A 57,671-nucleotide genomic window follows, 5' to 3' on the forward strand; every position below is an offset into this window, starting at 1 on the left:
TAATGCCACTCGCTCTTAAGCGAGTGGCATTACTCTAATGAGCGGTTTTTTTGTGTTTTAATAAACGCGGTTTGTTGAGCGTTTTATGCAAGAGTCTACTCTAGGCGTCTTGTTTCTTTGAAAGGCTGAGCAAGAAAAGCGCACCAGCAACGACGACCACAGATGGTCCTGCTGGCGTGTCCTCGAACCAAGACATTCCAATACCACCGAACACTGCAAGCACACCAATCGCACTCGCTATAAAGGCCATTTGCTCGGGATTCTTAGCAAAGCGTCGCGCTGTGGCTGCAGGAATAATCATCAATGAGGTGATGATCAGGGCGCCGACAAATTTCATCGCAATTGCGATGACCAAGCCGATCAACAACATCAATATTAGTTTTAGCCTGTCAACGTTGTAGCCATCTACACGCGCCATGTCTTCACTGACTGTAATCGCGAGCAAGGGTGTCCATAGTTTGTATAGCGCGACAAGAACAGCGGCACAGCCTGATGCGATCAATGCTAAATCGGCGGTGTTAACGGATAGCAAATCACCGAACAGATAAGACATCAGATCTACGCGTAAATCGTCAACAAAACTGATTGCAACTAAGCCAAGCGACAACGAAGTATGGGCAATGATGCCAAGCAGGGTGTCAGTCGAGACTTTACTGTTTCTTTGGAGTGCAACCAACAAGGTTGCTATCACCAAACAACTCGCGATAAGTGCCAATGTAAGGTTTACCTGCAGCATAAAGCCAAGTGCGAGGCCAAACAAAGACGCGTGAGCCAAGGTATCGCCAAAATACGCCATGCGGCGCCAAACAACAAAAGAACCTAATGGGCCGACGGATGCAGCAATAAGAACACCTGCGATGAGTGGAATAGCGAGAAACTCAAACATTTTGATGATCCCCATGTTTGCATGGGCCTATCGCACTACCAGATAGGTCATGATCGTGATTATGGTGATGCTGGTACAACGCAAGTTGCTCACTTTCTTTTCGTCCAAACATTGCAATGTATTTCGGGTGCGTCGATATTGCGGCAGGTTCTCCGGAACAGCAGACATGATGATGCAGACAAATCACTTCATCGGTTTTTGCCATTACGAGGTGAAGATCGTGCGAAACCATCAGTATTCCGCATTTTAATACGTCCTTGAGCTTGGCAATCAGGCTGTAGAGTGCCAACTGACCAGAGACGTCTACACCTTGAACCGGCTCATCTAAGACCAACAGATCTGGTGATTTGAGCACGGCATTCGCGATCAGCACGCGCTGCGTTTCGCCGCCAGACAAGGTGTGCATGTTTGCATGCAGCAGTTGGGACGCGTTAACCAACGCTAAGGCCTCTTGAATGGACTTATCATTTGATTTCGGAGTGAGTTTTAAAAAACGATCCACAGTAAGTGGAAGACTGTCGTTTAGGCTAAGTTTTTGGGGAACATAGCCAATTTTTAATCCCTTAAGGCGTTCTATTTGTCCTTCCGTTGGCTTGTTTAAGCCAATCACTGTCTTGACCAACGTTGACTTACCAGCACCATTGGGGCCAATCAAGGTTGTAATTTTGTCTCGTGACAGCGTCATGGACACGCGATCCAATACGTTTCGGCCATCAAAAACGACGGAAACATTGTTCATTGTGACAAGGGGCTGAGACATAAACTGCGCATAATGTTTAAAAATGAAATGTTATAATATAACATTTCCTCAAGTATTAGAATGCCAACCGTTGGATTTGGGAACGAATATGAACTTAGGATTTCGAGCTTTTTGTGCAACTTTACTGCTTTCTATGCCATTGATGGCAAGTGCAGCAACGCCCAATATTGTGGCAACAATTAAACCTATCGCTTTGATTGCAAAAGATATCGCGGGTGATAAAGGGAATGTTGAAGTGCTTTTGCCTGCATCTGCCTCTCCCCATGATTACGCACTAAAACCCTCTGATGTAAAAAAGATTTCAAATGCAGACCTTGTTGTTTGGGTGGGCCCGGAAATGGAAATTTTCCTGAAAAAACTGCTCAACGACAAAGCGAATGCCTTGGCTCTAACAGCAGTGAACGGCATGCCATTAAGACACTATAGCGAAGAAGGCGCGCACTCTGATCATGAAGGGCACAACCATAGTCACGACGGTATTGATGCTCACATTTGGTTAGGACCAGAGCAAAGTAAAGTGATCGCTAAGGCGATCTCAGATGCGCTCAGCAAGGCATCGCCGGAAAATGCAGCAACATATGAAAAGAACTACGCGCAATTTGTTCGCCAAATTACGGCGGTTGAGGCGCAGTTGAACACAGCTTTGGATGCGAAAAATGCACCGGGCTATTTTCTGTTTCATGATGCATATGGGTACTTCGAAAATACCTTTGGTCTAACGCCGACAGGCCATTTCACTGTCAACCCAGACCGAAAACCAGGGGCGCGCACCTTGATTAAGATTCGTTCAGCCCTAGAGGAAAACAAAGCAAATTGCGTTTTCACTGAGCCTCAATTTAACCCTGCGATTGTAGAAAGCGTAGTGAAGTATACGAACACAAAAACCGTAGAGTTGGACCCAATGGCACAGGATATTGATTTAGCGACGCAAGGTTATAAAGACTTCCTATTGCAACTTGGTAGCCGCTACGAAGAGTGTTTTAAATAGCTTCAACGCTAATTAAGAAATCACTTCCACTATGCTTTGCTATTCACTTCAACGGCCTCTGACTCAAGAGGTCGTTCAGTCCTTCGCTGTAGTTATTGATATTGCCGTGAATTGGTTCACATTGCTGAAAAGCAAACACGTTTAACGTAATGAAAATTGAGAAAATTACCTTAAACCTCCAACGAAGTCTTTTCATGCGCTTATCTTTTCGAATGCCTGCACTTCAACGTTGCTTAATCGCACTGATTGTCGGCCTTTCATCGCTCTCGAGTGCGGTTTTAAATGCATCCCCATTCTTCCTTCAATTTCCTTTTGAGTACTCTTTGACAAGCAAGGTAATCAAAACAATGGAGTATATCGAAGAGAAGGGGGTCTGGCTGCTGGACTCATCGGGTGCTGTTAGTTACTACGATGGGACAAAAATACGTTCGCTTTCCTTGTTTGTTCCCAGCCTCCCTGAGGTCAGTGATATCGCTGTACTCAATGGCAAACTTTATCTATTGATTGATAACAAGTTGCACCATTATGACTTGATAACAGGGAAAGTAACGCCGTCTCACTATGCGTCTGGGTTGAATATCAATGATATAGAATCTGGGGGCGATACACTTTTTGTCGCGGCAACGTCGGGGGGATACCGCCTTGATATTGAGCAGCAACGTGTGGAAAAGTTGAGTTCAGATAACCTGATACAGATTTACAGCTCATCTCAAGGCGTGTTGGGCAACAATGGTAATCAGATTATCGATATAACACACCAGCGTGTTCTTTATGAGTTCTCTTCAAATACACAGATATTTGATGCAAAACGATGGGGGGATTCACTCTTTGTTGCGGGAACGCAAGGCCTTAGTGTGATTCGTCAGGGCCATGTTATTCAACGCTATTTAGTGAATAACATTGGCTATGCCATTGAAAAAACGGTTGAAGGTATTTGGCTCGGCACTAACAAAGGTCTGTTCCTTGCAGAAAGTAGTGCGGAAAATTTGGTATTTGTACCAATGAGCACATCGCAACCGGATGCCTTTAGTTTTCTTGGACAACAAGTTACCGCGATAGAGCGTGGGGACAAAGACGATCTTTGGATTGCATCAGACAGTGGTTTGAATTTTCGGTCATCAATTCTAGCGGGTTTGTATCGGCTACCTTCAGGGCATCTCAATGGGGACTTAGCGGAAGCGGGTATATCTTCATTTGTTGACTGGCAAGGCCAGTATTTTCTTGGCTCTCGTAACAAGCTGGTTAAGCTGAACCGCACTTTGCATCCAGTGTTATCAAAAACGTTTAACTTCTCCATTCAAAGCATGGAAGTGCTCGAAAATACACTTTGGGTTGCGACGGCGTCGGGGCTTCATGCGTATCACGCCGAATCGCTCAGACCAGTAGACGAAGAATTGCCACAATTACTGCGTGAAATTCCAATAGATAGGCTCTTGGCTGATGAACATTCTGTATGGATAGCGTCGGAAAATCGCATTCTTCGTTATTGGCCAGAAAGTCAAACCTTGGTCGATTTTGATTCATCTTGGAGCCAATCTGGAGAGGCCCGTTTACTGTCTCTCTTGGATATGGAAAGCGTAGGTGTATGGTTAGGGACGTCTCACGGACTCGTTCACTATTTTGATGGAAGCTTCCGTGATGTTCTCAGTAAAGACGACGTTGGTGCGGTGAAGTACCTTAGTGAGAGTGACAAGGAAAATTTGTGGTTGGTTGCCAGCAATGGTGTATATGGGTATTCAATGACAGAGGGTGGGGCTGCCAACCCGATATTAAACCACACTGAAAATGGTAAGGTGCTGTGTGCATATGTGCATGACAACGAGATGACCTACATCACCACGAAAGGCGTGTTCCGAAACATCAAGGGGCACACCCAAAAACAAAGTGTGTTGACCACCCAACTGACATCTCAATCAGTCAGATACTTTTGTGAGATGACAAAGCAGGCAACCTATTTTGCGGGAGACTTAGGTGTATTCTCCTTGTCGACGGAAACACTCGATCAACTTTTCAACTTGCCATTGCGGCCCTCTTTCGTCAGTACGGTATACATTGATGACGCCCCTTATCGCATGGGGCCACTAAGTGATTTTGTTCAGCTTTCAGTGCCAGCTAAGTCAACCGCAAAAATCGACATAAGCCAGATGCCATTTAACCTTCGTGAAGGCGTAAGCTATCAACTCTTAGGAAGTGGCTCTGATATTTGGCATAAAACGAGGGACAACCAATTAGTGTTTTCAGCGTTAGGCTCAGGGGACTACACGCTCATTGTCAAAGAGTCTTTAACCAGCGGGCAGGAATCGAAGAGGCAGTTGTTTTCATTCTCGGTTGATAGAGTTTGGTATGAACAGCTCGGCGTCATCATTATAGGGATGCTTGTAATTGCTTTGTTGGGGTTTGTTTACTTTCACCAGTCAAATTTCCGTGCAAGGAAACGTGTTTCAATAGATGAAAAGATCTCTGATGGTGAGATTCTTGCCGCTCGGGAAGTGGATCCCCCCCTATTTGTTGACACGGTGGTATTCACATCGGCCGAGCTTGCTTCTGAGGTGGAGACCGACCCATATCAACCTGCGTATGCACCTATTGAAGCGGACGAATCATCAACTGCCAGTGATGAGGCTTGGAAATCTAATGCTCAAGCGGAAATAGATACCCATTTTGGCGATCCTGACTATACAACGTCGTCGTTAGCGACTGCCTTGTATATTTCAGAGAGAAGCTTACAGCGTCGATTCAAGGCGTTATTTGGTTATACGTTCAAAGAAGCACTGATTTCTACTCGCTTGGAAAATGCAACGCGCATGCTCGCGAATGGAAGCAAGGTTTCGGATGTGTCTGTCGCTTGTGGATTTAATGAGCCGTCTTATTTCTCGAAGTCTTTCAAAGCAAGGTATGGCTGTACGCCAACGCAGTTTAGAGAGAAATTTGAGGAAAAGAGTGAGTGAAAAAAAAGAGCGTGGTATAGCCGACTGACTATACCACGGGCGTCAAAGACACCTTCGCTTGCTGCCGGAGGTGTGTGGGAGACCACACACCATCTGGAATTCTGTTCCGATTAACTTGGATTCATTTAATCGTTTTATCCTGTCTGTTCGATAGTAATTTCCCGCCATTATTTCATTTCCATGAAAAAACCGACTAAATTTTGTTGCGTGTCGAAAAAAATACCCCATCGTCAATGCTTTGACAGTGTTATTTAACGAATTTGACGATTTTCCAGCGGTACTGAAACTTCGCAATTTGTTTATGGATAATCCCATCAAGATAAGACAGAAAGGCCGTTTTTTACGTATTTAACGAAAAAATTAACGATTTTAACGGGGCTGACGTTGATGTGTTTTCAGGCTGCTCTCTTCAAAAAGCGGCTTCATTGATCAAAAACAACTTTCTTTAAGACACATTTTGCAATACTTTACTCGCAAATGTGTCTGATTCTCATTTAAGTTGTGACCTATGAAGCTATCTGAATTAAAGCCCGGTGCTAAAGGAAAAATCGTCTCTATGGCGAGCGTTCCTGCCATCCCTCGTAAAAAGCTAATGGCAATGGGCGTGTTGCCAGACACAGACGTTACTGTGATTCGAATCGCGCCAATGGGTGACCCTATTCAGGTTAGAGTTCGTGGTTGTGATATTGCGCTTCGAATGAGCCTTGCGACCAATATTGAGGTGGCTTGAAATGACGAATAAAGAGCTACTGACAGTTGGTAACCCAAATTCGGGTAAAACCACCTTATTTAACCGTCTTACTGGCGGGCGTCAGGAAATCGGGAACTGGGCGGGTGTCACTGTTGATAAGAAAACGGGGCGCGCGGTTCTTGATGATCGCACGTTTTCTCTCACCGACTTGCCAGGCATCTATACGTTTGATCACGCAGATGGTGACAACAGTTTAGATGAGTCCATTGCGGTAAAAGCACTCTTTACGATGCCAAGTGACCTTGTTGTGAATGTCATTGATGCCAGTGCGATGGAACGAAGCTTGTATTTGACGCTTCAACTGCGTGAGTTGGGACGACCGATGGTTGTCGTTCTTAACAAGATGGACATCATGGAGCAGCAAGGCTTCCACATTGATACTGAAGCCCTGGCAAACGAGCTTGGCTGCGAAGTCCTAACGGTAACGGCAACGTCTCCACTTTCTGTTGATACGTTTAAAACCGATCTGGCGAACATCGCTAGTCGAGGTAACCCTGTTTTACCGACATCATTGGATTACGGTAAAGAGGTTGAGTTAGCGATCACTGACATTTCGACCTACCTTGAAATGCACGGCGTTGAGTTCCAGCGTGCTAATGCCATTCGCTTACTGGCAGGTGATCAACTTTTGTTGAATCAACTAAATGTTGAGACGCAACACTATATAGAAAATGTCATTCGCGAGTTGAGCTCTGTGGTGGATCTGGATCTGACCATTGCGGATGTAAGATATAGTCGTGTCGCCGATATTTGCCATGTAGTGAAAAAACAAATCGTGCCGTTTCAAACACGCGTTACAGACACTATCGATAATATCGTTTTAAACCGCTATCTAGGCCTCCCCATTTTCTTCGGTGTGATGTACTTGATGTTTATGTTTTCGATAAACATCGGCAGTGCATTCATTGATTTCTTTGATATTAGCGTTGGTGCTGTGTTGGTCGATGGTGGCCACCATCTTTTAGATAACCATCTTCCGGTCTGGCTGGTTACGATTCTTGCAGACGGCGTTGGTGGCGGTATTCAAACGGTTGCTACCTTCATTCCAGTTATTGCATGCCTTTATCTGTTTATGTCTTTGTTGGAAAGCTCTGGCTACATGGCAAGAGCGGCATTTGTACTCGACAAAGCGATGCAGAAAATTGGTCTGCCGGGTAAAGCATTTGTTCCTCTTGTACTCGGTTTTGGTTGTAACGTACCCGCTATCATGGCGACGCGAACACTGGATCAGGAAAGAGAGCGTCGTTTAGCGGCGGCAATGGCTCCCTTCATGTCTTGTGGCGCGCGGTTACCCGTCTATGCCTTATTTGCCGCAGCATTTTTCCCTGAAAATGGTCAGAACATCGTTTTCTTGTTGTATCTAATGGGTATTGCCGTCGCGATTTTTACGGGTGTCGTTCTGCGTAAAACTCTGTTCCCAGGTGACAGCGATGCCATGCTGATGGAGATACCGCGTTACGAGTGGCCACGTTTAAAAGACGTAACTTTGAAAACGTGGCATAAACTAAAACGCTTTGTATTGGGTGCAGGCAAAACCATTGTTGTTGTAGTGACGATATTGAGCTTCCTAAACTCAATGGGCACTGACGGTTCATTTGGTCATCAGGACTCTGACCAATCAGTGTTGTCAAAAGCCGCGCAATTTGTAACGCCTGTTTTCGCACCTATTGGTATTGAAGAAGATAACTGGCCAGCAACAGTAGGCATTATCACGGGGATTTTTGCGAAAGAGGCAGTGGTTGGTACGTTAAACAGCCTTTACTCATCACCACAAAGTGAAGGTGCGTCTGAGTTTGATTTGGTGGCAAGTCTGAAGGAAGCACTACAGACAATTCCCGACAATTTGTTAGGCCTAAACTACGCAGACCCATTGGGTATTGATGTGGGTGATTTGCCGAACAAAGAAGCTGTGGCGGAAGAGCAAGGCGTTGATATGAGTATCTTCGCGAATCTAAACAATCACTTTACGGTAGCCGGTGCGTTTGCTTATTTGGTGTTTGTATTATTGTATACACCGTGTGTAGCGGCAATGGGTGCATACGTCCGTGAGTTTGGGCGTCCATTTGCAGGCTTCATTGCCGGATGGACCATGCTGCTTGCTGTGGTAGTTACGATAATTTGTTACCAAGCCATGATGCTACTGACGAGTCCGCTACCAAGTACGTTATGGATAGTGGGAAGTATCGCCGTCATGGTATTCACTATTGGTGGGCTGAAACGCTACGCGATGAGTGGCAATAACAAACTTAGTCCGGTTGCAATATGATCCTTACTGAGCTCAAGCAGTACATCATCGAACACCCAAATTGTTCTCGCAAAGAATTGGCGAACGCATTTTCTCTTTCGGAAGACGGTATAGAGGCAATGCTCGCTGTTTGGACGAAGAAAGGTGAGCTGAAAATCACCCGCAGCAAGAAAGCGGGGATGGATGCAGTGCATTACCATTGGGTTCAGAAAAATGAACTGGGGTTGGTTGTGTTTCAATAACACTTACTGCCAGAACAAAAAAGCGCGGAGAGTCCGCGCTTTTTTTGTTTCTGAATACTCAAGCATGCTGAATCTTGAGTATTCGAGTATTCGAGTATTCGAGTATTCGAGTATTTTAGTCGAAGGCGATTATGCCGAAACAAACCCTTCAATGGTTGCAAGGTGTTGTTGCCAGTTGGCCGCTGTTTCTTCTTGTAAAGATACCTCTCGGATCACGCCTTTGGTATTTCCCCAAATAGGGCCAGGCCAAGCAACATCAGTCTGAAAGCGTGCGATATGGTGAATGTGAAGTTGCGACACCATGTTACCTAATGCGCCAATATTAATTTTGTCAGGGTGACTAAAATGCTCGAGTTTTGATGCGAGTGCAGACGATTCTTTAATGAACTGAATTTGGTCTTCTTCTGATAAATGATGGATCTCAGTGATCCCTTCAACTTTAGGCACCAGAATCAGCCAAGGGCCGATATCTTCTTTGCTCAGCAAAACGCGGCACAGCGGTAAATCGCCAAGCCAGGTAGTATCTGCTTCAAGTCGCGGATGAAGTGAAAATGCCATGTATGGTCTCGATCTTGGTTATTTTTAAACAAAAATAACGACTAATCCCACCAATGTAAACCAAATCACTTAGCTAAAACAGATCGGTCGATTCGTTGCGTAATGTTGCGCAATATTCATGGAAAAGTCACAAAAAGGCACAAATAGGGGACTTTTGCGATCAACTCATCAAAAAGCAGATTAGTCTAAAAGTGTATACCCAATGAAAGCAAAGGAGTTTGCTCACTACGTCTTGGATGACGTCGCCGTACCTTTGGGAGAGGCGAATGATAAACACAGTGAGGAGCAACAATGGACTATATCGAAGTGCTTGATTTTTGGTTTGGTGACGCAGAAATGCCAAGTCCGAACGAAGAGGTTAAAGCATTGTGGTTTGAGGGTGCCAGCAGCGCAGATAACACGATACGGGAAAAGTTCTTACCTCATGTGAGTATGGCGGGAGAGGGTAAACTTTCTCAGTGGCTATCGTCGCCGGAAGGGGCTCTGGCCCACATTATTCTGCTGGATCAGTTCAGCCGAAATATCTATCGCGGTTTAAGTGCCGCTTTCCGTTATGATGATTTTGCGTTGGCCCTTTGTAAGCGGGGCATGGCGAGCGCGCAGGATATGGCGTTAGTTCCCGTTCAGCGTGCCTTCTTTTATATGCCACTGCAACATTCGGAATATTTGGAAGATCAGGAAGAGTCGCTTTTTCGCTTTAGTCAGCTTTGCGATGAGGTGTCGGAAAAAGACGAGGCGGGTTTACTAGAAAACTTCTATCGCCACGCGCGTTCTCATTATGATGTTGTTAAACGTTTTGGACGGTTTCCCCATCGAAATGCGGCACTCGGACGTTTGTCCACGGAAGACGAATTACAGTGGTTGGCAGACGGAGGCGCGAGGTTCAATCAATAAGGTAGGGACGCGCTTAAATACCTAAAGCGCGTGACCATCGCGATGCCTGCTATCTTGCTTTCGGCATGACACAGTTTCTTCCTCTACCTTTTGCGTCATACAAGGCTTCATCAGCGCGAGATAGCAATTCCTCCATATCTTCGCCAGCATGGCGACTTGCTACGCCAAAAGATGCAGTGATGGAGTTTATTTTTTTGCCGGACTTTTTGTCAGTGACTGACAGCCTTTCTAATGTTGCTCTGGCTTTTTCAGCAATACTCCAAGCGTTGGTAAAAGAGACGCTTGGAACCAAAGCTGCAAATTCTTCACCCCCAAATCGATATACTAATCCATAGTCTTTCATTGAGTATTCGAGCTTGCTTGCCACGAGTTTTAATACGCTATCACCCATTTGATGTCCGTATTCATCGTTAAAGACTTTGAAATGATCGATGTCTGCGATGATGACACTAACTTCGACATTTTGCGTGTTGTAGTCAGCCATTTGTTGATCGAAGGCGCGGCGGTTGAGGCAACCAGTTAGTGCGTCGTTCGTCGCTTGATTTTTATATTCTTCAAGCTTTTTCTTGAGGGTGTCTATTTCAGCTTTTTGGGTGGTCACTTGCAGTCGGTATTGAGACGTAGCACTCAGAAGGTGCTGTGACCCTTGGAGTAGCTCGTGTATGACTTGCTGATTATCAGCACCTGAAGATGCTTTGTGTTGGACATTTTCTAGCTTTGTAACCGATGACGACAAAATGTCTTGGAACTCTTCGGTATCGGAGACGGTGGCGTCCATGGAGTTACCAAGGTCCGCGACGAGGGTCTCGACTTTTTGTCGGAAATTGTCGAGTTCCTTTTTGCTATCACCAATCAAAAAGGACTCTATAAGGGAGTCACATTTCTCTCTTGAGCAAATGCCAAATTTGGCAACGGTTGCATCAACGGCTTGGTTAAGCTCTGGATGGGTTCCTGCGCAATAGGTATACCAGAGAGAAAAGTAGTGCGGGGTTGTGGGCACCTTGTACTTTACCATCAGAGGCACTGCGCGCTTGAAAATGCGTGTAGCTTCGAAGAATGCGTATTCGCTCATCCCTTAAATTCCAAATCTTCCTTGTATCAATAATGATACTAGATTGTGTATGAAAATTTAATGTCACATAAAAAAGCCCCACGATAAAGAGGTGGGGCTTAGATGTTTTGTGAGAGCGATTACGCTTTGGGAATTACATACGCTCTAGCGTTTTAATACCCAGAAGATCAAGACCTTGCTTAATCGTTTTTGCGGTAAGCGCAGCCAGTTTCAGACGGCTTTGCTTTGTCTCACCTTCCGCATTTAGAACAGGACACGCTTCGTAGAAGCTTGAGAAAGATCCTGCCAGTTCAAACAAGTAAGCACACATGATATGAGGCTGACCCTCACGCGCAACAGATTGAACAGCTTCTTCGAATTGCAGCAGTTTAGACACCAGTGCTTTTTCTTTCTCATCAGCAATGATGATAGTGCCTTCAATAGCATTTGCATCGATACCCGCTTTGTTGAAGATTGATGCCACACGGGTGTACGCATACTGCATGTACGGTGCCGTGTTGCCTTCAAATGCGAGCATGTTGTCCCAATCGAAGATGTAGTCAGTGGTGCGGTGCTTAGACAGATCAGAGTATTTAACCGCAGCCATTGCAACCGTTTCAGCGATGTTCGCTTTTTCTTCTGCTGACAGGTCTGGGTTTTTCTCTTCGATCAGTTTTGCTGCACGTACTTCAGCTTCATCCAGTAGATCTGCCAGACGAACAGTACCGCCTGCACGGGTCTTGAACGGGCGACCATCTTTACCCAGCATCATGCCGAAAGCATGGTGTTCTAGGCTCATTGACTCAGGCACATAGCCTGCTTTACGAACGATGGTCCATGCTTGCATCAGGTGTTGATGCTGGCGCGAATCAATAAAGTAAAGCACGCGATCCGCATTGAAGGTTTCGTAGCGGTATTTCGCACATGCGATGTCAGTGGTGGTGTACAGGAAGCCGCCGTCACGCTTCTGGATGATGACACCCATAGGCTCGCCGTCTTTGTTTTTGTACTCATCCAAGAACACAACCATTGCGCCGTCATCTTCTACAGCAAGGCCTTTTTCTTTTAGGTCTGCCACGATGCCAGCAAGCATGTCGTTGTACATGCTTTCACCCATCACGTTTTCGTTAGTCAAAGACACGTTCAGGCGGTCGTAGTTACGTTGGTTTTGTTCCAGAGTGATTTTGACCAGTTGCTGCCATTTTTCTTTGCAGTACTCGTCACCACTTTGCAGGCGTACAACGTAGTTACGAGCAGTTTTTGCAAACTCTTCGTCTTCGTCGTATAGCTTTTTAGATTCGCGGTAGAAGCCTTCAATGTCACTCAGATCCATTGAAATGTCGCCACCTTGCGCTTCATGACGCTCAAGGTTCGCGATCAGCATACCGAACTGTGTACCCCAATCACCCAGGTGGTTTGCACGAATTACATCGTGACCCAAGAACTCAAGTGTACGAACAACCGCATCACCAATGATGGTTGAACGCAGGTGACCTACGTGCATTTCTTTCGCTACGTTTGGCGCAGAGTAGTCGACAACAATGTTTTGTTTGTCAGCCAGCGTCACACCAAGACGGCTATCAGACAGTGCTGCGTCTGCTTGTGCTCCCAGCCATTCAGGGCTTAGGAAAATGTTAATGAAGCCTGGACCTGCGATTTCAGTTTTTGACGCGATGCCTTCCAGATCCAGAACATCCAGCACTTTCTGAGCGAAATCGCGAGGATTGCATCCCAGCTGCTTAGCAACACCCATGATGCCGTTAGCCTGATAATCACCGAATTGTGCTTTTGCAGATTGACGAACTGCTGCTGGGCTACCTTCCGGTGCGCCTGCAGCAACCATCGCCGCAGCGACTTTGTCGTTAAGAAGGGCTTGAATATTCACTTGTTTACCTTAATTTTGTTTCCCGACAAGAATGCGTTGTCGGCTCAACTGAACTGGCTTGACACTAAAGTAAAAAATCCGTCAACAATACCCACTGTATACGAGTACAAACAGGGCATGGTTGACGGCTTTAGTTGTAAGACTTCAGCACTCAGAGACATCCGCAATAATACCCACAAACGGCCGTGGTTTAAAAGCTGAATCCAACGAAATCATATTATTTAAGTATCACGAAGGCAGTCGTAGCAAGGATATGCTATTTCTCAATCTGTTTGCGCCTTTATCAGAGGGGTGGCTGTGATACATTACGCCTCTAAAAATATCGCCAAGAGAAAGTAAATGTCTGTGTTAACCATTGCCGCCCTAAAGTCTTCGTTGCCTCAGTTTTCTGTTCGCATGCAGAACTTGATCGACACCCTTGGTTTGGATTTGTCGGGTTATCAAGCGGACCATATTGCGCTACGTGTCAATGAGCTTGCATTGGCGAAGTCATTGCATCAAGCGTGGCTTAACGAGTCAGAAGAACTATCAGTCAATACGATCAATGGCAGGCCGATTGTGGTCGTGAAAACTGAAAAACCGCTGGTGTTTGGTAGTTGGCAAACGCACTGTGTTGAATTGCCGTATCCCGGCGATAAAGTGTATGCGGAAGAGGGTTGGGAACACGCAGAATGGGTAATCCCGTCATCCGCCACCACGCCAGAAACGTTTCTGGAAGATGTGTTGATGACTTTCCCGGACTTGAAAGCGCGATGGGCTGAGCTTGAGTCTTTGGGCGTAAAGGTAAAACTGAGTTCTCCGTCAGGAGAAGGTGAGCGTTTGTCTAACCCGACGGTGGCATTTAAGTTTAAAGGTGTGTGCGTGAAGCTACATCCTGTTTCACTTGAGCAAGTTATTGAAAGTGAAAAATAAACGTAAGTTAACAGTAAAAAAGGGGCGTAAGCCCCTTTTTAGATCATGATGTTCTGATTGCTCGGATAGCAGTTCCAAGTATCCGTTAGAGAATGACGGTCTTGTTACCATATACGAAGACTTTGTCTTCGACGACTTGGCTAAGTGCGTTACTCAGTACGGTTTTTTCTACATCACGGCCCGCTTTCACCATGTCTTCTGCACTAAAGGTGTGATCAACATGTTTAACGTTCTGGTCGATGATTGGGCCCTCATCAAGATCGTTGGTCACGAAGTGCGCCGTTGCGCCGATGATTTTCACGCCACGATGGTAGGCTTGGTGATAAGGACGCGCACCAATGAATGCGGGTAAAAAACTGTGGTGAATATTGATGATTTTGTGCGGGTAACGAGCCACAAAGTTCGGTGTCAGCACGCGCATAAACTTCGCCAGAACAATGTAGTCGGGTGCATATGAGTCGATAATGTCGACGACCTTATCTTCGTGTTGCTCTCTTTCGAGCCCTTCGTGATTTACGAAGTGGAACGGAATATCAAACTTCTCGGTCAACGCTGCAAGTGTATTGTGGTTGCCAATAACCGCGGAAATTTCCACGTCTAGCGACCCGTCATACGCTTTCATAAGAATGTCACCCAGACAGTGTGACTCTTTGGTAACCATAATGACAATGCGCTTGCGTCGGTTGGTATTGACCAAGTTACGGCGACTGCCCGCAGGCAACGCTTGGTCAATGTCCATCAAAAAGGTGTCATCATTGAAGATACCATCCAATTCCGTACGCATAAAAAACTGACCTGTAGAGTGGTCTACGTACTCATTGTTATGAATGATATTGAGCTGGTGTTTGTAACAAATATTGGTGATTTTGGCGATGAGGCCTTGGGCGTCGGGACAATCCGTCAGCAGAATTTTTCTTTCCATAGAAACGTGAATCTCACATAAAAACATCGTCATGCATTTTGTCACGTTTTACTCTGAATTTGCGTCAAGGTCAAAATCTCGCGCAATTTGCGCGGAGCAAATGTACAAATTCAGGTCAAAATGCATCCAAGCGATCTGAATTCGAGCATCTTTAATGTGTTTGGGGATAAATACAACAATCAGTGTGATCAATGGCAGTGACGCTTGTTTATTGGCATAATGCAGGGCTGTCCAATACTGTATAAATGAACAATGATTTCGAAGGTTTTTTCCACAGACGGTGCGTTGGCAAAAGCCATTAAAGGGTTTCAGCCTCGCCAGCCACAAACTGACATGGCGTTGTCAGTCGAACGAGCGATAGAAAATAGCTCTCAACTGGTGGTTGAGGCGGGCACGGGCACGGGTAAAACCTATGCCTATTTGGCTCCCGCATTGTTAAGTGGCAAAAAAACCATTATCAGTACGGGGTCCAAAAACCTTCAAGAACAGCTTTATCATCGTGATTTACCGTTAATGGTGAATACGTTGGGTTTCACAGGCCGTGTCGCACTGCTAAAAGGACGTTCGAACTACTTATGTCCTGAACGTTTGTCTCGGCAGATCATCGAAAGTCACGATGGTCAGGCGGACCCAACGTTACTCTCTCAGCTTGTTAAAGTGCGTGGCTGGTCGTCTGAAACAAAAACCGGGGATCTCGGTGAATGTGCAGATTTGGCCGAAGACAGCCCCATCATTCCTACTATTACCTCAACCAACGATAATTGCTTAGGGAAAGAATGCCCAAGCTATGAAGATTGCTTTGTCGTGAAAGCGCGTAAACGTGCGATGGATGCGGACTTGGTGGTTGTAAACCACCATCTATTCTTGGCCGATCTCGCGATCAAAGAAACAGGCTTTGGTGAGCTGATCCCAGAAGCCGAAGTTTTTATCTTCGATGAGGCGCATCAAATTCCTGATATTGCCAGTCAGTATTTTGGTCAAAGCTTGTCTAGCCGTCAGCTTCAAGAGTTGGCGAAAGACATCCATATCGCTTATCGCACTGAGCTTCGTGATACGAAGCAATTGGAAAAAGTCGCAGAACGCCTTTCTCAGGCAGCATCTGATATGCGTATTATTCTGGGAGAGCCGGGGTTTCGTGGTAACTGGCGAGAGATTTCAAACTCTCCCTCGGTTTCGCGTGAGATGCTACGCCTGAAAGATGCGTTAGATTTAGCGCATGATGTCATTAAGCTCTCGCTGGGGCGATGCCAATTACTGGATGCGGCATTTGATCGCGCTACTGTGTTCAAAGCACGCTTGGAGCGATTAAGCGATACCACGATTCCGGGCTACTCCTATTGGTATGAATGCAGCCGTATGCACTTTAGCCTGAATATCACGCCACTTTCTGTCGCAGAGAAATTCAGAGAGCAGATTCAACAACAGCAAGGTGCGTGGATATTTACTTCTGCGACGTTGGCCGTAAATGAAGACTTCAGTCACTTCAGTCACCGTTTAGGTTTAGAGCCTGCGGAGCAGTTTACCTTGCCCAGTCCATTTGACTATGAGTCGCAAGCGATCCTTTGTGTGCCTCGGTTCTTACCCGAGCCAAACAGCTATGGTTTAGCCGACAAGCTCGTGGATATGCTTCAGCCTGTTATCGAACAAAACAATGGGCGTTGTTTCTTCCTCTGCACCTCCCACCAAATGGTACGTGATTTATCGGAGCGTTTTCGAGAACGCATGGAACTTCCTGTTCTTGTACAAGGCGAAACGTCCAAGCAACAGTTGCTAGCGGAATTTCTAGAGCTGGGGAATGCGTTGCTGGTTGCAACCGGCGCATTCTGGGAAGGGATTGATGTTAGAGGCCAGACACTCAGCTGTGTTATTATTGACAAATTGCCCTTTACTGCGCCGGATGATCCGTTGCTCAAAGCACGAATTGAAGATTGCCGAATGCAGGGGGGCGCCCCTTTTTCTCAAGTGCAGATCCCAGATGCGGTTATCACGTTGAAACAAGGCGTCGGCCGTTTAATCCGAGATAAAAAAGATCATGGAGCGTTGATCATCTGTGATAACCGATTGGTGAGTCGACAGTATGGCCAAACGTTTCTGCGCAGTTTACCGCCCATTCCGCGAACGCGGGATCTGGGAAAAGTCAGCGAATTTCTCGCTGCATTAGAAATAAACGATAACGATGTGGCAGACACGCTTGCCGCACCCGAGGTGTAAATGACATCTAAGATCCTTGCCGTTGATACGGCTACCGAAAACTGTTCCGTTGCCCTGAAAGTGGGTAATGACATTATTGCTCGCTGCGAAATTGCACCACGTGAACATACCACCAAAATTTTGCCAATGGTGGACAGCGTATTGTCAGAAGCTGGATTGACGCTAAGTCAATTGGATGCACTGGCATTTGGTCGAGGTCCAGGCAGTTTTACGGGTGTTCGCATTGGCATAGGTATTGCCCAAGGTCTTGCTTTTGGGGCTGATTTGCCTATGGTCGGTGTATCAACGTTGGCTGCTATGGCGCAACAAGCTTACCGCCGTAAGGGGGCTCAACATGTGCTTTCAACTATTGATGCGCGCATGAATGAGATCTATGTAGGTGGTTATCAACGCCTCGACAATGGTGATTGGACAAACGTTGTAGAAGAAGCTGTATTACCGCCAGAGATGTTTAAACCTGATTGCGGTGAAGGTGAGTGGTATGTAGCAGGAACGGGCTGGCAAGCTTACCCTGAATTGACAAGCCAGCTACAATTATCAGTAACGGAAAGTGGCGTTCTTTACCCAGAGTCAGAAGATATGCTTATCTTGGCGCATCATGCGTTTGAGCGTGGTGAAGCGGTAGACGCAGAGAACGCTAGCCCCGTTTACCTTCGTGACACGGTGGCTTGGAAAAAGCTCCCAGGTCGCGAATAAGCGTCCCAGCCATTTGGTAAAGTGTGGCGAACTACTGAAAAAGGTCAGCGATGGTATCAATCCAAGGATTACCGCAACACGTTCAGCGTACTAACAACGCAAAACGTAAAAAACCGGAACAAACCCAGAATAATCCGGAGAGCGTTAAGCCTTCGCTGGTGGCAAAAGCGGTTTCTCGTGGTATCCGAAATCCTGAACTGGCCCAAGAAGCGCATCAGCAAATACATTATGATTTGCCAAATGGCCGCAGTAGGAGTGCACTAGAGGCTTATATGGATGTGAAAAACCAAGCGCGGCGGGACGAATTGATCGCCATGTTTGGTGTCGACGTTTTCGTTTAGGTAAGTTTAAACAACGTCGGTCCCGTATCGTTGTGTTAGCTTGAGTTAACTCCTCGTACCACTTTACCATCCCTTACTGTGATAGGCTTCGCGCGCTTAAATTAAGTGCGCGATCTGCAAGGTACTCGACAACGCACTATGGCACTACAAGAAACAAAATATGCGGTGAGATTTGGGAATCTTGCAGCACAAGTCCACCTGACGGATAAACGCAAACCACTGTTGTTAATGCTTCATGGTTGGCAGGACAACAGTGGTAGTTTTGAGCCGCTCTCGCCATCGCTCCAAGACCAATTCGATCTTGTATTGCCTGACTGGCCTGGACATGGTCTTTCCGACCACAAAGGGGCAGACAGCTTCTATCCTTTTTTTGACTATGTAGATGATCTTCACCAGTTGATTTTGCAGCTTGGTGAGCGTGATATTTATTTAGTTGGGCATTCTTTGGGTGCGTTGGTCGCGTCATGTTGGTGCGCGGCGTTTCCGGAGCGTGCGAAAGGCCTGATTATGATCGAAGCACTTGGCCCAATGTCAGAGCGCGAAGATAAAGTTATTGAACGCTTGAGGCGAGGAATCGATAGCAGGGCACAGATGAAGGGGCTTCGCTCTCTCCCTTCTTTTGAAGCGGCACTAAAGCTTCGACGTGGTATTAATAAAGTCGCGTTTGATGCACTGACCCCGCTGGTCTCTCGTGGCATTCAGCAGGTCGGTACCGAATGGCAATGGCGACACGATGCCAAGCTCAAAACGGAATCGGTGTATCGCATGTCTACTGAGCATGCAGAGCACTTGATACGCGGTATTCGCTGCCCTGCGATGGCAATTATTGGGGACGACGGTTATCCCGAATTACGTGGCCCTCTTGCGAAAGAGCGAGCGGCGTGGTTTGAAGACCTGACAGTTGAAATCGTGGCAGGTACACACCATTGCCATCTTCAAAGTCAGGACGAAACGATCACACTAATAAAAGATTTTGTGACCAAGCTACACCTCACACAGTGAGGTGATGTTAATTAAATGTTAGTCATGGTCTAATTGCAGCGTTAAAACGCTTGTTTAAATTTTTGCGTCTGGCGCGGGCGTATTCGTCCGCGAAATACAATAGGAGTATTCACGTGGATAAGGTTTGGTTAAACCGCTACCCATCAGATGTACCGGCAGAGATCTCTACAGAACAATACTCGTCGCTGGTGGATATGTTTGAAAAATCGGTACAAAAGTATGCCGATCAAACTGCTTTCATTAACATGGGTCAGGTCATGACTTTCCGTAAGTTGGAAGAGCGCAGCCGTGCTTTTGCTGCTTACCTGCAAAATGACTTGGGTTTGAAAAAAGGCGATCGCGTCGCGGTCATGATGCCCAATTTGCTCCAATACCCTATCGCTCTCTTCGGTATTCTTCGTGCAGGATGTGTTGTTGTTAACGTCAACCCTTTGTACACGCCTCGCGAATTAGAACATCAGCTTAATGACTCTGGTGCTGCTGCGATCGTTATCGTTTCTAACTTTGCGCATACGCTGGACAAGGTGGTTGAAAACACCGGTGTTCGTCACGTTATTCTGACGAGCCTAGGTGACCAACTACCACGTGCAAAAGGCACCATCGTTAACTTTGTCGTTAAGTACATTAAGAAGATGGTACCTAAGTACTCACTACCGCATGCGACCTCAATGCGTAAAGCGTTGCAAAAAGGTCGTCGCATGCAATACGTCAAGCCGTTTATCAAAGGCGATGACGTTGCATTCCTGCAGTACACTGGCGGCACAACGGGCGTTGCAAAAGGTGCAGTTCTTACCCACAACAATATGTTGGCAAACGTATTCCAAGCAAAAGGCACCTATGCGCCTGTGCTGAACGAAGGACGTGAACTGGTTGTTACTGCGCTTCCTCTGTATCACGTGTTTGCGTTGACGGTGAACTGTTTGCTGTTCATTGAATTGGGTGGTCAAAACTTGCTGATCACCAACCCGCGCGATATTCCGGGTTTCGTCAAAGAACTTAAGCAGCATCCATTTACCGCACTGACGGGTGTGAATACGCTATTCAATGCGTTGCTGAATAACGAAGACTTCCATGAATTGGATTTCTCGAATCTCAGCCTAACCGTAGGCGGTGGTATGGCGGTTCAGCGTGCTGTTGCTGAACAATGGAAGAAAGTCACAGGCAAACACTTACTGGAAGGCTATGGCCTAACAGAGTGTTCACCGTTGGTTGCTGCATACCCGTATGATTTGGTTGAGTACAATGGCTCAATCGGTTTGCCGGTACCTTCTACTGATGTTCGCATTGTGGATGACGAAGGTAATGTGGTCGGTAACGATCAGATTGGTGAGCTGCAAGTGAAAGGCCCGCAAGTGATGCAGGGCTACTGGGAGCGTCCAGAAGCGACCAAAGAAGTGCTGACTGATGATGGTTGGTTGTCTACAGGTGACATCGTTAAATTCGACGACGAAGGCTTCTTGCACATCGTAGACCGTAAGAAAGACATGATTTTGGTGTCTGGTTTCAACGTTTATCCGAACGAGATTGAAGACGTTGTCGCACTGCATGGCAAAGTATTGGAAGTTGCTGCGATTGGTCAACCCCATGAAACATCGGGTGAAATCGTGAAGATCTGCGTTGTTAAACGTGATCCGAGCTTGACCAAAGAAGAGCTTTTAGCGCATTGTCGTGAACACCTAACGGGTTATAAAGTCCCCAAGGTGATTGAGTTCCGCGAAGAGTTGCCAAAAACGAATGTCGGCAAAATTCTTCGTCGTGCGTTACGTGAAGAGCAAGACGCGAAAACCGAACAGGCATAAACAACATCGCGCTCGTGCTATCAGATGCAGGAGCGCGTACAATATGTCTATGCCTTTGATAAACATGCTGGCACTTGCCAGCATGTTTTGTTTTTACCCCACTTTGCATAAAACGTGGTTTGTCGCAGCGACCCTATACTGGAAGACAGCGTGAATTTTGAAATCGTAACTGAATTATCCCAACTCGAGCAGGTTTGTGAGCAGGCGAGAAAAGTGCCAGCAGTCATGCTGGACACAGAGTTTGTACGTACCCGCACGCTTTACCCTCAACTCGGTTTAATACAGCTCTATGATGGAGAAACCCTTTCTCTTATCGACCCGATTGAGCTGGAAGACATGTCGCCATTCTGGGCATTGTTGACCGATGAGTCGGTAGTGAAAGTGCTGCATGCTTGTAGTGAAGATTTAGAGGTTTTCCATCACTACTCAGGTGTGATGCCAACACCGATGATTGATACGCAAATCATGGCGGCGTTTTTGGGGCATGGATTATCAACCGGGTTTGCGGCATTGGTTGAAGAATACCAATCAGTCACCTTGGATAAAGGTGAAGCTCGAACGGATTGGTGCGCACGTCCACTGTCTGCAAAGCAATTAGAATACGCAGCGGCAGATGTCTATTACCTATTGCCAGTGTATAACCTGTTGGCGGAGAAAATCCGCGCGGCGGGCTGGGAAGAGGCGGTGCAGCAAGAATGTAATTTGCTGCTGAGTAAGCGCGGTAAAAAACCAGATCCGGAAAAGGCTTACTTAGATATTAAAAACGCGTGGCAACTCAGACCTAAGCAATTGGCGGTGTTGAAAACACTCGCGAGTTGGCGACTGCGTGAAGCACAACGTCGAGATTTGGCATTAAACTTTGTCGTGAAAGAACTAAATCTCTGGAAAATGGCCCGTTTTGATATCCGTTCGTTGAGCAAAATGGCGGATGAAGGGTTTGACCGTTTTGAGATTGAGCGGCACGGTAATCGTCTGATTCGTATGGCGATGGAAGCGGAAAAAACACCTGAAGCACTTTACCCTGAAACCATCGTACGTTTGGTTGATATGCCAGGGTACAAACAGATAGTAAAAGACATTAAAACGCAGACTAACGCCGTCGCTGAAAAGCTGGGCTTTGTTCCTGAGTTTATCGGTTCGAAAAAGCAAATTCATCAAGTACTGAAGTGGGCATGGATTAACGATCGTAATCCAGAAAAGATGCCTGATCTTTTGACGGGCTGGCGTAAAGCGTACTTGGAAGAAAAGCTGTTGCCGCTCATCGATAAGAAGTAAATACAGATAAAAAGAAACCGGCCAATTGGCCGGTTTTTTTATTTATCTTCGTCAGGCAGTGTGACGTTCAGCTCAAGGACAGAAAGATCGTCATCACGCTGTTCCAAAGCCACGGTTACTTGCTCTGGTGATATATCCACGTACTTTCGGATAACGTCTAAAATATCCTTTTTCAGCTGGGGTAGGTACGTAGGTTCAGGACTCCCTGCACGTCGACGTTCTGCAACGATAATTTGCAAACGTTCTTTTGCCAACGACGCAGACGATTTCTTGTTCGGACGAAAAAACTCCAGCAATGCCATGTGTTACCCTCCAAACAAACGCTTTAAGAAACCTTTCTTTTCCTCTTCAAGGAAGCGGAACGGACATTCATTGCCCAACAAACGGTTGATAGCATCACCGTAAGCTTGGCCTGCATCTGATTCAGCGTCCAGGATAACAGGTTCGCCCTTGTTAGACGCATGCAAGACAGATTCACTTTCTGGGATGACGCTTAGCAGCGGTATACGCAGAATTTCTTCTACATCCGCCACACTCAGCATTTCGCCACGGGTTACGCGTGCAGGGTTATAGCGTGTCAGTAGTAGGTGGGTTTTTACGGGTTCTTCGCTGTTTTCTGCACGGCGGGATTTTGAATCCAAAATGCCCAAAATGCGGTCTGAATCGCGCACTGAAGAGACTTCTGGGTTAGTAGTAACGATTGCTTCATCTGCAAAGTACAGTGCCATCAAGGCACCAGCTTCAATACCTGCTGGTGAGTCGCAGATAATGAATTCAAAGCCCATGGTTTTTAGCTCTTCCAATACTCGGCCCACGCCGTCTTTGGTTAGCGCGTCTTTATCACGTGTCTGTGAAGCAGGAAGAACAAAGAGGTTCTCGACACGTTTGTCTTTAATGAGAGCTTGGTTAAGGTTGGCTTCGCCATTGATCACATTGACAAAGTCATAAACCACGCGGCGCTCACAACCCATGATAAGGTCAAGGTTACGGAGACCGATATCAAAATCGATAACCGCCGTTTTTTTCCCTGATTGCGCAAGGCCAGTAGCAATGGCGGCACTTGAAGTGGTTTTACCCACGCCGCCTTTACCTGAAGTAATTACAATAATTCGGGTCATTCCTCAGTCCTTTGTAAGATTAGAGTGTGAGGGGTTCTATATTGATTGAGTCGTTTGTTAGCGAAACTTTCACAGCACGAGCAGCAAACTCTTCTGGAATAGCCTCACTAAGCCAATAGGTACCAGCAATAGATAACAATTCTGATTGCAAGTTATGGCAGAAAATGTGTGCGTCTTTTTGTCCACTCGCTCCCGCGATAGCGCGACCACGCAATACCCCATATATGTGGATGCTGCCGTCAGCAATGATTTCTGCGCCTGCACTAACGTGATTTAGAATCACCAAGTCAGCATTTTTGGCGTAGATTTGCTGCCCGGAACGAACCGGAGAGGTAATCACTTTCGTGGGGGTCTGAATTGGATCATTCACACGGGTTTGTTTTGCTGGGTTCATAACCGCCAACCCCGCCTGATTCGCTGCTTCACGCGCTAGATTTTGTTTACACCCTGTAACGCCTACGACCAACATACCTGTTTTTTCTATGGTAGATTTTAACGAAGTAAAGTCTGGCTGCGTGTGAAGCTGAGAGATATCTACAACAACCGGAGCCCCTTTAAAAAAAGCGGGGGCTTGATTCACTTTTTCGGACAAAACTTGGAACGCACTGGCCAAGTCATCGTCCAATAAGTGCAAGACGGAAAGGGTGAACGAACTGCCTTTGAGTTCAGCATTTTTTGTCATTATGTTATATCCAGCTAGCGCAAAGCGAATAGACGAGGCGATCAGAGTGTTTGTGTTCTTTCGACGGGGTGATTTGGAAAGCTTTTAGTTTAGAGCCGCCATTTCACAACGAAGGAGGATGTATACACGGTAGAACAACAACGTCAAAAACTGTGTGCGTTTTGCACGTAGCCCAATAATTAAGCGGCCCACATGCATTATCAGACAGTGTATTGCATGGTATATTCCTGATAAGTTTGCGGCAAGTGCCAAGGCCGTCAGTGATGAAAATGTGGCCGAATTAGTGACAAATTTATAAGCTATTTCTCTAAATTGGGAGTAGCGACAAAGAATATGACGGAGAGGTACAACGTGTACTGTGCGATTTATAAGAGCAGCAAAAAAGATTCCACCTATCTTTACATTAATCGCAAAGATGATTTTAAGGATGTTCCCGAACAATTATTGAAAACGTTTGGGAACCCTCAGTTCGTCATGATGGTCAACTTAGAAAAGCGAGATAAGCTGGCAATCGCTAACATTGAAAGTGTACGCGAAAAGCTAAAGCAAGATGGGTTTTATCTACAACTCCCACCTTCGCCGGATGCTGCTTTGCAACACATTCGAGATAAAAATACCAAATTATAAAAGGATCGTTATGCGCAAAGGATTAATTGGCATTCTGATTGGCGCAGCGTGCGTGATAACAGCACCCGCGATGGCAGAAAAGCCGAGTTTTGAAAGCTATGTTGCAGGGCTAAAAGAAGAAGGTGCTGCAAAAGGAATTGATTCTGTATTGTTGGAACAGGCCTTTGACGGTATTCGTTATCGTGAAAGAGCTGTTAAAGCAGACAGAAATCAACCTGAAAAACGTTTAACGCTTGATGAATATATTCCTCGTGCAGTTCCTGATTGGAAAGTCGCGAAGGCGAGAAAACTCTATGACCAACATTACAACGATTTAAAACGCATTGGTGAAGAGTTCGGTGTTCAGCCAAGATTTTTGGTGGCACTGTGGGGAGTTGAAAGTAATTTCGGTGCGTTTACTGGAAATTATAATGTCGTCGAAGCCTTAACAACATTGGCGTATGACGGCCGACGTGAAGCCTTTTTTAGAAAGGAAGTTTTTGCAGCATTATCGATATTGGATGAAGGGCATATTAGCGTTGATTCCATGAAAGGTTCATGGGCCGGTGCCATGGGGCAATGTCAGTTTATGCCAAGCTCTTTTATATCTTACGCTGCCGACGGAAATAGTGATGGAAAAAAAGACATATGGAACTCTAAGCCTGATGTATTTGCGTCTTCTGCCAACTATTTAAAGAATGCAGGCTGGAACGATGAATTTACATGGGGTAGGCAAGTTATATTGCCAGAAAACCTCGACAACAGTTTGATTGGATTGGATAAAGATAAAGCGAAAACATTAGCGGAGTGGCAGGATTTAGGTGTTCGTCGCTTGAATAAAAGCGCACTCCCTGATGTAGATATTCAAGCCTGGCTTATTCAACCTGATGATGAAAAGGGACGTAGTTACCTTGTATATGGGAACTACCAAAGTTTGATGAAATGGAATAGATCGCATTACTTTGCATTGGCTGTGAGCCATTTGGCCGACCGAATTAAGTTCGGTTAAACCACGACAAACGGTGCTGGCTTCATTTGGGGGCAGCACCCCTGTTTGATTCGTTGTATCCATGCAGAATACGGTAAAGGGTATTTTACGTTTCATATGCAAATAAAAAAGGAGCCGTCGGCTCCTTTTTCTTCTCATATGTGACACAGTTGAAATCTGTATGGGGCTTCAATTGGTCAAATATTGATGTGATTTAGATTAGAAAATCTTCAATCTTTGCACCGCCATCCAGTGCATCTTTAATTGCTTTTGGTGTGCGACCTTGGCCAGTCCACGTTTTTTCACTGCCGTCTACGTCAGTGTATTTGTATTTCGCTGGGCGCGCTGCACGCTTAGATTTAGGTTTTGCACCACCCAGAGATGCCAACAATTCTTCAGGGTCAATACCATCTTTAACTAGCATTTCACGGTATTTTTCCAGTTTTTCTAGACGCTCTTTTTCTACTGCTTGAGCTTCTTCTTCAGCTTCTTCGCGCTCACTAACAACTGCTTGTAGTTTTTCCAGAGCTTCTTGTAGTTGCTCAAGAGTTAGCTCACGTGCAACCGCACGTAGGCTGCGAAGATTCAACAGAACTTTCAGTGCATCAGACATAATGTTGTTCCTATTCTCTCGTTTCTAATAATTTGTTGCTTAGGTAAGAGTAGCAAGAATATTTATTTCTTTGCAATATTCACTTAATTAAATTCTATATTATTTGAAATTAAAATTAAAGTAAGTGCAAAGTTAAATATAAATTAGTCCAAAAATAATGCCTGATTAGTCATTTTAACGTATGGCTGTACAATAAATTTGTCACTATTGTTTGTGTTTGCATGCGTTTCACATGCGATCTGGTGCTTCCCAAAGCGTAATGTTTAATACTTGTAATTAATATGGTTTTTAAGTGTAAAACTTTGCAGTTTTGTATTGCATATGGGCAAATGTCACATAAAATGATTCAGCTTTATGCACGTAGAGGTGCATTGTTTATCAGTATCTCGTCTTAGGGTGATGCCAAAGAGGACGAGGGAAAGGAAACAGTGCCGAAGCAGAAACCAGATTATCAGTCTATTCTGCTGGGGTTGTAACCGAAGAGGTACAACACTGCCATAGTATTGGGATTTAACTATGGAGCGCTACTGTAGGGTTTTATTTTGTGTGTAACCATTGTTTTCACAATGTCTGGTTTTCCACGTCTGCAGTAGATCTCCAACCTAAAAGGTTGATATAGAGATCATGAACTTAGTCGATTTTTCCGCGTCTTCTCTTTCGATATTCCCCGCGATTCTCGCGTTGGGATTAGCCATTGTTACGCGTCGCGTATTGTTGTCGTTAGGCTTGGGTATTCTTTCGGGTGCTTTTTTGCTGAATGACTTTTCCGTTGCGAACACGTTTTCTTATATTTCGTCACTCGTTATGAGCATGTTCATTTCGGATGGTGCGATTAACTTTGGCAAAATGAGCATCGTTGTCTTTCTTATTTTCGTAGGAATGGTCACTGCACTAATGACACTATCTGGCGGTACCGCTGCATTTGCAGAGTGGGCGCAGACACGTGTTAAAAGCAAGCGTGGCGCAAAACTGCTCGCGTCTTTTTTAGGCGTATTCATTTTTATTGATGACTATTTTAATAGTCTGGCAGTTGGCGCAATTAGCCGTCCTGTTACAGACCGCTTCCATGTATCACGCGCAAAATTGGCTTACATTCTAGATTCAACTGCTGCGCCAATGTGTGTGATCATGCCTGCGTCAAGCTGGGGTGCCTATATCATCACAGTGATTGGCGGGATTTTGGTTAGCCACGGTGTGACCGAATATACGCCGCTGAGCGCATTTGCTCATATGATCCCGATGAACTTCTACGCCATTTTTGCCTTGCTTATGGTATTCGCCGTTGCTTGGTTCCAAATGGATGTGGGTCCAATGCGTCGTTTTGAGTATCAGGCGTCAACCGGCAGCCGTTTAGGTGACGATGAGAATTCATCTGCGTCGATTGAAGATGAACTTGGTATCGAAGAGAGCAGCAATGGTCATGTGTCTGACCTGATCGTGCCAATCATGGTGCTGATCATCGCGACGATTTCTTGGATGATTTTCTCGGGTGCAAAAACGCTAGATGCAAACGGCGTTGCTTTCTCTGTACTGGGAGCGTTTGAAAACACAAATGTGGGAGAGTCGCTGCTGTATGGTAGTGGCATGGGCCTGCTGTCTGCATTGTTCACTGTGTTTAAGCAAGGTCTGCCAAAAGCGGATATTGCAAACACGATGTGGATTGGCGCGAAATCGATGTTTGGCGCGATCCTGATCCTGTTCTTTGCATGGACCATTGGTAGTGTTATCGGCGACATGGAAACGGGTAAGTTCCTGTCTAGCCTTATTGAAGACAACCTGTCACCTCAGCTTCTTCCTGTTCTGCTGTTCTTGTTATCAGCGGCAATGGCATTCTCGACCGGTACGTCTTGGGGTACCTTCGGTATCATGCTGCCAATCGCAGGTGACTTGGCAGGTGCAACCGATATTGCACTGATGCTGCCAATGCTTTCTGCAGTGCTGGCTGGTGCAGTATTTGGTGACCACTGTTCTCCAATTTCAGATACCACCATATTGTCTGCAACGGGCGCACGCTGTGGCCACATTGACCACGTATCGACGCAGTTACCGTATGCACTGGCAGGGGCATTTGTTGCTGCGATTTCATTCCTAGTACTGGGCTTTACGGATTCGCTGGCTATCTCACTGTTTAGTGGATTCTGTGTGTTCGTACTGGTATGTCTGCTCTTTGGTTGGCTGTCTCGCCGACCAGGTAAGTTGGCATAAGTGCTAAGGGCCTCCTACTCGGAGGCCTTTTTGTTTTATATCCAATCAATCTGAATTCAAGCCTCTTCAGGTTGATTGGATATATCTCACTAAAATCCCTTTAATCATCAAGCAGTTTGGCTATGGAATTCACTTTCCTGCACTTTGCTGCTTTTACGAATCCTTCTTTTTTTGTAGCATGCCACCGTATTTTATTCGGGAGACTCTCATGGCCCAGCTTTATTTTTATTACTCTGCGATGAACGCAGGTAAGTCGACGACCCTGTTGCAGTCGTCTTTCAACTATCAAGAGCGTGGGATGAATCCGCTCATTTTTACTGCTGCCATTGATGACAGATATGGCGCAGGCAAAGTGAGTTCCCGAATTGGGCTACAAGCTGAAGCGCAACTTTATGGCAATAAAGACAATATTTTCGCGTCAGTCAGCGATATCAATGCCAATCAAAAAGTGGATTGTGTGTTGATCGATGAATGCCAATTTTTAACCAAAGAACAAGTGCATCAAATTACCGAAGTTGTCGATAAGTTGCGTATTCCAGTGCTTTGCTACGGCTTACGCACAGATTTTCGCGGTGAACTGTTTGAAGGTGCGCAATATTTGTTGGCATGGGCTGACAAGCTGGTTGAATTGAAAACCATTTGTCATTGCGGACGCAAAGCGAACATGGTGATCCGTACCGATGCAGAAGGAAATGCGATTGCTGATGGTGATCAAGTGGTGATCGGCGGGAATGACCGATATGTGTCTGTATGCAGAATGCATTACAAAGAGGCGTTAGGTCAATAACGCGGAAAAGTGAGAGTAAAAACGGTCGACGACATGTCGGCCGTTTTTTTATACGCGAGACGCCAAAGGAATGATGGTGACTCTGTCACCTATCTCAGCACATTCCACCTCAGGTGAAACTTCAATGAGGCAATTCGCTTCATGCATGGACCGTAAAATCCCCGAACCTTGAGACCCAGTAGACCTTACTTCTAGTTGCCCATTTGCATTTATATTGTAGCTACCGCGCGTATATTCGGTCCGTCCCATACGAGATCGGATCTTTTCTTGCGTGATTGCGACAATACGTTGCGGCTGCCAATTTTCTTCACCTTGCAGTTTTCGGATTGCGGGCTCTACAAACTGTAAATAGGTGACCATGACGGCAACAGGATTTCCTGGTAACCCAAAAAAGGGCGTATCCCCAAGCTTTCCAAACGCGAGGGGGCGACCCGGCCGCATATTCACACGCCAGAAATTAATATCACCAAGCTCCGTTAACACCGATTTTATATAGTCAGCGTCGCCGACAGAGACGCCACCTGAGGATATGATGACATCCGCACTTGCCATGGCCTGTTTCAGTGCGTCAGCCAGTGCCGTTTTACTGTCTTCGATGATGCCTAAGTCTATAATCTCGCAACCCAGCTTTTGCAACAGCCCCTTAAGCGAAAAACGGTTCGTATCATAAATACAATTTTGCTTAGGTGGCGTGCCCGGTGCTTGAACTTCATCACCCGTTGAAAACAAAGCAACGGTGACATTCGGATAAACCTCTGCCTTATTTAGCCCGAGAGAGGCAATCATGCCGAGCACAGGTGCACTAACACGCGTACCTGCTGGGAAAACCTGGCTACCTTTTCGAAGATCTTCTCCCGCCTGACGAACATTCTGACCCGCCCGTATTTTGCCTTTGCTGGTATCGAATGTCACAAGACCTTCAACGTCGCAGGCTTGCTCGCGCATAATGACTGTATCCGCGTTTTCTGGCACGGGGGCACCTGTCATGATGCGAACGCATTGGCCTTTTTGCAGTGGGTACTTATAGCCCTGTCCTGCGAAAACCTCGGCGATTTTGGTATAGGTCCCAGCGTCTAAATCATCACTGCGGATGGCGTATCCATCCATCGCGGAATTGGTTGATGACGGGACATTAACAGGCGCAATGACTGGCGACGCTAATACATGATTTGTTAGCGCATCGAGATCCACAACGTGTGTTTGTGTGGGAAATTCAAGCGATGCCAATATTTTCTCGCGACCACGGTCGACAGAAAGCATGGTGGGGGAGAGAGAGTCACACGTGGCGGTCTGTGCTTGATGACTTTCTATTTGCTTGAGTACAAATGCCAGTACGTTATCGATATTGTTGATATCGAGTATGGGTAGCGAGGTTTCTGGGAGTGAATCGCAGGCAACCGCGACAATGTTGTCGTCCGCAGGGAAGCGGAAGGGTTTGTTTGTCTCGGTGCGGTTTAGCTCAATTTTGGGAAAGCTTTCGTTCTTAAAGCCTTCCACCAAAATAAGATCGACTTGGTCTTGGTCTATTTTTTGAATGAGTTGCTTGAGGGTAGCTTCATCATCAGGCGTTTCTGTCATCAAGGCATTGCGGTAGCGAGAACTGATTAACATCTGAGATGCACCAGCTTTCCGAAGCCGATAACTGTCTTTGCCGGGTTTATCGACATCGAAATCGTGGTGCGCGTGTTTGATCACTGCAACTCGCACGCCTGTGTCCACCAAGCGAGGCAATAACGCCTCGATCAATGTCGTTTTGCCCGTACCGCTGTAGGCGGAAAATCCAATAATCGGTAACGAGCAATTTGATAAATTCATGAGAGGGTGCCGTACTTCTCCAATTCATCGGGGGTATTTAAGTTAATAAACGCATCGTGTTCCGCGCTGAAGTCAACGAATGCAGTGTTGCATAGGTCATAGAGCATCACGATTTTCCGGTCCCCATTGGCAAGGAAGTTGTCTAAACGCTCGAAGATTTTCTTATTCATCAGGGTGACAACGGGCTGAACAGATTCGCCGTCGTGTGCGACAACAATTTCTGTGTCATCTTCAATGGCCGCGTACATCTTCTCCAAAAGGTTGTGTGGAAGGTTAGGACAATCACAAGGTACGAAGCCAATCCACGCGGAATCTAGATGGGACATGGCCGCATGCATTCCTCCCAATGGGCCGGGGAAACCTTCGAAAACGTCACTGAACACGTCGCCATAGTGTGCGTAAACGTCTTGATTTCGATTGGCATTGACGGCAATGGTCGCACGCTGCGATGACAAACGCTCGAAGACATAGTCAATCAGCGGTTTGTTGTTCAATGTAACAAGGCCTTTGTCTTGGCCGCCCATGCGGCGAGCTTGTCCGCCAGCAAGAATGACCCACGTGGTTTCAGGATGCGAAGGCATGGTTGTCCTTTTCGATAATATTGAGTTTTGGTTTTTGAAGCAGGCGTTGATTTTCGATGATCCACTGCTGGTTGCAACACGCCGTTAATTGATTGGAATGGTGACTAGTGATCACAAGACTGGATCCGCGCTCTAACAGGTCGTCTACCATGATTTTTTGTGCATCGATGGCGTCGGGATCAAGGTTGGCACTCGATTCATCCATCAACAAAATAGACGGGTTTAAAATCCAAGCGCGTGCCATGGCAACTTTTTGTTTCTCACCACCTGAAAGCAATGAAATATGCTCTCGACTTAACGATTCCAATCCGATCAAGCGTAGAGCTTTCATTGTAAGCTGTCGCTTGGTTCTTTGACAGAAATGCTTTCCCTTCAGTCCATACGCCACATTTTCAGCGACTGAACCATCAAACAGATAGGGCGTTTGGTGCATGTAAATAACGCCGCTTTGGCCCGTAAAACCGGCCAACCGTTGAAGCCAAGACGGGCGTTTTAGGTTCAATTGTCCACTGGTGGGCCTTTGAATGCCTGCGAGTACTTTAAGCAGTGTTGTTTTTCCGATCCCGTTTTGTCCGGTGAGATAGATGGAGTCACTGGGACACACTTTGAGTGAAGGAATATGAAACAACAAACGATGCTTAAACTTCACGGAGAGATCATCAGCTTCCAATGTAATTTGACTCATAATGTCCCCCAATCAGGTCCGTAAATAGCCATTGCCACGTCCAAAACTAATAAAGAAATTGAGCGTGAGTGCGAGTACCAAAAGAACGATTCCCAAAGCGACGCCTTGTGCAAACGCACCCTTTGAGGTTTCTAGCGCAATGGCGGTAGGAATATTTCTGGTGTAATTCAAAATGTTTCCGCCAACCATCATGGAGCAACCCACTTCGGTGATGATGCGGCTAAAGGCCGTGATAACGGCAGCAAGCAATGGAAAACGGATTTCCCACATCAATGTCACCATGGCTCTTGGCACCGACGCACCCAATGTATATGCCGTTTCCCACGCGCGGCGGTCACTGCTTTGAAATGCGGCGTGCATCATCGAGACAAGAATGGGCAGGCTGATCAGCATTTGCCCGAGAATCATGGCTTTTTGGGTAAACAGCATCTTCCAATCACCCATTGGGCCCGCCCGGGAAAGCAGCATGTAAAGCAAAAGCCCAATGACCACGGTGGGAACAGATTGAAGCGTATTGACCAAAGACAGCCATACCCATTTCCCTGGAATGCGCCAATACGCTAAAGCAAAGCTGATAAAAAGGGCTGGTATGATAACCAATCCAATAGCGATACCTGACACGGAGAATGACACGCCAACAATGCCCCATAAGGTGGTGTCACCACTGAAAAGTAGTGCAATGGCTTGTTGTGTCGTGTCCCACATGTTCATTAGCCCGCGTCCGCCACAAAGAGTTGCTGGCCGTTTACTTTGTAGCTGTCTATGAGTGATTGGGCGCGTTTGTCCACCAACCAGTCACTCAATGCTTTCGCTCCCTTACTGTTTAGGTCAGGGTAACGATCTGGGTTAATCAGGATAACCTGATATGGGTTAAACAGACGGTTATCGCCTTCGACGAGCACATCCAGATCCAGCTTACTTTGATAGGCCAGCCAAGTGCCTCTGTCTGTTAAGGTGTAACCAAGAAGCTCATTTGCCATTGTCAGTGTTGGCCCCATTCCTTGGCCTATCGCTTTGTACTGACTAAATGACGGCTCTGCGCCCGATGCCTTCCAAAGCAATAGCTCTTTTTTATGGGTACCCGAATCGTCCCCGCGGGAGACAAATTCTGCGTTAGCCTTAGCGACGTTTTTTAAAGCTTCTGTAATGTCTCTACTGCCGCGTACTGACGCAGGATCGTCTTTAGGGCCGACCAATACGAAGTCGTTGTACATAAGTGCACGCGGTTGTACGCCAAACCCTTTTTGGACAAACGCGGCTTCTGCGTTTGGTGCGTGTGTCATCACGACATCAACATCGCCATTTTCTCCCATTTTTAGAGCTTTACCTGTTCCTGCTGCCATGACTTGAACGTCATAGCCGGTGTCCTTTTTAAATTCAGGCAGTAGGAAACCTAACAGCCCAGAATGGTAAGTGCTGGTGGTTGTCGCAAGCCGAACAATTTCAGCGGCATTGCTGGTGACGGAAAAAGTGAGCGCGAAAGCCAAAAGTAAAAATGTCTTTGTTTTATTTTTAAATCTCATCGTGTCTTCCTGACGTGGGTGACAATTCTAAATTTTCTAATGGTTGTGCCCGAGATGGTCGGGCATGGGCGTGAAATACAAATACAAAGATCACAAATTACCTATAGCAACAAAAATGCCACATTTTAAAAAAGAAAGGACGTTAGTCTAACATGTTGTTTATTAGGGGATATATTGGTTTGTGTTCCGCTGCTGAGGTCGGTGGAATTAAGAGATGTGTTGTATAAAAATTGGACTGAGACAAAATGTCTCATGTAGTATAAATGTTAAATACAGCAAGGATTTGTCATGCAATGAAGGATGCACTGCAACAGTTTGGGTTCTCAGCTCTTGTCGTCGATGATGAGCCGGGCATGCGGACGATTTTAAACAAAGCCTTGTCGAAAAAGCTAACGCAGGTTGAAACGGCTTCCTCACTTGAAGAGGCGGAAGCACTGAGAAAACGTAACCACTTTGACCTTCTTATTGTCGACATAAATCTTCCTGGACGTTCAGGTATTGATTGGCATGAGGCATTTAACGACGAATCCCGTCGCAGCGATATTATTTTCATGACGGGTTTTGCGGAGTTAGAAACTGCTATCAAAGCACTGCGAGCAGGTGCGTCAGACTTTATTCTCAAGCCGTTTAATTTGGAGCAGATGCTGCAATCTGTTCAACGCTGTCTCGACAAGCGGATGATGGAACGTCGAAACGTGGCACTTCAGCGTGATGTAGCGCGGTCATTCCCTGTCGATATCATTGGTACGGCACCCAAAACTGAAGCAATGCGAGAAATGATTGCCCGTCTTGCCCCTTCTCCAGCGGCCGTGCTCATTGAAGGGGAGTCAGGGACGGGTAAAGAGCTGGTGGCGCGTGCGTTGCATGCACTCAGCGCGCGAAGTGGTCCATTCGTCCCGCTTAACTGTGGTGCTATTGCCCCTGAGCTGCTCGAGAGTGAGCTATTTGGTCATGTTTCGGGTGCCTTTACGGGGGCAAGGAAAAGCAAAGATGGCCTATTTCGGGTCGCAGATAAAGGCACCTTGTTTCTTGATGAAATTGGCGAAATGCCGCTTTCCATGCAAGCCTCTTTACTTCGAACGTTGGAGCAGCAAACCATACGTCCCGTGGGCGCAGAACGAGAAGTCAATGTCGATGTTCGCATCTTAGCAGCGACGAACAGAAGCCTGTTGGAAGAGGTGGAAGCTGGTCGATTTCGGAAAGATTTGTTTTATCGCCTAAATGTGTTGGCGGTCGAGCTTCCCCCGCTTAGAGAGCGGATAGAAGATATCGCGCTACTTCTAAATCACTTTTCAGAAATGTTGGCCAGAGACATGGGGTTGAAGCCTGTGGTGTGGTCAGACACCGAGCTACTTGCCATGCAGTACTATGAGTGGCCGGGTAATATCCGAGAGCTAAAGAATACCGTTGAGCGCGCAATCCTATTAGGCAAGCCTGATGTAGGGCAGTGGTTGAGTGACTCTGCCCGACAGGCACTTGAACCAACAAATACCCATGATGTTGTTGTCCCGCAGGGAGAGGGTTATCCCCTTGTTTGGCCATTGAAAGACGTAGAGCGCGCGCACATTGAAAAAGTCGTCGCGGCTAACGAAGGCAACAAATCAGCGGCAGCAAGGCAATTGGGTGTTGCGCGCAAAACACTCGAACGTAAATTCAAAGACTGGTTTTACGAATAGGCGATCAACAGAGGCGAAAAGGAATGAAGCTAGTTAACAAATGGCGTCAACGACTTCGAACCATGGTGCGCTATCGCCTACTCGCATTGACGTCAGTTCCAATCATTTTGACCCTGCTAGTGCTAATGGCATTGACTGTGTATTGGACACTTGCCTACACCTGGCAAAGTGCGCTGGCTGGCGTGCGTGCTGATCTCGCCGTGGCCAGTAACAGCATGGAAGTGTTGCAGCGTGAGCAGCGCAGCCAGCTGCATGCGATTGCGGATTCATTCGACTTCCAGAACCAACTCCGAGAGCCAACCCCTGACATTCTTTCTTGGGCGCAGTCCCGTGCTGATAAATACGGTGTCGATTTCCTTGCTGTTTATGCGGCGAACGACATTGAGCGCTTGCCATTGGCACTGCGCCAACCGTTACTCGAGGGGCGTGAAAGAACCTTCTTCCAAGTAATGTCTGCCGTGGAAATGGATGCGTTAGCTTCCCATTTGTCTGATCAGGCAGAAATTCCGTTACGCAACGAAAACCGGCCCGAGACTCGAGGGCTGATAAGTCGAAGTCTTCTCCCTTTATTTGATGAAAATGGCAATCTGGAATGGATTGTCGACGGTGGGATCTTGTTAAACAACAGTACGGATCTCGTCGACGAAATCAGGGATCTTGTTTTCCCCGTTGGCACCTTACCAGAGTCGAGTGTTGGCACGGTTACTCTGTTTATGGATGATATCCGCGTCAGTACCAATGTGCCGTTGGACAGCAGCAATAAACAAGGTCGCGCCATTGGAACTCGTGTGTCTGATGAAGTGAGAGAAACAGTATTACTTAAAGGGGATGACTGGGTAAATCGCGCATATGTTTACAATGCTTGGTATATCTCGGCCTACAAACCCATTCGTGACTTCAATAACAATGTGATTGGGATGCTGTATACCGGCTACCTAGAATGGCCGCTCATTAGCCAGTATTTAACCAATATCGTTGAGTTGGGAATAGGGGTATTGCTGACATTGCTGGTCTCCGGCTTTCTCGTTCATCGTGGCGCAAAAGACTTGTTTCGGCCGATCGAAAAAATTCACCGTGTGGTTCGTTTGGTGAGGTTTGATCAAGATGCTCGGATCGGAAAGCTCGGGTTGGATCCAGAACACGAACTGGCGATCCTCGCGCGTCAGTTCGACACCATGTTGGATCAGCTCAAGCAGCAGAACGAAGCCATTAGGCAAAATGCGCTGGAATTGGAAGACAAAGTGAAGCAGCGCACCGCGAGTTTGCATGAAAAAACAGCGTTGCTAGAGCAAAACATCAAGCTGTTGGAGCAAACGCGGAATAAATTGCTGCTCAATGAAAAGCTTGCCGCGTTAGGGGAGTTAACGGCTGGTATCGCACATGAAATTAACAACCCAACGGCTGTGATCCTTGGAAATATCGAGTTGATGGAATATGAGCTGGGTAGAAACGCTGACCTTGTTTCGGAAGAAATGGAGGCGGTATTAGAGCAAATCGACCGGATCAGAAACATCACCCGAAGCTTGTTGCAATACAGTCGGCAAGGCGGGGTACAAGATCAGATCACTTGGCAGCATGTAAATCCAGTGATAGAAGAAAGTGTCACTCTAGTGCGCTCAGGGATGAAAAAGCACGATGTTGAAGTGATCACAGAGCTTGAGGCGAAATGCAGTGTTGAGATAAATCGCCATCAGTTGCTTCAGGTGTTGGTCAATTTACAAATGAATGGCATTCATGCCATGAACGATGAAGGCAAACTGATTGTTCGCTCTGAAGATTGGCTGGATGAGTCGGGAAATCCGTTGGGCGCAAAAATCTCTGTTCAGGACTTTGGCTGCGGCATTGCAAATGAAAATCTCACCAAAATTTTTGACCCCTTCTTCACGACTCGCCGCTCTGGTACTGGGCTGGGATTATCGGTCACGCAAGGCATCGTTAGCGGGCTTGGCGGGGAAATAAAAGTAGACTCTGAACTGGGCGAAGGGAGCATATTTACGCTTTATCTCAGGGATAAAATCCAGAGTGACAATATTGCCTCGTTAAAAGTGGTTGAGTAGCGTCTTCTCTATTGATTTCCTGACCAAACCTGTTTGCCTGCATGCTGAAAATTGTAGCCGCCAAATTGTTCGCTTTTTTTCAGTGTGTCAGGCTCATCCAAATGATGGATAACTTGCTGAACCAGTGCGCGGAAGAAAATGTTTTTCGGAATAACTAGCTCAAAAGCCTCGTCAGCAACGGCATGAAAGGCAAGGCCAAATTCACCAGCAGCACTCTTACTGCCAAAACCGATATCTGCTACGCCCCGCGCAATGGCTGAGCCCAATTCTCGTTCACTTAGACAGGTATCGACCACATTGAGCATGTCGTAGGTTTTCCCGTTTCGGAATAGCCACTCTTCAAGGGCACGCGCGCTACCAGCACCTTCTTGCCTTCCTACCCAGCGCCAATCACTGTTGATGAAATGGTGTGGGTCGTTAAGGTGCTCGACCCATTCAGGACGGACGATGAGACCTTGCTGACGTTCAAATGCATGCAATAACACCCAGTTCTTGTGCCCCGTGTATTGCTGCAGCAACGCGGGGTGACGCAACTTGGCTTCTTCTGCCGTTCCCCAATGCATCGCACACATGTCGACATGGCCTTTCTCTAACATGGAAAGCCCTTGTTTCGTGCCCGTAGCCGTGTAACCGACTAAGGCTGTGCTGCCTAAGGTCGCGGCCATTTTGCCTACGATATGCTGAAGCAAGGGATCATCGGAACCGGCTATCAATAGCCTGTCGTTAAAAACGCCATTATGGCTGGACTCAAGCAACCATCTGTCGAGCAAGCTTTTAGGAAAAAGCCACTTTCCGGTGACTTTTGTGGCGGGCAATATGCCATCGTTCGCCAAGCTGTAGACCTTTTTCTCATTAAGATCGAGGTACTCAGCAACCTGTCTGGCGTTCATGAACTCGGGGAAATCACTCATGCTTTCCGCCTTTTACATCGAACACAATGTTCTCTGCACCGTTAAAAACCTGAAAACGATGACCTTTAGCGCGGGCAATCATGGTGATCCCCAGCTGATTCGCGAGGTCATAGCCCATTTGCGTGACACCCGATCGAGACAGCAAAACAGGGATCCCCATTTGCGCGACTTTGATGACCATCTCCGAGGTGAGCCTACCTGTGGTGTAGAAAACCTTGTCGTTACCAGTTTCACCCTCCAGCCACATTTCGCCCGTTAACGTATCGACGGCATTGTGCCTGCCGATGTCTTCAACGAATGAGAGAATTTCCGTCCCTTTGCATACGGCGCAACCATGAACAGCCCCTGCAGCTTTATAGGTGTCGTTGTGGTGAGTCAGAGCTTCTAAAAGGCCATAGAGGGTAGATTGTTTGATGGTTGGGGTTTGAAGTTTAAGCGTTTCAAGGCGTTTCATGACATTGCCAAACATGGTGCCTTGACCACACCCAGAGGTTACCGTTTTTTGCGAGAGTGTTTCCTCAATGCTTGCATTTTCTTCTCGCGTCACCACTGCTGCGGATTGTGTTTCCCAATCGATAATCACTGAGTCGAGGGCATCTGCATCATTAATCAGTCCCTGATTTTTCAAATAGCCAAGCACCAACATATCGGGCCGCGCGCCTAACGTCATCAGCGTGACTATCTCTCTCCAGTTTAAATAAACGGTCAGTGCTCGCTCACATGCGATCTGCTTTGTTAGCGGCTCCCCGTATTCATCGTAAACGGTGACATCCGTGGTTTGCGGGACGTCATTTTGCGTTTTTATTACTTTGGGGTGGGTCATATCTCCGGCTTCCTTTGCATCGGGAGTCTTGTCTAGGGTGAAGGAACAGAAGTAGCAATTCCTGTTCCAGCCTGATCGATTTTCGCGTCGCTGGTATGCGTTTTGCTTTTTGGTCTTTATCTGACACTGCATCAGATGGCATTTGACGGCCGAAAAAGTGCAAGGAGCGATACGTGACAGAAGTGATAAAAAGCCCCAACCAATGGCTGATCCAATACGAATTGGTTAATGAAGACGTCGAGGTTGGACGGTGGATGACAACCCGCCGAACCCTAGGCCGCTTAAACCTCCCCACTCAAGAAAGCGAAGTAGAGGAAGGACTACCTTCCTTGCTATTAACGCTCTATCGCGATGAGCGGACGGACTACCGCTTCAACCTCAGTTCCAGTGATCCTCACCTGTTTTTTATCTTTGAAGTGAAGGAAGACGAATCGGTTGTGCCTCTCAGAGTATCGGCGTCACAAACAATCGCGGCGACGCATTTGGATGGCGATTACCTCGTGTTGTCTGTGACTATTCCTCTTGCGGTTCAAGCGTGGATGGAAGCCTTTATTGGGCGGCATGGAGAGCTGATTGAAGAGCCTAAGAAGAAGCGCAAAAAAGGCGCGGGGAGGGCGAGTGGAAGATAAGCCATTTCTAAGTCGTTGGTCGAAACGCAAGCTTGAGCCTGAACCTGACGAGGAAGACTCATTGATCGCAGAGGTGTCCGAAGACGCCCTTGATGCAGAAGGTGAGTTGAACGCGTCAGAGGAAGATGTTGAAACAACCGAAGATGTACCTGAACTGACGATGAAAGATGTCGGCAAACTGAAAGACGGTGATTCAGCAGCCGCATTTCTTGCCAAGGGAATTTCTGCCGAAGTGAAGAAGGCGGCATTGAGAAAGCTGTTTCAGGGAGAGGCCTACCATGTGCTCGATGGGATGAATGATTACGATCTCGACTACTCAAAAGCAAAAAATTTGACGGCGGAAGCCGCTCAAGCGTTACGGCATTGGACCAAAGATAAACTGGAGAGTGTCAAAGAGGAAGCGCTTGAAAAGCTGCAGCAAGAACAAGAAACATCACCCAATGCTGAGCAGCCTGCCGACCCAATGATGCAGGAAGAGAATGAGCGTATTGAGGATGGGACAAAAAGTACCCATGAGGAAAAAGGGGACATTTTGTCTGATGAGGTGGGACAAATTGTCTCACCTGTACAAGAGGAAAAGAATTCGGACGGATCTTAACTCCGTTTAGGTCATTTTTTTCTTTTCAATGCTGGTTCGTTACTTGCTCTTACTACTCTGCGTTATTTGAAAGTCTTTTCTCCCGCAGTGTTTGAAGAGCGTCTTGGTTGATTAACGAGCGGAAAAGTTCGCTAACGCCAAAGATAAAGCCAGCGCAACTTACCCCGAGCGCAAGGGTGGAGAAATATGGACGTGAACAATAAGGCAGACATAGCTTTTGAAGGTAAAGCTCCACAATCAACAACGAAAGAAACCCTAACTCCAAAAAACATAACAAAAGAGACAATGTCGACAGCACAACAATCAATCTCAAAGGTTGTAGAGGAACAAACCAACATAGATAACGCTGCGCGCTTGGAAGCGATGCGGCGTTCGGTGCGTATCGGAAATCTAATCCCTCCCACCGTGAGTTTTGAGTCACGCGGTGTCACCTTGGTAGTGGGTGAAGGTGATGCGGTGTCGCGCTTTGCTGCTTCTATTTCTTCAGAGTTATGCGACCACTGTACATTTCTCTATTTGGACGATTCGTTATCCCTCCTGCCCCATAATATCCAGCCCTACCATGCATCGTCTGTTCGGATCTCCGGTTTCTTGGGGGCATTTGATGTCTTGGTAACGCATAACATGATGGAGCAGAATCTGGCGCAAATCGCACTGGGATCTTCGCATTTTGATTTGGTCGTTGATTTGACGAAAAGCGGGTTACATGGCGCGGAACGTCCACCTTTGGGTTATCACGCAGTTGGGCGTGGTTTGATGGATGAAGCCGAGGCCATTGCGGCGATCTCAGACACTGTCGGTACGTTTGATAAACCCAAGTACTTTCGGCTTGATACCGACAAGTGCGCACATTTTTCTCGCGGAATAGAAGGGTGTACGCGTTGCATTGATGCCTGCTCTGCTGACGCACTCGAGTCGGTAAAAAACAAAATAACGATTAACCCCTATTTATGTCAGGGACTCGGTTCGTGTTCAACGGCCTGTCCGACAGAAGCAATTAGCTATGCGTTGCCCGAAGCGGAACATACGCAGCAATTCGTTCACCAACTTTTAGGTCACTACTCGGAGGCGGGAGGCGCATTCCCAAGCATTCTTTTTTATGCAGAAGCGGACGAAGCCTTCGTCGATCAGCACTTAGCCAATTTGCCCTCTAATTTGTTGCCCGTGAGATTGGAGGAGTTGGCGTCAGTCGGCATAGATACGTGGTTTAGCGCAATTGCGTCTGGGGCCTCTCAGGTACTCCTGCTGGAAACCGATACGCTTCATCCGAAAACCCGAAATGTGTTGGAGGGCGAATTGGCCATTGCCTCGAGCTTTCTCTCTGAGCTTGCGATGCCAGCCCTGAGTATTTCCCTATTTAACCCGATGCATCTCTCTTCTTTTTCTTTTATCTCTCGGCCTGCGACTCAGCACCTTGTACCCGTTTCTGGGAACAAACGTGACAGATTAACCGCGGCATTAGATGCCTTGTCAGTGGATCTTGAACGACCTATTCGCAGCGACGTACCGCAGGGGGCACCATTTGGGCGCATTGAAATCAATACACAAGATTGCACGCTTTGCATGGGATGTGTGGCGGTGTGTCCGACGGACGCACTCAATGCCCTCGGTGATACACCGGGCATCGCGTTTAGAGAGCAGGACTGTGTTCAGTGTGGGCTTTGTGAAAAAAGCTGCCCTGAATCTGTCATTGCCCTATCACCGGGATTCAATTGGGATACGGAATCTCGCCAAACGCGCACCGTTATTCATCAAGAAGCCGCTGCGGAATGCATCAGCTGCGGTAAACCTTACGCGCCAGCTTCCATGGTCAACATGTTGATCGAAAAGCTGCGTAGTCACAGCCATTTCCAGGACGACGCCATTAAACGGTTATCAATGTGTGAGGACTGCCGAGTTCGCGACATTGTTTCCGATTTGGCGGAGCACCCTGAAAAGCAACTCAAGCTATAGGAGGCGGAAATGGCGATGCAAGAGACGATTCAAATCGACGATATCAGCAACGAAGAGAACCAAATCCGCCAAAGCATTTATAGCTTACTGGCTCACTTGTTCAGACAGCCTCCTGACGCTCAAACGTTGGAGTGGCTATCCACCGTCGAAGTTGATGGAGATGAGCATGCATTGGGCATGGCTGCTGCTTGGTCAGTGCTCAAGCTTTCTGCGCTAAAGACCAGTGATGTGCAGAGTGCGGATGAATACCAACTTGTATTCATTGGTGTAGGGCGAGGTGAGATTGTCCCGTTTGGGTCTTGGTATCTCACTGGCTCGTTGATGGAACTGCCGCTAGCTGTCCTGCGGCAGGATTTACGTCGATTGGGCTTTGAACGTCAGGAAGAGACGAAAGAGCCAGAAGACCATATTGCAGCGTTGCTGGAGGTGATGGCAATGCTACTGGAAGACACCGAATCTAGTGAGCAGGCGGCGTTTTTTAATCGCCACCTCGCGCCTTGGTTTGAAACGTTTTGTGATGATGTCAAACATGCCCCGTCTTCGGTGTTTTACACCGCAGTGGCTGAGTTGGCGAAGCAATTTCTCATTATAGAAAAGACACGTTTTACGCAGCGCCCTTGGTAAACCTCGCGGTAAGCCAACAATCATGGTGCTGGGAAGCATAAGGAGCAAGTTATGTCGGATAGCAAGAAAGAAACAGGAAAGCAGAGTGAATCTCGGCGTCAGTTTCTCAAGGGACTGGGTGTTGCGGCAGCGGCAAGTGCGGTTTCTACGGTAGCGAGCACATCGGCACAGGCTGATGTGGTGGAGGTGAAGCCGGAAGATAAAACGGCATCAGGCTACCGCGAAACGCAACACATTCGCGACTATTACGACTCTCTGTAACCCACTGTGATTGATGGAGTTTGAAAATGAAACTAACTAAACGTTCAGATTCAGTCAGTAAGGACGAAAAGCAGCTGGGTGTATCCCGTCGTGCCTTTATGCGCAATTCCACCCTCGCGGCAGCGGGTGGGGTGGCCGCAGCAGGCATGTTTGCTCCCGGCATGATGAAAAAAGCCAGCGCTAAAGATGTTGACCCTAGCAAACCCAAAGAAATGAAGCGCACCATCTGTACCCACTGCTCCGTGGGCTGTGGTGTGTATGCCGGGGTGCAAGATGGTGTGTGGACAGATCAAGAACCTGCGTTTGACCACCCATTTAATGCAGGTGGTCACTGTGCAAAAGGGGCGGCGTTGCGTGAGCACGGTCATGGTGCTCGTCGTCTGAAATATCCGATGAAACTGGTTGATGGGAAATGGCAAAAAATCAGTTGGGATCAGGCGATTACCGAGGTCGGTGATAAGGTTCTGGAAATTCGCGAGAAGCTTGGGCCAGACTCGATTTACTTTTTGGGTTCGGCCAAATTCAATAATGAACAGGCCTATCTATTCAGGAAAATGGCGTCCCTATGGGGAACCAACAACGTCGATCACCAAGCGCGTATTTGTCATTCCACCACGGTTGCAGGGGTAGCAAACACTTGGGGCTATGGTGCAATGACAAACTCGTTCAATGACATGCACAACTGTAAATCGGTGCTGTTTATTGGCTCGAACCCAGCAGAAGCACACCCCGTTGCCATGCAGCATATTCTTATAGCTAAAGAAAAGAATGACTGCAAAATCGTGGTAGCCGATCCACGTCGTTCTCGCACGGCGGCAAAAGCCGATCATCACTTCTACCTTCGTCCAGGTACTGATATCGCGGTTGTTTGGGGCTTGCTCTGGCACATTTTCAAAAACAACTGGGAAGACAAAGAGTTCATTCATCAGCGTGTGTTTGGTATGGATGAAATTCGCGAAGAAGTCGCGAAGTGGCCACCGGAAGTGGTGGAGCGTGTTTCTGGCGCAACGCCAGAGCAAATGGAAACAGCCGCGAAAATGCTGGCGCAGAACCGTCCGGGTTGTGTTGTCTGGTGTATGGGCGGTACCCAGCACACCACGGGGAATAACAACACCCGTGCGTACTGCATACTCGAACTTGCGCTGGGAAATCTCGGCAGAGCGGGTGGTGGTGCCAATATTTTCCGTGGACACGATAATGTTCAAGGTGCGACGGACTTGGGCTTGCTGTCTCACACGCTTCCCGGTTATTACGGCCTGTCTGAAGGTGCTTGGAAGCACTGGTCGAAAGTGTGGGAAGTGGACTTTGAATGGATCAAAGGACGCTATGATCCCAATGAATATGAAGGGACCTATCCGATGCACAGCAACGGGATCCCGGTATCGCGTTGGATAGACGGTGTATTGGAAGACAAAGATAAGATCGCTCAGAAGAACAACATCCGCGCCATGTTCTACTGGGGTCACGCGGTGAACTCGCAAACCCGTGGTCAGGATATGCGTAAGGCAATGAACGAGTTGGAAATGATGGTCATTGTGGACCCTTATCCGACGGTTGCGGCGGTCATGAACCAACGCAAAAACGGTGTATATCTTCTGCCTGCAACCACCCAGTTTGAAACGTTTGGTTCGGTCACTGCCTCTAACCGTTCAATTCAGTGGCGTGACAAAGTCATCGAGCCATTGTTCGATTCAAAACCTGATCATGAAATCATGTATCTGCTTTCTAAGAAGCTTGGCTTCTCCGATCAGCTATTCAAAAACATCCAAGTTAATGGAACGGAACCTGTCATCGAAGACATTACCCGCGAGTTTAACCGTGGTATGTGGACGATAGGCATGACGGGGCAAAGCCCTGAGCGTCTCAAGCTTCATCAACAAAATTGGCATACCTTTAACTTCACCTCGTTGGAAGCGGAAGGTGGTCCATTGAACGGTGAAACCTACGGCTTGCCTTGGCCTTGTTGGGGGACACCAGAACTGGGGCACCCTGGCTCTCATATTCTTTATGACACGTCGAAAGAAGTCGCACGTGGCGGCGGTAACTTCCGTGCGCGTTTCGGTGTGGAGTATGAAGGTAAAAATCTGTTGGCCGTGGACAGTTACTCAAAAGGCTGTGAGCTGGAAGATGGCTACCCAGAATTCACCGACAAGATGCTCAAGCAACTTGGCTGGTGGGATGATTTGACCGCAGAAGAAAAAGCTGCAGCAGAAGGTAAAAACTGGAAAACAGACTTGTCAGGCGGTATTCAGCGCGTCGCCATCAAACACGGTTGTATGCCTTACGGTAATGCGAAAGCGCGTGCGATTGTCTGGACTTTCCCTGATCGCGTGCCACTTCATAGAGAGCCGCTGTTTACGCCACGTCGCGACCTTATCGCTGAATACCCGACTTGGGATGACAAAGCGGATATCTACCGTTTACCTACGCTCTACAAATCGATTCAGGACATTGATGTTGCCTCTGAGTACCCAATCATTCTTACCTCAGGGCGCATTGTTGAGTATGAAGGTGGTGGTGAAGAAACCCGCTCTAACCCTTGGCTTGCGACGTTACAACGCGAGATGTTTGTTGAAATCAACATTGTGGATGCAAACAACATCGGCATTAAAGACGGGCAGGATGTCTGGGTTGAAGGTGCGGAAAAAGGCCGTGTGAAAGTGAAAGCGATGATCACTCCTCGCGTAAAAGAAGGGCTGGCATTTATGCCGTTCCACTTTGGTGGCGTGTTCGAAGGCGAGAGTTTGCTGTCGAAATACCCGGAAGGTTCTCAGCCTTATGTGGTGGGTGAAGCGGCGAATACGGCAACGACCTATGGTTATGACCCTGTGACAGTGATGCAGGAAACCAAGGTTACTCTTTGCAAAATCTCAGCAGCGTAACGGAGGGAACACATTATGGCTGATATGAAATTTCTCTGCGATACCAAACGCTGCATTGAGTGCAACGGGTGTGTGACCGCATGTTCGAACGCAAACTCAGAAGTGGTGACGTGGGGTATTCAACGTCGTCGTGTTGTGACGCTGAATGATGGTGAGCCGGGTGAAAACTCGATTTCCGTTGCCTGTATGCATTGTGCGGATGCGCCTTGCATGGCGGTTTGCCCAGCGGACTGTTTTTATCGCACTGATGAAGGCATCGTGCTGCACAACAAGGAAACGTGTATCGGGTGTGGTTATTGTTTGTTTGCCTGCCCGTTTGGTGCCCCGCAATTCCCAAGTACAGCAGCGTTTGGTGAGCGTGGGAAAATGGACAAATGCACCTTCTGTGCAGGTGGACCAGCCCCCGACGGTTCTGCCGAAGAGAAAGAGCTCTACGGCGCGAATCGTATTGCAGAAGGTAAGTTGCCACTGTGCGCAGAGTTTTGCTCAACCAAGGCACTTCTAGCGGGTGATGCATCAAAAATCTCGGACATTTTCCGTCAACGCGTGGTCGAGCGTGGCGCGAAAGGTGCGGGTTGGACGGATGGTGATGACCTTGCGTACGATGCATCTGGCAACTCATAAGCATGGAAAATGGCGAACACGTCCGTGTTCGCCATTTTGAGGAGGAGATATGTTACGAACATTGATCGCCATGCTTTTGGTGATAACGACCTTTGGTGCATATGCGGACCTTGAAAAGCAGGACAAATTTAACGCTGACGGCGAAATGATCCAGCTAACAGGGGCAGAGTTCTGGCACAAACTTAGAGAAGGTGAAGACGGCAAAAGTACCTCCGTGACATTGGAGCATACTCAGCTTATCAATGTGGTGGGACAGCGTTGGCGCGAAGTGAGAAACGAGTGGGTAACGCCGCTTGGGCTGCTTTTCCTAGGTGGTTCCGCGGGAGCCTTGCTGCTGTTTTATCTTTGGGCGGGTCGTATTCAATTGGCTAATGAGCGAACGGGGAAAAAGGTGTTGCGTTGGACACCGTTTGAAAGAGCCATGCACTGGTTCACCGCGATTAACTTCCTCATTCTTGGCTTTTCCGGCGTAGTGTTGCTCTATGGCAAGCACTTCATCTTACCCATCGTTCCGTTAGATGTGTGGGGAGCCATAATCAACGGGTCTAAAGTGGCTCACAATTACCTTGGTCCCCTGTTTGTGCTTGGCCTACTTTGCATGCTGGTAAAGTGGATGAAGAACAACTTCTTAAACAAAACAGACATAGAGTGGTTCAAACAAGGTGGTGGGCTACTTCCTAATGGGAAGCACCCTGATGCTGGATTTTGTAATGGTGGCGAGAAAATTTGGTTCTGGCTGTTGGCAACGGTTGGCGTTGTGGTGTGTATCAGCGGTTTGTTTCTCGACTTTCCGATATTCGGTCAAACCCGTCAGGAGATGCAGATTGCGAATGTTATTCATGCTGTCGCCTCGTTAGGTTTGTTTGCCGCCGCCTTGGGGCACATCTATATCGGTACTGCAGGTACTGAAGGTGCACTGGAAGGCATGGCGACGGGCTATGTCGACGAAACTTGGGCGAAGCAACACCATAAATTGTGGTTCGATGAAGTGGAAAACGCGCCAGAATCGACAGAGCAAAAATCACAAGCATCAGGCGATGAACAGCGAAGTACCTGATGCAAAAAGTAAAGTGTCTCAAGAGCTCGCACATTGCGAGCTCTTTTTCATTCAGCTAATTGTTCTCTCTATCCATCGCATTGGTTATCGTTTGCGCAAACGTTTGCATTCGTCTTTTCTTTTATAGATTTGAGGGTATGATGCGCATCTCTCAACCTTTTTAGCGCGGCAGTTATGCGTAAACTACTTTTAGCTTTTTCCTTCGTACTATCGACGTTTTCTTTCACTCTACAAGCTGCAGAACAACCCATTGCCTTGCTAGGCGCGATGGATGCGGAAATTGAAAAACTGTTACCTGAAATCGACAACAAGCAAGTCCATACCATCTCTTTAAACACTTATTACACCGGCACCATTGATGGTCAGCCCGTAGTTGTTGCGCGCTCAGGCGTGGGTAAGGTCAATGCCGCGATTACCACCTATGTGTTGGTTAACCATTTCAAGGTGGAAAGCATCATCTTTACGGGTATTGCCGGTGCGGCATCTCCAAAGCTCAACGTTGCCGACGTTGTTATTTCGACAGCACTGGTTCAGCATGATGTAGATCTAACGACATTCGGTGCGCCGAAAGGTCAACTTAGTGGCTACGATGACAGATACTTCTACGCAGATAAGAAGCTTCAGGCGTTAGCGTTGGAAGCTGCGAATGATGAGATCGGTAAATCGCGTGTGCATGCCGGTATCATTGCAACGGGCGACCAGTTCATCGCTGACAAAACCGTGGTAAAAATGCTGCAAGAAGAATTCGATGCGCTGGCGGTAGAAATGGAAGGCGCAGCGGTTGCTCAAGTGACGGGCATGCTGAATATCCCGCTGGTGGTGATTCGCACGATTTCTGATAAAGCAGACGGTTCTGCTCACATGGTGTATTCAGAAGCGAAGCAAGTGACGGCAGACAATTCAGTAGCTATCACGCTGAATATGTTGAGCCGCATGAAGTCGTAACCGTTGATTAGCCTTGTGTGCTAGTCGGCGGCTTGCAACGAAACAGGGAAGGCAATGGCCTTCCCTGTTAGGTTATTGGGCTTCCCCGAAATGCTTACGGGTGAATCACTTGCTCGGGTTTGCTCGTTGGCAGCCAAAATGAAATCACTGTAGTGATAGCAAGGAAGGCAAACGACACCCACAAACACGCGGCAAAGCCCCACATTTGAAATACCCAACCAGACAAAATAGTGCCGATCAATCGACCCATCGCATTGGCCATGTAGTAGAAGCCAACATCCAATGAAACGCCATCTCCCTTTGCGTAGCTGACAATCAGATACGAATGCAGGGAAGAATTCACAGCAAACACCGCGCCGAATAGCATGAGGCCGACAATAATGACCACTTCTGGGTGCCATTGTTGTTGAACGCTAAACGCAATCAGACCTGTCACGATGGATAAAGTGAACGCCCAATAAATGGCGGCTTTACCCTCAGGTGCCCGCCCCGATGCCTTGCCTGTGATTTTCGGCGCAATGCCTTGAATAATCCCGTATCCGATCACCCATGTCGCCAAGAAGGCACCAACGGCACTATGGTCCCAACCAAAGGTAGAACCGAGGTAAATCGGAAGAGCAATGACAAACCATACATCACGCGCGCCGAACAGGAACATACGCGCAGCAGACAAAATATTCACGCTGCGAGACTTAGAGAAGATTTCGGAAAACTTAGGCTTGGTTTTCGCTTTACCCATGTCTGATTTCAAGAAAAGCAAACTGCCGATAAACACCAACAGCAACACGCCAGCCATGGCAGCGACTGCGTATTGGAAGCCAATCGACGACAGAAGGGCACCGCCGAGGAAAAAGCCTGCGCCTTTGAGCGCATTCTTTGAACCCGTTAAAATCGCGATCCACTTGTACAGTGCACCTTGTGCGTTTTCCGGTACTAGCGTTTTGATGGCACTTTTCGCACTCATCTTGTTGAGATCTTTAGCGATACCAGACAGTGCCTGTGCCGCCATAACCCAAGGAATACTGAGCCAAGAAGCGGGAACAGCCAGCATAGACAGCGCGAAAATCTGCATGCCCAAGCCGATATTCATGGTGCGGTTTAAGCCAAGCCTTGCGCCTAACCAGCCTCCAATCAAATTGGTGACGACGCCAAAAAATTCATAGAAAAGGAATAGGGAGGCGATTTCTAGGCTGGAGTAACCGAGATCGTAGAAATAGAGCACCACCAACATGCGCAGTGCGCCATCAGTGACGGTGAAGTTCCAGTAGTTGAATGTCACCAGCATATACTGGCGAACATGAGAGTTAAGTTGAGACAGCATGGAGACTCTCTTAAAAGGCACTGCATAAGCAGTGCCTTTGGGTGTTACTTGTTAGCAAACTGGTTGATGTACTGAACTTGGACTTCTTTGGTGAAGGCTCCCGGTCGCAGTGCTTGCACTTGGGTGACGATGTCAGATAACGCCCAACTTTTTTCCAATAGAATATGAGCGGCGAGAAGACCTGTGCGGCCTGAACCGCCCATGCAATGCAGCGCGACTTTCTCTCCGTTTTCCAAGGCTAAATGAACCGAAGGCGAAATCTCCTTCCAGCCAGTTTGGAACGCGTCTTCTGGGGCGCAGTCATCTTCGATAGGTGCGTGGAACCATGCTAACCCTGCGTTTTTAACTTCATCAGCCAAGGAACCAACGCCTTTGCTGTCCATTTCTTCTTGATTTAGCGCAGTAACGACAACCGTTACGCCTTGTTCTTTCAGTTGAGCAATACTGTCGCTAAGCGTAACGTCTTTCGTACCTGGGCACGGTGTCAGCACCAAGCCTGACGTGTTTTCTAACGGCAATTCCCACGTTGGATGTGTCATTCTTTTCTACCTATTGTTGCCAACCAATTATGCTAAACCGACGTTACGAACGAGTTCTGCTGTGCGTGTCGCGTAACCCATTTCGTTGTCGTACCAGGCGTAGATTTTCACCATGCGCTTGCCAACAACCATGGTGGAAAGGGCATCTACGATGGTTGAACGTTGGTCACCTTTATAATCGATGGACACCAGAGGGCGCTCTTCAAAGCCCAGAATGCCTTTTAGCTCGCCTTCCGATGCTTCTTTCAAAAGAGCGTTCACTTCTTCGGCCGTCGTGTCACGTTTTACATCAAAAATGATGTCAGTCAGCGACGCGTTTGCCAGAGGTACACGAACGGCATGGCCGTTAATCTTGCCTTCCAATTCTGGGAAGATCTCTATGATCGCTTTGGCTGAACCTGTGGTGGTTGGGATCAAGCTCATGCCACAAGCGCGAGCACGGCGCAGATCTTTGTGCGGTGCATCCAGAATGGTTTGCGTGTTGGTCAGATCGTGGATCGTGGTAAACGCGGATTGTTCGATGCCAAGCTTCTCGTGGATCACTTTCACGACAGGCGCAATACAGTTTGTGGTGCACGATGCTGCCGTCACGATACGGTGAATTTCCGGGTCGAAGATGTGGTCATTGATACCCACTACAATGTTTGCAATGCCTTCTTCTTGCACGGGGGCTGACACAACCACACGCTTTACACCTTGCTCAAGGTATTGGTTTAGAAACGCTGTTTTACGGTGCACACCCGTTGCTTCAATCACCACGTCACAACCAGACCAATCAACATCTGCGATGGCTTTTTTCTGCGTGGTTAGGATGGTTTTCCCGTTGATGAGCATGGTATCGCCATCGGTGGATACTTCGTGATGCCAGCGACCTTGGATTGAGTCGAATTCCAATAGATGTGCGAGTGTGGCAGCATCTCCCGCCACATCATTAATTTGCACAAATTCCAACTCTGGCCAATCAAAAGCCGCTCGCAGTGCTAAACGGCCAATACGACCAAAACCATTAATTCCTACTTTGATAGACATATCGCTTTCCCTTTATTTACAGCACGCTTGGCGAGATTTCATCTCTGACAAACGCTGGATATCTTGCTGGTATTCCTGTTTTAGGCAGTTCGAGTCGACCAGCCCCTGAATTTGTTTTCTCATCCAACCCGGCAGTTGGTCTGAAAGGCGGTAAAACACCCATTGCCCCTGTCGGGTATCGACAATGACACCGCTCGAACGTAGCTGAGCCAAGTGGCGGGAGATCTTAGGTTGGCTCTCGTTGAGTGCCTCCGTTAACTCGCCCACACAGACTTTCTCTTCACGAGCGATGAGTAATAAACATCTCACTCGGGTTTCATCTGCGAGTAGCTTGAAGAATTGATGCGGTAACATTCGTATATCTCTATATATGGATATCCATATATTATAGATTGTGATTTTGCAGTCAATGGTAACGAAGGGGATGTCATGAAAGGTTCATACTACGGGGAAAGTTGACTGGGACGATGTGGTGCCACTGTATTCTTCAATGACACCAGTCTGCCTTCAATATATTAGCCGTGCGCAAACGGACAAGGACATGTCGCATGAATTTGCTGGCCGCTGGTTGGGTGCGTAAAAAACAGTTCACTGGCATGAAGTTGCAATCGTTCAGCCAGTTGCTCGCTGTGCTCACTTTTGTATAAGTCACAACCAAGGATAGGATGGCCAAAAGTTTTGCTGTGGATCCGCAGCTGGTGGGTGCGTCCTGTAATCGGCGTAAATTGCACCAAGGTTCGACGAGGGTTATCGAATCGCTGCAGTACCTTGTATCCGCTTGTTGCGGCTTTTCCCGTCTCCTGACAGATTTTTACACAAGGGAACAGTGCGTTGTCTTTTGCTATCGGTGCCGTAATCTCACCCTCATCATTTGACACCCAGCCTTCTAGCATCGCCATGTAGCGTTTTTGAATACTACGAGTTTGAAATTGTTTGTTTAGGTGCTTACCCGCCATCGCATTTAGCCCAACAACCATGATGCCGGACGCTCCCAGATCTAAGCGGTGCGGCAAGATAGCGTTAGGAAACGCAGGTGTGTGACTCTCTTGGCCATGAACCAAACGGAAATGCACGGAATCCCAATTTTCTGGATTTTTGCCGGATAGGCTAAATAACCCGCTGGGCTTATTGATCAATAAGATATCGTCATCTTGATGCAAAATTTCCACGAATTCATTGCAGGCATCGGCAACAAAGTTATCCACGATGACGGTATTTTGTTGTTCAGAAGGGGACATTGCAGGTTTCCAGAAAATAGCGGGAGAGGTGCGATTCGCACCTCCGATTCATGGCAGATTAATGGGATTGGCTGATGAAGGGAAGGACTAAAAAGCCATTCAGTCTTTGATGATTAAATCCCAATGTAGCGCAGTACCGGCTTTGATGTCTGTGCTCGCGGTTTGGCCGATAATATTGTCATAGTGCTTTGGTGCGAGACCGAAACCGGGTCTGACACTGCGCACGTTATCTGCGGTAAAGAATTCGCCTTTTTTGATGTCCTTGCTGACATAAAGGGAGCGGCGGAATTGGGCGTTGGCTTTTTCCGCTTCTTTCAGTTGATATCCTGCATTGCCGAGTGCCTGCCAAGCTGTTTCTGTATCTCGGCAAAGCGTTGTCAGCTCATCGGGCTCGAGTGAAAATGTCGAATCAGGACCCGGATCATTACGGCTCAATGTGACGTGTTTTTCGATGACACAAGCACCCAAGGCAACGGCGGTTACCGACACTGTTGTGCCCAAGGTGTGGTCTGACAGCCCGCCAATCACATCAAAGCGCGCGGACAAATCGGGGATAGTGCGCAGGTGACTTTGCGAGGCGGGAGCAGGGTAGGCACTGATGCAATGAAGCAGCACCAGTTCCTTACAACCGTTATCTCTTGCTGTTGCGACGGCTTCTGCGATTTCCTCATCGTTCGCCATGCCCGTAGAAATGATCATTGGTTTACCCGTTTGGGCAACATAGCGAATCAGCGGTAAATCAACCGCTTCAAACGAAGCAATTTTGTACGCAGGCGCATTAAGATCTTCGAGTAAATCCACGGCTGTGAAGTCAAAAGGCGTGCTGAATAGCGTGATGCCCACCTCTCTCGCTTTATCAAACAGAGGCTTGTGCCATGCGAATGGCGTGTGTGCTTCTTGGTACAGGTCGTACAGTGTACGTCCATCCCATAAACCACCTTTGATTTGAAATTCTTCAGTGTCGCAGTTGAGCGTGATGGTTTCGGCAGTGTAAGACTGCATTTTAATCGCATCGGCTCCTGCGCGTTTTGCCATCTCAATGGTCTGAAAGGCACGCTCAATGGAACCGTTATGGTTCGCTGACATTTCTGCAATGATATAGGGCTTATGATCGGGCCCAATTTTGCGCCCGTCAATAGTGATAAATGGGGTCATGATTTTCCACTCATGTTTTTGGCGCGTTGGTCTTTTTGCCAGTCTGCTTTGGTGAGGTGAAAGGCATAGTAAGGCGTTTCCGAACCATCGGCCCGTAGCATCGTTTGCTGCTTTGTGTTTTTCTGAAAGCCGAGCACCTCATGAAGGTGAAGCACTTTCGGGTTTTTGGCGAGTACGCGACTGTCAATCTGGTTAAGACCGAGGCATTCAAAGCCAAGCACCAGAGACTCATAAAGCAACTGCTTGCCGGTTCCCGCAGGAGCGTCGGGGGATTTGTAAAAACCCCATTCCGCAGTGCCGTCTTTAATACCAGTGAACGACATCATGCCAACAGGCTTTCCTTGAGATAGCGCGATAAAGAACTGCTTGCTTTCATCGCCTTGAATCGATGCAAACCACCGTTCGTGTTCTTCAGGTTGGATAACATGCTGGGAGAACATTTTTTCGCGAATTTCCGGCGCATTACGCCAGTTTCTGACCATCGATAGGTCTTGGACTACCATAGGTCGAAAGGTGATTTTTTCACTTTCCATTTCAGCAACGACACGCTCCGCACCGTTACCATCAATGTCTGATGGGGGCAGGCGGTGTGGGAGAGATTCCCAGTTGTCTGAAAGCCATGTCAGTTCGTTGAAATACGTGTTTGCGGTCGTCAAATCGCTGTTGCCTAAATAGCGGTAAATACCACTACTCGCCAAATGTTCTGCCATCAGACGCTGGTTTTCTGCAACAGAGACTAAGGTGCCGGGAACGCCAAGGCTTGCTCGTTCAATCGCGCTGACACCGGCTCCGCCAAATGCATATCGGCAAGCGGCCAAATCGGCTTCAAAGTCAGGGAGTACTTCCGTCAACGTGACAAAAGGAGGTAATGGTTCGCTCAACAGCTCGTCTTTGCGAGGATTCGCCATGCCAAAGACAATGGTGAGTTCAAAGGGCAATTCAGAAAACTTCTGGCTCGCGTTGAGAAGCTTCAGGCATTCGCCACTTGGGTCGGTACCACTAAAAAAGGCAATCACCTGATTGTTGAGCGGCTCTACCGGGTTAGTGCGCAATGTGGCAAACGTAGGTCGTAAAAGCCCGTATTTCGGTCCTAATAGTGGTGTGCAGTGGGTTGGAATTACGGCGTTATAGCGATTTTCGAAATCTGGCCAAGGGTTATGGTCGAGCACAATTTCGCAGTTAAGCGGTCGATTGGCGAGGTCATCGATAGCGAGAATGCTTGCCCCGCATGCTTTTATCGCACTGTGCCAGTTTTCTTCAATCGCGTAGTGATCGACGACAATCCAATTTGGGTGAAAATCGTTGAGTTTCGCCAAGCACTCGCTAGCGTCTTCTTGGAGAGAAACACCGAGCCAGTGTTGGTAGTCATCGGGCGCAGAAGGTGCTACTTGCTGAATCGCGTTCAATGCAATGACATCAATGCCTTGTTGCTGCGAATAGGCAATGAAATTGCCCTCTAACTCGCGGCTTAGCATCACGACATCATGACCGTGCTCTTTCAATTTTTGTGCAAGCACGAGACAACGCATGACGTGTCCTGTTCCAATAAAACGGGACGCGTCTACACGGATGGCTACCTTCATAGCTCCCCTCGCTGGGAAAGGATTTGGTAAAGCATTTCAGCGCGGATCCAGTCATCTGGCTCATCGATATCTTGAACACGGTAGTGCGGAATTTGAACCACTTTCGAGTGCGGTGCAAAAATAGGTAAACCAGATAAGAAAGCATCAGGTCTTCCCCAGTAGAACATGCCAGCATCGTGGTAGGCAGGCTCTAAATCTTGAGAGCGAGTTGAGAAATGTTCAGGCCAAAACATCTCAACATTTTCGTCTTTGTTGAGGCGAATACTGCGCTGAATGGGAAACGAAAAACGCGTAGCGGCGAAGGTATATTGGGTGTTGTGACTTTCTAAGAGCGCAAGCCCTTCAACCAAATCCATTGCTCTTGTGAATGGCACCGTTGCATAGAGGCAACATACAGCCTCAATCGTTTTATCTGTATCGGCCTGTAGCCACTCGATTGCATGTTTTATTACATCGAGTGTTGTGGCGTGATCATCAGAAATACTTGCAGGACGAATGAAAGGAACCTCTGCCCCTAATTCATTCGCAATGGCTGCAATCTCATTGTCATCCGTAGAAACAATGATCCGATCGAAAAGTGCACATTTTTTCGCAACTTCAATTGCATACGCAATAATAGGACGGCCAATAAATGACTTCAGGTTTTTACCTGGAATCCTTTTACTGCCACCTCTGGCGGGAATAATACAGACTCTCATGTAATCCTTCTAAGCAAGTACTTTAGCCAATGACTCCACGATGAAGTCTTGTTCTTCTTCTGTCATATCTACAAATAAAGGCAAAGTAAGTGCAGCGTGATAATAGTTTTCTGCGGCAAGAAACTGCCCCCAGTCAAAACCGAGTTTGCGGTAATAAGGCTGAGTATGAACCGGAATATAGTGCACATGGACACCAACGCCAGCAGCGCGCATAGCATCGAATACTTGTCGGCGGCAATCAGGGTTGTCCAATTGAATGACATATAAATGCCATGCCGACAATGTGTTTTCAGCGACAACCGGAGTTTTGAGCGGCAGTGATAACAGCTTCTCGTGGTAGCGTTGAGCGAGCTCATTTCGACGCGCCACGAATTCATCCAAACGTGAAAGCTGCGACGTACCCAGTGCTGCTTGAATGTCTGTCATGCGATAGTTGAAGCCCAAATCCTGTTGCTCGTAGTACCAAGCACCTTGGTTTTTGTCTTCAAGCGAATCGGTGTCACGTGTAATGCCGTGGCTACGAAGGTTTTCCATCGCTTTTGCAAGCTCAGGGTTGTTAGTCAGTGACATACCACCTTCTGCGGTGGTGACAATTTTCACTGGGTGGAAGCTGAAAATGGTGATGTCGCTGTAACGGCAGTTACCGACATACTCACCTTGATACTTGCCACCAATCGCATGGGACGCATCTTCGATGACGTTGAAGCCGTATTGCTTGGACAGGGCATGAATGGCTTGCATGTCGCAGCTCTGGCCGCACATATGTACTGCAACAAGTACATGCGGCAAGGTGTTATCTTTTTCAGCTTGCGCGAGCTTTTCCGCCAGAGCAGAAGGGCAAAGGTTATATGAGATTGGGTCGATGTCGACGAAATCTACCTCAGCACCACAGTACAGGCCGCAGTTAGCTGACGCGACAAAGGTATTTGGCGATGTCCAAAGTCTTTTTCCTTCACCCAATCCCAAGGCTAAACAGGCAAGGTGCAGACTGGATGTCGCACTGTTTGCTGCGAACGCGTACTTCGCGCCGACTTTGTTTGCAACGGCTTGTTCAAACGCCGTGACTCTTGGGCCTTGTGTGATGAAATCAGATGTCAGG

At 47.5% G+C, this 57,671-nt stretch carries 54 protein-coding genes and 1 riboswitch (1 of these 55 running past the window's edge); of the genes, 28 read left to right on the plus strand and 26 right to left on the minus strand.

The annotated features are described in order from the left end of the window. Positions 1-100: 100 nt before the first annotated feature. On the minus strand, positions 101-886 hold the full coding sequence (gene znuB / locus LRP49_RS17720) for a zinc ABC transporter permease subunit ZnuB (RefSeq protein ID WP_274143638.1): 786 nt from the start codon (positions 884-886) through the stop codon (positions 101-103). After that, on the minus strand, positions 879-1,646 hold the full coding sequence (gene znuC / locus LRP49_RS17725; RefSeq protein WP_274143639.1) for a zinc ABC transporter ATP-binding protein ZnuC: 768 nt from the start codon (positions 1,644-1,646) through the stop codon (positions 879-881). The genes znuB and znuC overlap by 8 nt, the downstream gene beginning before the upstream one ends. Positions 1,647-1,734: 88 nt before the next feature. Here znuC and znuA point away from each other — a divergent pair, with 88 nt between their 5' ends. The 5 genes from znuA (at position 1,735) to LRP49_RS17750 (ending at position 8,820) form a co-directional block, all read left to right on the plus strand. After that, complete coding sequence (gene znuA / locus LRP49_RS17730) at positions 1,735-2,634, plus strand: zinc ABC transporter substrate-binding protein ZnuA (RefSeq protein WP_274143640.1); 900 nt, start codon at positions 1,735-1,737, stop codon at positions 2,632-2,634. A gap of 194 nt (positions 2,635-2,828) precedes the next feature. Continuing rightward, a complete protein-coding gene (locus LRP49_RS17735; protein WP_274143641.1) occupies positions 2,829-5,582 on the plus strand; it encodes an AraC family transcriptional regulator in 2,754 nt (917 codons plus the stop codon). Positions 5,583-6,090: 508 nt separating this feature from the next. Next, on the plus strand, positions 6,091-6,312 hold the full coding sequence (locus LRP49_RS17740; protein WP_274143642.1) for a FeoA family protein: 222 nt from the start codon (positions 6,091-6,093) through the stop codon (positions 6,310-6,312). 1 nt (position 6,313) lies between these two features. Beyond that, the gene (gene feoB, locus LRP49_RS17745) at positions 6,314-8,599 is read left to right on the plus strand and encodes a Fe(2+) transporter permease subunit FeoB (protein ID WP_274143643.1); all 2,286 of its coding nucleotides are present in this window, start codon (positions 6,314-6,316) and stop codon (positions 8,597-8,599) included. Next, entirely contained in the window at positions 8,596-8,820 is a 225-nt protein-coding gene (locus LRP49_RS17750; RefSeq protein WP_274143644.1) for a FeoC-like transcriptional regulator, read from the plus strand. Before feoB ends, LRP49_RS17750 begins: the two co-directional genes overlap by 4 nt. Positions 8,821-8,949: 129 nt before the next feature. Here LRP49_RS17750 and LRP49_RS17755 read toward each other — a convergent pair whose 3' ends face one another. After that, complete coding sequence (locus LRP49_RS17755; RefSeq protein WP_274143645.1) at positions 8,950-9,378, minus strand: HIT domain-containing protein; 429 nt, start codon at positions 9,376-9,378, stop codon at positions 8,950-8,952. A gap of 291 nt (positions 9,379-9,669) precedes the next feature. On the opposite strand from LRP49_RS17755, the gene LRP49_RS17760 reads away from it, so the two are divergent. Continuing rightward, positions 9,670-10,272 (plus strand): DUF924 family protein, encoded by a 603-nt coding sequence (locus LRP49_RS17760; RefSeq protein WP_274143646.1) that lies wholly within the window; start codon positions 9,670-9,672, stop codon positions 10,270-10,272. Between the two features lie 49 nt (positions 10,273-10,321). Here the strand turns inward: LRP49_RS17760 and LRP49_RS17765 are convergent, their stop codons facing one another. Both LRP49_RS17765 and argS read right to left on the minus strand, forming a co-directional pair. Further along, positions 10,322-11,344, minus strand: coding sequence for a GGDEF domain-containing protein (locus LRP49_RS17765; protein ID WP_274143647.1), 1,023 nt, complete (start codon positions 11,342-11,344; stop codon positions 10,322-10,324). A gap of 133 nt (positions 11,345-11,477) precedes the next feature. After that, complete coding sequence (argS, locus tag LRP49_RS17770) at positions 11,478-13,208, minus strand: arginine--tRNA ligase (protein WP_274143648.1); 1,731 nt, start codon at positions 13,206-13,208, stop codon at positions 11,478-11,480. Positions 13,209-13,547: 339 nt separating this feature from the next. Between argS and LRP49_RS17775 the strand changes: the two genes are divergently transcribed. After that, the gene (locus LRP49_RS17775) at positions 13,548-14,120 is read left to right on the plus strand and encodes a VOC family protein (RefSeq protein ID WP_274143649.1); all 573 of its coding nucleotides are present in this window, start codon (positions 13,548-13,550) and stop codon (positions 14,118-14,120) included. An 85-nt stretch (positions 14,121-14,205) separates the two neighbouring features. On the opposite strand, the gene purU is transcribed toward LRP49_RS17775, so the two are convergent. Further along, on the minus strand, positions 14,206-15,042 hold the full coding sequence (gene purU, locus LRP49_RS17780) for a formyltetrahydrofolate deformylase (RefSeq protein ID WP_274143650.1): 837 nt from the start codon (positions 15,040-15,042) through the stop codon (positions 14,206-14,208). Positions 15,043-15,294: 252 nt separating this feature from the next. On the opposite strand from purU, the gene LRP49_RS17785 reads away from it, so the two are divergent. The 6 genes from LRP49_RS17785 to rnd all read left to right on the plus strand — a co-directional run bounded on the left by LRP49_RS17785 (position 15,295) and on the right by rnd (position 22,366). Continuing rightward, entirely contained in the window at positions 15,295-17,253 is a 1,959-nt protein-coding gene (locus LRP49_RS17785) for a DNA repair helicase YoaA (RefSeq protein ID WP_274143651.1), read from the plus strand. Then, positions 17,254-17,949 carry a tRNA (adenosine(37)-N6)-threonylcarbamoyltransferase complex dimerization subunit type 1 TsaB gene (gene tsaB / locus LRP49_RS17790; RefSeq protein ID WP_274143652.1) on the plus strand — a complete coding sequence of 232 codons (696 nt, stop codon included), beginning with the start codon at positions 17,254-17,256 and terminating at the stop codon, positions 17,947-17,949. It abuts the gene before it with no gap. A 50-nt stretch (positions 17,950-17,999) separates the two neighbouring features. Further along, on the plus strand, positions 18,000-18,290 hold the full coding sequence (locus tag LRP49_RS17795) for a chromosome segregation ATPase (RefSeq protein ID WP_274143653.1): 291 nt from the start codon (positions 18,000-18,002) through the stop codon (positions 18,288-18,290). 138 nt (positions 18,291-18,428) lie between these two features. Then, on the plus strand, positions 18,429-19,292 hold the full coding sequence (locus tag LRP49_RS17800) for an alpha/beta fold hydrolase (RefSeq protein ID WP_274143654.1): 864 nt from the start codon (positions 18,429-18,431) through the stop codon (positions 19,290-19,292). A gap of 113 nt (positions 19,293-19,405) precedes the next feature. Continuing rightward, on the plus strand, positions 19,406-21,091 hold the full coding sequence (gene fadD / locus LRP49_RS17805; protein ID WP_274143655.1) for a long-chain-fatty-acid--CoA ligase FadD: 1,686 nt from the start codon (positions 19,406-19,408) through the stop codon (positions 21,089-21,091). A 150-nt stretch (positions 21,092-21,241) separates the two neighbouring features. After that, the gene (rnd, locus tag LRP49_RS17810; RefSeq protein ID WP_274143656.1) at positions 21,242-22,366 is read left to right on the plus strand and encodes a ribonuclease D; all 1,125 of its coding nucleotides are present in this window, start codon (positions 21,242-21,244) and stop codon (positions 22,364-22,366) included. Between the two features lie 38 nt (positions 22,367-22,404). On the opposite strand, the gene minE is transcribed toward rnd, so the two are convergent. Genes minE through minC form a run of 3 tightly spaced genes read right to left on the minus strand, consistent with a single transcriptional unit; the run spans position 22,405 to position 24,166 of the window. Next, positions 22,405-22,668 (minus strand): cell division topological specificity factor MinE, encoded by a 264-nt coding sequence (gene minE / locus LRP49_RS17815; RefSeq protein ID WP_274143657.1) that lies wholly within the window; start codon positions 22,666-22,668, stop codon positions 22,405-22,407. A 3-nt stretch (positions 22,669-22,671) separates the two neighbouring features. Beyond that, positions 22,672-23,484 (minus strand): septum site-determining protein MinD, encoded by an 813-nt coding sequence (gene minD, locus LRP49_RS17820; protein ID WP_274143658.1) that lies wholly within the window; start codon positions 23,482-23,484, stop codon positions 22,672-22,674. A gap of 19 nt (positions 23,485-23,503) precedes the next feature. Then, positions 23,504-24,166: a septum site-determining protein MinC gene (minC, locus tag LRP49_RS17825; protein ID WP_274143659.1), complete on the minus strand. Its 663-nt coding sequence runs from the start codon at positions 24,164-24,166 to the stop codon at positions 23,504-23,506. Positions 24,167-24,517: 351 nt separating this feature from the next. Here minC and LRP49_RS17830 point away from each other — a divergent pair, with 351 nt between their 5' ends. Both LRP49_RS17830 and LRP49_RS17835 read left to right on the plus strand, forming a co-directional pair. Beyond that, entirely contained in the window at positions 24,518-24,793 is a 276-nt protein-coding gene (locus LRP49_RS17830) for a YcgL domain-containing protein (protein ID WP_274143660.1), read from the plus strand. A gap of 10 nt (positions 24,794-24,803) precedes the next feature. Further along, positions 24,804-25,781 carry a lytic murein transglycosylase gene (locus LRP49_RS17835; protein ID WP_274143762.1) on the plus strand — a complete coding sequence of 326 codons (978 nt, stop codon included), beginning with the start codon at positions 24,804-24,806 and terminating at the stop codon, positions 25,779-25,781. Between the two features lie 193 nt (positions 25,782-25,974). On the opposite strand, the gene LRP49_RS17840 is transcribed toward LRP49_RS17835, so the two are convergent. Continuing rightward, the gene (locus tag LRP49_RS17840; RefSeq protein ID WP_274143661.1) at positions 25,975-26,373 is read right to left on the minus strand and encodes an H-NS family histone-like protein; all 399 of its coding nucleotides are present in this window, start codon (positions 26,371-26,373) and stop codon (positions 25,975-25,977) included. Positions 26,374-26,726: 353 nt separating this feature from the next. Then, positions 26,727-26,908: riboswitch (Lysine riboswitch) on the plus strand. 89 nt (positions 26,909-26,997) lie between these two features. Between LRP49_RS17840 and LRP49_RS17845 the strand changes: the two genes are divergently transcribed. Together LRP49_RS17845 and LRP49_RS17850 are read left to right on the plus strand one after the other, a co-directional pair. Continuing rightward, on the plus strand, positions 26,998-28,578 hold the full coding sequence (locus tag LRP49_RS17845) for a Na+/H+ antiporter NhaC family protein (protein ID WP_274143662.1): 1,581 nt from the start codon (positions 26,998-27,000) through the stop codon (positions 28,576-28,578). 208 nt (positions 28,579-28,786) lie between these two features. Further along, positions 28,787-29,365, plus strand: a complete 579-nt coding sequence (locus LRP49_RS17850; protein WP_274143663.1) for a thymidine kinase — start codon at positions 28,787-28,789, stop codon at positions 29,363-29,365. Between the two features lie 48 nt (positions 29,366-29,413). Here the strand turns inward: LRP49_RS17850 and LRP49_RS17855 are convergent, their stop codons facing one another. The 5 genes from LRP49_RS17855 to LRP49_RS17875 are packed head-to-tail and all read right to left on the minus strand — an operon-like array spanning position 29,414 to position 33,969. Next, the gene (locus LRP49_RS17855) at positions 29,414-31,180 is read right to left on the minus strand and encodes a bifunctional molybdopterin-guanine dinucleotide biosynthesis adaptor protein MobB/molybdopterin molybdotransferase MoeA (protein ID WP_274143664.1); all 1,767 of its coding nucleotides are present in this window, start codon (positions 31,178-31,180) and stop codon (positions 29,414-29,416) included. Beyond that, positions 31,177-31,761, minus strand: a complete 585-nt coding sequence (gene mobA, locus LRP49_RS17860; RefSeq protein ID WP_274143665.1) for a molybdenum cofactor guanylyltransferase MobA — start codon at positions 31,759-31,761, stop codon at positions 31,177-31,179. The genes LRP49_RS17855 and mobA overlap by 4 nt, the downstream gene beginning before the upstream one ends. After that, a complete protein-coding gene (locus LRP49_RS17865) occupies positions 31,745-32,446 on the minus strand; it encodes an ATP-binding cassette domain-containing protein (protein ID WP_274143666.1) in 702 nt (233 codons plus the stop codon). The genes mobA and LRP49_RS17865 overlap by 17 nt, the downstream gene beginning before the upstream one ends. Positions 32,447-32,458: 12 nt before the next feature. Then, positions 32,459-33,157, minus strand: coding sequence for an ABC transporter permease (locus tag LRP49_RS17870; protein ID WP_274143667.1), 699 nt, complete (start codon positions 33,155-33,157; stop codon positions 32,459-32,461). Next, complete coding sequence (locus LRP49_RS17875; RefSeq protein ID WP_274143668.1) at positions 33,157-33,969, minus strand: ABC transporter substrate-binding protein; 813 nt, start codon at positions 33,967-33,969, stop codon at positions 33,157-33,159. The genes LRP49_RS17870 and LRP49_RS17875 overlap by 1 nt, the downstream gene beginning before the upstream one ends. 293 nt (positions 33,970-34,262) lie before the next feature. Here LRP49_RS17875 and LRP49_RS17880 point away from each other — a divergent pair, with 293 nt between their 5' ends. Both LRP49_RS17880 and LRP49_RS17885 read left to right on the plus strand, forming a co-directional pair. Next, positions 34,263-35,645: a sigma-54-dependent transcriptional regulator gene (locus LRP49_RS17880; RefSeq protein WP_274143669.1), complete on the plus strand. Its 1,383-nt coding sequence runs from the start codon at positions 34,263-34,265 to the stop codon at positions 35,643-35,645. Positions 35,646-35,668: 23 nt separating this feature from the next. After that, on the plus strand, positions 35,669-37,702 hold the full coding sequence (locus LRP49_RS17885; RefSeq protein WP_274143670.1) for a sensor histidine kinase: 2,034 nt from the start codon (positions 35,669-35,671) through the stop codon (positions 37,700-37,702). Positions 37,703-37,710: 8 nt separating this feature from the next. Here the strand turns inward: LRP49_RS17885 and LRP49_RS17890 are convergent, their stop codons facing one another. Beyond that, complete coding sequence (locus LRP49_RS17890) at positions 37,711-38,613, minus strand: helix-turn-helix transcriptional regulator (RefSeq protein WP_274143671.1); 903 nt, start codon at positions 38,611-38,613, stop codon at positions 37,711-37,713. Further along, positions 38,606-39,436, minus strand: a complete 831-nt coding sequence (locus tag LRP49_RS17895) for a formate dehydrogenase accessory sulfurtransferase FdhD (protein WP_274143672.1) — start codon at positions 39,434-39,436, stop codon at positions 38,606-38,608. Before LRP49_RS17895 ends, LRP49_RS17890 begins: the two co-directional genes overlap by 8 nt. Before the next feature lie 173 nt (positions 39,437-39,609). On the opposite strand from LRP49_RS17895, the gene LRP49_RS17900 reads away from it, so the two are divergent. From LRP49_RS17900 to LRP49_RS17940, 9 genes are all read left to right on the plus strand, one after another. Continuing rightward, entirely contained in the window at positions 39,610-40,065 is a 456-nt protein-coding gene (locus LRP49_RS17900; protein ID WP_274143673.1) for a DUF3305 domain-containing protein, read from the plus strand. Further along, positions 40,055-40,663, plus strand: a complete 609-nt coding sequence (locus LRP49_RS17905) for a DUF3306 domain-containing protein (RefSeq protein WP_274143674.1) — start codon at positions 40,055-40,057, stop codon at positions 40,661-40,663. Before LRP49_RS17900 ends, LRP49_RS17905 begins: the two co-directional genes overlap by 11 nt. 285 nt (positions 40,664-40,948) lie before the next feature. Continuing rightward, on the plus strand, positions 40,949-42,616 hold the full coding sequence (locus LRP49_RS17910; RefSeq protein ID WP_274143675.1) for a 4Fe-4S binding protein: 1,668 nt from the start codon (positions 40,949-40,951) through the stop codon (positions 42,614-42,616). Positions 42,617-42,625: 9 nt separating this feature from the next. Continuing rightward, a complete protein-coding gene (locus LRP49_RS17915) occupies positions 42,626-43,240 on the plus strand; it encodes a TorD/DmsD family molecular chaperone (RefSeq protein WP_274143676.1) in 615 nt (204 codons plus the stop codon). Positions 43,241-43,291: 51 nt separating this feature from the next. Beyond that, positions 43,292-43,501 (plus strand): twin-arginine translocation signal domain-containing protein, encoded by a 210-nt coding sequence (locus LRP49_RS17920; RefSeq protein WP_274143677.1) that lies wholly within the window; start codon positions 43,292-43,294, stop codon positions 43,499-43,501. 26 nt (positions 43,502-43,527) lie between these two features. Further along, positions 43,528-46,383 carry a formate dehydrogenase subunit alpha gene (locus tag LRP49_RS17925; RefSeq protein ID WP_274143678.1) on the plus strand — a complete coding sequence of 952 codons (2,856 nt, stop codon included), beginning with the start codon at positions 43,528-43,530 and terminating at the stop codon, positions 46,381-46,383. A gap of 15 nt (positions 46,384-46,398) precedes the next feature. After that, on the plus strand, positions 46,399-47,007 hold the full coding sequence (gene fdh3B / locus LRP49_RS17930) for a formate dehydrogenase FDH3 subunit beta (protein ID WP_274143679.1): 609 nt from the start codon (positions 46,399-46,401) through the stop codon (positions 47,005-47,007). A gap of 49 nt (positions 47,008-47,056) precedes the next feature. Further along, positions 47,057-48,064, plus strand: coding sequence for a formate dehydrogenase subunit gamma (locus tag LRP49_RS17935; protein ID WP_274143680.1), 1,008 nt, complete (start codon positions 47,057-47,059; stop codon positions 48,062-48,064). 174 nt (positions 48,065-48,238) lie between these two features. Next, complete coding sequence (locus tag LRP49_RS17940) at positions 48,239-49,009, plus strand: 5'-methylthioadenosine/adenosylhomocysteine nucleosidase (RefSeq protein ID WP_274143681.1); 771 nt, start codon at positions 48,239-48,241, stop codon at positions 49,007-49,009. Between the two features lie 94 nt (positions 49,010-49,103). On the opposite strand, the gene arsJ is transcribed toward LRP49_RS17940, so the two are convergent. The 9 genes from arsJ to pseC all read right to left on the minus strand — a co-directional run. Next, complete coding sequence (gene arsJ / locus LRP49_RS17945; RefSeq protein WP_274143682.1) at positions 49,104-50,330, minus strand: organoarsenical effux MFS transporter ArsJ; 1,227 nt, start codon at positions 50,328-50,330, stop codon at positions 49,104-49,106. Positions 50,331-50,374: 44 nt separating this feature from the next. Next, on the minus strand, positions 50,375-50,869 hold the full coding sequence (locus LRP49_RS17950; protein ID WP_274143683.1) for a cyclin-dependent kinase inhibitor 3 family protein: 495 nt from the start codon (positions 50,867-50,869) through the stop codon (positions 50,375-50,377). A 27-nt stretch (positions 50,870-50,896) separates the two neighbouring features. Next, positions 50,897-51,898, minus strand: coding sequence for an ArsJ-associated glyceraldehyde-3-phosphate dehydrogenase (locus LRP49_RS17955; protein ID WP_274143684.1), 1,002 nt, complete (start codon positions 51,896-51,898; stop codon positions 50,897-50,899). 12 nt (positions 51,899-51,910) lie between these two features. Then, entirely contained in the window at positions 51,911-52,252 is a 342-nt protein-coding gene (locus LRP49_RS17960; protein ID WP_274143685.1) for a metalloregulator ArsR/SmtB family transcription factor, read from the minus strand. A gap of 161 nt (positions 52,253-52,413) precedes the next feature. After that, positions 52,414-53,136 (minus strand): RluA family pseudouridine synthase, encoded by a 723-nt coding sequence (locus tag LRP49_RS17965; protein ID WP_274143686.1) that lies wholly within the window; start codon positions 53,134-53,136, stop codon positions 52,414-52,416. 99 nt (positions 53,137-53,235) lie between these two features. Next, the gene (gene pseI, locus LRP49_RS17970; protein WP_274143687.1) at positions 53,236-54,291 is read right to left on the minus strand and encodes a pseudaminic acid synthase; all 1,056 of its coding nucleotides are present in this window, start codon (positions 54,289-54,291) and stop codon (positions 53,236-53,238) included. Next, positions 54,288-55,874, minus strand: a complete 1,587-nt coding sequence (gene pseG / locus LRP49_RS17975; protein ID WP_274143688.1) for a UDP-2,4-diacetamido-2,4,6-trideoxy-beta-L-altropyranose hydrolase — start codon at positions 55,872-55,874, stop codon at positions 54,288-54,290. Before pseG ends, pseI begins: the two co-directional genes overlap by 4 nt. Continuing rightward, positions 55,871-56,572 (minus strand): pseudaminic acid cytidylyltransferase, encoded by a 702-nt coding sequence (gene pseF / locus LRP49_RS17980; protein ID WP_274143689.1) that lies wholly within the window; start codon positions 56,570-56,572, stop codon positions 55,871-55,873. Before pseF ends, pseG begins: the two co-directional genes overlap by 4 nt. Before the next feature lie 9 nt (positions 56,573-56,581). Continuing rightward, a protein-coding gene (gene pseC, locus LRP49_RS17985) for a UDP-4-amino-4,6-dideoxy-N-acetyl-beta-L-altrosamine transaminase (protein WP_274143690.1) crosses the window boundary here: on the minus strand, positions 56,582-57,671 show its 3' portion. Its footprint extends 59 nt past the window's final position; only the last 1,090 of its 1,149 coding nucleotides appear in the window; the start codon falls outside the window, past its right edge — the gene reads right to left on this strand; its stop codon occupies positions 56,582-56,584.

The organism is Enterovibrio qingdaonensis, assembly GCF_028683135.1.
In the GTDB taxonomy this organism is placed as follows: domain Bacteria; phylum Pseudomonadota; class Gammaproteobacteria; order Enterobacterales; family Vibrionaceae; genus Enterovibrio; species Enterovibrio qingdaonensis.

What these genes read in the sequence shown, in the direction of transcription:
- znuB (WP_274143638.1), bottom strand. Translation starts at nt 886, where the DNA reads ATGTTTGAGTTTCTCGCTATTCCACTCATCGCAGGTGTTCTTATTGCT.
- znuC (WP_274143639.1), bottom strand. Translation starts at nt 1,646, where the DNA reads ATGTCTCAGCCCCTTGTCACAATGAACAATGTTTCCGTCGTTTTTGAT.
- znuA (WP_274143640.1), top strand. Translation starts at nt 1,735, where the DNA reads ATGAACTTAGGATTTCGAGCTTTTTGTGCAACTTTACTGCTTTCTATG.
- LRP49_RS17735 (WP_274143641.1), top strand. Translation starts at nt 2,829, where the DNA reads ATGCGCTTATCTTTTCGAATGCCTGCACTTCAACGTTGCTTAATCGCA.
- LRP49_RS17740 (WP_274143642.1), top strand. Translation starts at nt 6,091, where the DNA reads ATGAAGCTATCTGAATTAAAGCCCGGTGCTAAAGGAAAAATCGTCTCT.
- feoB (WP_274143643.1), top strand. Translation starts at nt 6,314, where the DNA reads ATGACGAATAAAGAGCTACTGACAGTTGGTAACCCAAATTCGGGTAAA.
- LRP49_RS17750 (WP_274143644.1), top strand. Translation starts at nt 8,596, where the DNA reads ATGATCCTTACTGAGCTCAAGCAGTACATCATCGAACACCCAAATTGT.
- LRP49_RS17755 (WP_274143645.1), bottom strand. Translation starts at nt 9,378, where the DNA reads ATGGCATTTTCACTTCATCCGCGACTTGAAGCAGATACTACCTGGCTT.
- LRP49_RS17760 (WP_274143646.1), top strand. Translation starts at nt 9,670, where the DNA reads ATGGACTATATCGAAGTGCTTGATTTTTGGTTTGGTGACGCAGAAATG.
- LRP49_RS17765 (WP_274143647.1), bottom strand. Translation starts at nt 11,344, where the DNA reads ATGAGCGAATACGCATTCTTCGAAGCTACACGCATTTTCAAGCGCGCA.
- LRP49_RS17775 (WP_274143649.1), top strand. Translation starts at nt 13,548, where the DNA reads ATGTCTGTGTTAACCATTGCCGCCCTAAAGTCTTCGTTGCCTCAGTTT.
- purU (WP_274143650.1), bottom strand. Translation starts at nt 15,042, where the DNA reads ATGGAAAGAAAAATTCTGCTGACGGATTGTCCCGACGCCCAAGGCCTC.
- LRP49_RS17785 (WP_274143651.1), top strand. Translation starts at nt 15,295, where the DNA reads ATGATTTCGAAGGTTTTTTCCACAGACGGTGCGTTGGCAAAAGCCATT.
- tsaB (WP_274143652.1), top strand. Translation starts at nt 17,254, where the DNA reads ATGACATCTAAGATCCTTGCCGTTGATACGGCTACCGAAAACTGTTCC.
- LRP49_RS17795 (WP_274143653.1), top strand. Translation starts at nt 18,000, where the DNA reads ATGGTATCAATCCAAGGATTACCGCAACACGTTCAGCGTACTAACAAC.
- LRP49_RS17800 (WP_274143654.1), top strand. Translation starts at nt 18,429, where the DNA reads ATGGCACTACAAGAAACAAAATATGCGGTGAGATTTGGGAATCTTGCA.
- minE (WP_274143657.1), bottom strand. Translation starts at nt 22,668, where the DNA reads ATGGCATTGCTGGAGTTTTTTCGTCCGAACAAGAAATCGTCTGCGTCG.
- minD (WP_274143658.1), bottom strand. Translation starts at nt 23,484, where the DNA reads ATGACCCGAATTATTGTAATTACTTCAGGTAAAGGCGGCGTGGGTAAA.
- minC (WP_274143659.1), bottom strand. Translation starts at nt 24,166, where the DNA reads ATGACAAAAAATGCTGAACTCAAAGGCAGTTCGTTCACCCTTTCCGTC.
- LRP49_RS17835 (WP_274143762.1), top strand. Translation starts at nt 24,804, where the DNA reads ATGCGCAAAGGATTAATTGGCATTCTGATTGGCGCAGCGTGCGTGATA.
- LRP49_RS17840 (WP_274143661.1), bottom strand. Translation starts at nt 26,373, where the DNA reads ATGTCTGATGCACTGAAAGTTCTGTTGAATCTTCGCAGCCTACGTGCG.
- LRP49_RS17845 (WP_274143662.1), top strand. Translation starts at nt 26,998, where the DNA reads ATGAACTTAGTCGATTTTTCCGCGTCTTCTCTTTCGATATTCCCCGCG.
- LRP49_RS17850 (WP_274143663.1), top strand. Translation starts at nt 28,787, where the DNA reads ATGGCCCAGCTTTATTTTTATTACTCTGCGATGAACGCAGGTAAGTCG.
- LRP49_RS17855 (WP_274143664.1), bottom strand. Translation starts at nt 31,180, where the DNA reads ATGAATTTATCAAATTGCTCGTTACCGATTATTGGATTTTCCGCCTAC.
- mobA (WP_274143665.1), bottom strand. Translation starts at nt 31,761, where the DNA reads ATGCCTTCGCATCCTGAAACCACGTGGGTCATTCTTGCTGGCGGACAA.
- LRP49_RS17865 (WP_274143666.1), bottom strand. Translation starts at nt 32,446, where the DNA reads ATGAGTCAAATTACATTGGAAGCTGATGATCTCTCCGTGAAGTTTAAG.
- LRP49_RS17870 (WP_274143667.1), bottom strand. Translation starts at nt 33,157, where the DNA reads ATGAACATGTGGGACACGACACAACAAGCCATTGCACTACTTTTCAGT.
- LRP49_RS17875 (WP_274143668.1), bottom strand. Translation starts at nt 33,969, where the DNA reads ATGAGATTTAAAAATAAAACAAAGACATTTTTACTTTTGGCTTTCGCG.
- LRP49_RS17880 (WP_274143669.1), top strand. Translation starts at nt 34,263, where the DNA reads ATGAAGGATGCACTGCAACAGTTTGGGTTCTCAGCTCTTGTCGTCGAT.
- LRP49_RS17885 (WP_274143670.1), top strand. Translation starts at nt 35,669, where the DNA reads ATGAAGCTAGTTAACAAATGGCGTCAACGACTTCGAACCATGGTGCGC.
- LRP49_RS17890 (WP_274143671.1), bottom strand. Translation starts at nt 38,613, where the DNA reads ATGAGTGATTTCCCCGAGTTCATGAACGCCAGACAGGTTGCTGAGTAC.
- LRP49_RS17895 (WP_274143672.1), bottom strand. Translation starts at nt 39,436, where the DNA reads ATGACCCACCCCAAAGTAATAAAAACGCAAAATGACGTCCCGCAAACC.
- LRP49_RS17910 (WP_274143675.1), top strand. Translation starts at nt 40,949, where the DNA reads ATGTCGACAGCACAACAATCAATCTCAAAGGTTGTAGAGGAACAAACC.
- LRP49_RS17915 (WP_274143676.1), top strand. Translation starts at nt 42,626, where the DNA reads ATGGCGATGCAAGAGACGATTCAAATCGACGATATCAGCAACGAAGAG.
- LRP49_RS17920 (WP_274143677.1), top strand. Translation starts at nt 43,292, where the DNA reads ATGTCGGATAGCAAGAAAGAAACAGGAAAGCAGAGTGAATCTCGGCGT.
- LRP49_RS17925 (WP_274143678.1), top strand. Translation starts at nt 43,528, where the DNA reads ATGAAACTAACTAAACGTTCAGATTCAGTCAGTAAGGACGAAAAGCAG.
- fdh3B (WP_274143679.1), top strand. Translation starts at nt 46,399, where the DNA reads ATGGCTGATATGAAATTTCTCTGCGATACCAAACGCTGCATTGAGTGC.
- LRP49_RS17935 (WP_274143680.1), top strand. Translation starts at nt 47,057, where the DNA reads ATGTTACGAACATTGATCGCCATGCTTTTGGTGATAACGACCTTTGGT.
- LRP49_RS17940 (WP_274143681.1), top strand. Translation starts at nt 48,239, where the DNA reads ATGCGTAAACTACTTTTAGCTTTTTCCTTCGTACTATCGACGTTTTCT.
- arsJ (WP_274143682.1), bottom strand. Translation starts at nt 50,330, where the DNA reads ATGCTGTCTCAACTTAACTCTCATGTTCGCCAGTATATGCTGGTGACA.
- LRP49_RS17950 (WP_274143683.1), bottom strand. Translation starts at nt 50,869, where the DNA reads ATGACACATCCAACGTGGGAATTGCCGTTAGAAAACACGTCAGGCTTG.
- LRP49_RS17955 (WP_274143684.1), bottom strand. Translation starts at nt 51,898, where the DNA reads ATGTCTATCAAAGTAGGAATTAATGGTTTTGGTCGTATTGGCCGTTTA.
- LRP49_RS17960 (WP_274143685.1), bottom strand. Translation starts at nt 52,252, where the DNA reads ATGTTACCGCATCAATTCTTCAAGCTACTCGCAGATGAAACCCGAGTG.
- LRP49_RS17965 (WP_274143686.1), bottom strand. Translation starts at nt 53,136, where the DNA reads ATGTCCCCTTCTGAACAACAAAATACCGTCATCGTGGATAACTTTGTT.
- pseI (WP_274143687.1), bottom strand. Translation starts at nt 54,291, where the DNA reads ATGACCCCATTTATCACTATTGACGGGCGCAAAATTGGGCCCGATCAT.
- pseG (WP_274143688.1), bottom strand. Translation starts at nt 55,874, where the DNA reads ATGAAGGTAGCCATCCGTGTAGACGCGTCCCGTTTTATTGGAACAGGA.
- pseF (WP_274143689.1), bottom strand. Translation starts at nt 56,572, where the DNA reads ATGAGAGTCTGTATTATTCCCGCCAGAGGTGGCAGTAAAAGGATTCCA.